At 65.7% G+C, this 56,278-nt stretch carries 50 protein-coding genes (2 of these 50 running past the window's edge); 24 read left to right on the top strand and 26 right to left on the bottom strand.

Translation table 11 applies throughout. The annotated features are described in order from the left end of the window. The 5 genes from MY55_RS03285 to dnaA all read right to left on the bottom strand — a co-directional run. Positions 1–714, bottom strand: the 5' portion of a protein-coding gene (locus MY55_RS03285) for a restriction endonuclease subunit S (protein ID WP_052717668.1). Its footprint begins 615 nt before the window's first position; the window shows 714 of its 1,329 coding nt (coding positions 1–714); its start codon is at positions 712–714; its stop codon lies beyond the left edge, outside the window. After that, on the bottom strand, positions 704–3,757 hold the full coding sequence (locus MY55_RS03280; protein WP_081284615.1) for a type I restriction endonuclease subunit R: 3,054 nt from the start codon (positions 3,755–3,757) through the stop codon (positions 704–706). Before MY55_RS03280 ends, MY55_RS03285 begins: the two co-directional genes overlap by 11 nt. A 284-nt stretch (positions 3,758–4,041) precedes the next feature. Continuing rightward, positions 4,042–6,432 carry a DNA topoisomerase (ATP-hydrolyzing) subunit B gene (gene gyrB, locus MY55_RS03275; protein ID WP_065201965.1) on the bottom strand — a complete coding sequence of 797 codons (2,391 nt, stop codon included), beginning with the start codon at positions 6,430–6,432 and terminating at the stop codon, positions 4,042–4,044. Positions 6,433–6,562: 130 nt separating this feature from the next. Further along, complete coding sequence (dnaN, locus tag MY55_RS03270) at positions 6,563–7,672, bottom strand: DNA polymerase III subunit beta (protein ID WP_065201964.1); 1,110 nt, start codon at positions 7,670–7,672, stop codon at positions 6,563–6,565. 48 nt (positions 7,673–7,720) lie between these two features. Further along, positions 7,721–9,121: a chromosomal replication initiator protein DnaA gene (dnaA, locus tag MY55_RS03265; protein WP_047237981.1), complete on the bottom strand. Its 1,401-nt coding sequence runs from the start codon at positions 9,119–9,121 to the stop codon at positions 7,721–7,723. 334 nt (positions 9,122–9,455) lie between these two features. On the opposite strand from dnaA, the gene rpmH reads away from it, so the two are divergent. The 7 genes from rpmH to MY55_RS03230 all read left to right on the top strand — a co-directional run bounded on the left by rpmH (position 9,456) and on the right by MY55_RS03230 (position 16,015). Beyond that, positions 9,456–9,590, top strand: coding sequence for a 50S ribosomal protein L34 (rpmH, locus tag MY55_RS03260; protein ID WP_043571661.1), 135 nt, complete (start codon positions 9,456–9,458; stop codon positions 9,588–9,590). A gap of 5 nt (positions 9,591–9,595) precedes the next feature. Beyond that, on the top strand, positions 9,596–9,961 hold the full coding sequence (gene rnpA, locus MY55_RS22430) for a ribonuclease P protein component (RefSeq protein ID WP_076098102.1): 366 nt from the start codon (positions 9,596–9,598) through the stop codon (positions 9,959–9,961). Beyond that, entirely contained in the window at positions 9,937–10,146 is a 210-nt protein-coding gene (yidD, locus tag MY55_RS03250; RefSeq protein ID WP_043571666.1) for a membrane protein insertion efficiency factor YidD, read from the top strand. Before rnpA ends, yidD begins: the two co-directional genes overlap by 25 nt. 18 nt (positions 10,147–10,164) lie before the next feature. Then, positions 10,165–11,796, top strand: a complete 1,632-nt coding sequence (gene yidC / locus MY55_RS03245; RefSeq protein WP_065201962.1) for a membrane protein insertase YidC — start codon at positions 10,165–10,167, stop codon at positions 11,794–11,796. 310 nt (positions 11,797–12,106) lie between these two features. After that, entirely contained in the window at positions 12,107–13,459 is a 1,353-nt protein-coding gene (gene mnmE / locus MY55_RS03240; protein WP_047237979.1) for a tRNA uridine-5-carboxymethylaminomethyl(34) synthesis GTPase MnmE, read from the top strand. Between the two features lie 290 nt (positions 13,460–13,749). Continuing rightward, the gene (locus tag MY55_RS03235) at positions 13,750–14,244 is read left to right on the top strand and encodes a putative pterin-binding protein (protein WP_043571673.1); all 495 of its coding nucleotides are present in this window, start codon (positions 13,750–13,752) and stop codon (positions 14,242–14,244) included. 22 nt (positions 14,245–14,266) lie between these two features. Next, complete coding sequence (locus MY55_RS03230) at positions 14,267–16,015, top strand: ATP-binding response regulator (protein ID WP_065201961.1); 1,749 nt, start codon at positions 14,267–14,269, stop codon at positions 16,013–16,015. A gap of 21 nt (positions 16,016–16,036) precedes the next feature. Here the strand turns inward: MY55_RS03230 and MY55_RS03225 are convergent, their stop codons facing one another. Further along, on the bottom strand, positions 16,037–17,176 hold the full coding sequence (locus tag MY55_RS03225; protein ID WP_065201960.1) for a bifunctional transcriptional activator/DNA repair enzyme AdaA: 1,140 nt from the start codon (positions 17,174–17,176) through the stop codon (positions 16,037–16,039). A 146-nt stretch (positions 17,177–17,322) separates the two neighbouring features. Between MY55_RS03225 and MY55_RS03220 the strand changes: the two genes are divergently transcribed. Continuing rightward, entirely contained in the window at positions 17,323–18,159 is an 837-nt protein-coding gene (locus MY55_RS03220) for an isocitrate lyase/PEP mutase family protein (protein ID WP_065201959.1), read from the top strand. Here MY55_RS03220 and MY55_RS03215 read toward each other — a convergent pair. The 9 genes from MY55_RS03215 to MY55_RS03175 form a co-directional block, all read right to left on the bottom strand. Beyond that, positions 18,117–18,890, bottom strand: a complete 774-nt coding sequence (locus MY55_RS03215) for an ABC transporter permease (RefSeq protein WP_047258589.1) — start codon at positions 18,888–18,890, stop codon at positions 18,117–18,119. The genes MY55_RS03220 and MY55_RS03215 overlap by 43 nt on opposite strands. Then, entirely contained in the window at positions 18,887–19,819 is a 933-nt protein-coding gene (locus MY55_RS03210; RefSeq protein ID WP_047258588.1) for an ABC transporter ATP-binding protein, read from the bottom strand. Before MY55_RS03210 ends, MY55_RS03215 begins: the two co-directional genes overlap by 4 nt. Further along, positions 19,812–20,957, bottom strand: a complete 1,146-nt coding sequence (locus tag MY55_RS03205; protein WP_047258587.1) for an ABC transporter permease — start codon at positions 20,955–20,957, stop codon at positions 19,812–19,814. Before MY55_RS03205 ends, MY55_RS03210 begins: the two co-directional genes overlap by 8 nt. 13 nt (positions 20,958–20,970) lie before the next feature. Beyond that, positions 20,971–21,900: a glycine betaine ABC transporter substrate-binding protein OsmF gene (gene osmF, locus MY55_RS03200; RefSeq protein WP_065201958.1), complete on the bottom strand. Its 930-nt coding sequence runs from the start codon at positions 21,898–21,900 to the stop codon at positions 20,971–20,973. 135 nt (positions 21,901–22,035) lie between these two features. Next, on the bottom strand, positions 22,036–22,329 hold the full coding sequence (locus MY55_RS03195) for a GIY-YIG nuclease family protein (protein WP_047237971.1): 294 nt from the start codon (positions 22,327–22,329) through the stop codon (positions 22,036–22,038). Continuing rightward, positions 22,316–23,896: a TerC family protein gene (locus MY55_RS03190; RefSeq protein ID WP_043571686.1), complete on the bottom strand. Its 1,581-nt coding sequence runs from the start codon at positions 23,894–23,896 to the stop codon at positions 22,316–22,318. The genes MY55_RS03195 and MY55_RS03190 overlap by 14 nt, the downstream gene beginning before the upstream one ends. Before the next feature lie 133 nt (positions 23,897–24,029). Then, positions 24,030–25,175: a c-type cytochrome biogenesis protein CcsB gene (gene ccsB, locus MY55_RS03185; protein ID WP_047258585.1), complete on the bottom strand. Its 1,146-nt coding sequence runs from the start codon at positions 25,173–25,175 to the stop codon at positions 24,030–24,032. After that, a complete protein-coding gene (locus tag MY55_RS03180) occupies positions 25,175–27,193 on the bottom strand; it encodes a cytochrome c biogenesis protein ResB (protein WP_065201957.1) in 2,019 nt (672 codons plus the stop codon). The genes ccsB and MY55_RS03180 overlap by 1 nt, the downstream gene beginning before the upstream one ends. 134 nt (positions 27,194–27,327) lie before the next feature. Then, a complete protein-coding gene (locus MY55_RS03175) occupies positions 27,328–27,942 on the bottom strand; it encodes a c-type cytochrome (protein WP_043571690.1) in 615 nt (204 codons plus the stop codon). Positions 27,943–28,034: 92 nt separating this feature from the next. Between MY55_RS03175 and yihA the strand changes: the two genes are divergently transcribed. Further along, complete coding sequence (yihA, locus tag MY55_RS03170; RefSeq protein WP_043571693.1) at positions 28,035–28,655, top strand: ribosome biogenesis GTP-binding protein YihA/YsxC; 621 nt, start codon at positions 28,035–28,037, stop codon at positions 28,653–28,655. A gap of 193 nt (positions 28,656–28,848) precedes the next feature. On the opposite strand, the gene MY55_RS03165 is transcribed toward yihA, so the two are convergent. The 3 genes from MY55_RS03165 to MY55_RS22425 form a co-directional block, all read right to left on the bottom strand. Further along, complete coding sequence (locus MY55_RS03165) at positions 28,849–29,682, bottom strand: septal ring lytic transglycosylase RlpA family protein (RefSeq protein WP_230623316.1); 834 nt, start codon at positions 29,680–29,682, stop codon at positions 28,849–28,851. A gap of 82 nt (positions 29,683–29,764) precedes the next feature. Beyond that, positions 29,765–30,229: a tRNA (uridine(34)/cytosine(34)/5-carboxymethylaminomethyluridine(34)-2'-O)-methyltransferase TrmL gene (trmL, locus tag MY55_RS03160; protein WP_043571697.1), complete on the bottom strand. Its 465-nt coding sequence runs from the start codon at positions 30,227–30,229 to the stop codon at positions 29,765–29,767. Positions 30,230–30,269: 40 nt separating this feature from the next. Next, complete coding sequence (locus MY55_RS22425) at positions 30,270–30,980, bottom strand: ComF family protein (protein WP_076098100.1); 711 nt, start codon at positions 30,978–30,980, stop codon at positions 30,270–30,272. Positions 30,981–31,080: 100 nt separating this feature from the next. On the opposite strand from MY55_RS22425, the gene bioB reads away from it, so the two are divergent. From bioB to MY55_RS03110, 10 genes are all read left to right on the top strand, one after another. Then, complete coding sequence (gene bioB / locus MY55_RS03155; protein WP_081284622.1) at positions 31,081–32,064, top strand: biotin synthase BioB; 984 nt, start codon at positions 31,081–31,083, stop codon at positions 32,062–32,064. A 117-nt stretch (positions 32,065–32,181) separates the two neighbouring features. Further along, entirely contained in the window at positions 32,182–33,336 is a 1,155-nt protein-coding gene (gene bioF / locus MY55_RS03150) for an 8-amino-7-oxononanoate synthase (protein WP_043571699.1), read from the top strand. A gap of 185 nt (positions 33,337–33,521) precedes the next feature. Further along, a complete protein-coding gene (locus MY55_RS03145) occupies positions 33,522–36,365 on the top strand; it encodes a putative bifunctional diguanylate cyclase/phosphodiesterase (protein ID WP_065201955.1) in 2,844 nt (947 codons plus the stop codon). Beyond that, on the top strand, positions 36,355–36,972 hold the full coding sequence (locus tag MY55_RS03140; RefSeq protein ID WP_043571704.1) for a class I SAM-dependent methyltransferase: 618 nt from the start codon (positions 36,355–36,357) through the stop codon (positions 36,970–36,972). The genes MY55_RS03145 and MY55_RS03140 overlap by 11 nt, the downstream gene beginning before the upstream one ends. A gap of 24 nt (positions 36,973–36,996) precedes the next feature. Further along, a complete protein-coding gene (bioH, locus tag MY55_RS03135; RefSeq protein ID WP_065201954.1) occupies positions 36,997–37,761 on the top strand; it encodes a pimeloyl-ACP methyl ester esterase BioH in 765 nt (254 codons plus the stop codon). After that, positions 37,758–38,666, top strand: coding sequence for a malonyl-ACP O-methyltransferase BioC (gene bioC, locus MY55_RS03130; RefSeq protein ID WP_043571708.1), 909 nt, complete (start codon positions 37,758–37,760; stop codon positions 38,664–38,666). Before bioH ends, bioC begins: the two co-directional genes overlap by 4 nt. A gap of 34 nt (positions 38,667–38,700) precedes the next feature. Further along, positions 38,701–39,249 (top strand): GNAT family N-acetyltransferase, encoded by a 549-nt coding sequence (locus MY55_RS03125; protein WP_047237946.1) that lies wholly within the window; start codon positions 38,701–38,703, stop codon positions 39,247–39,249. Between the two features lie 15 nt (positions 39,250–39,264). Further along, complete coding sequence (locus MY55_RS03120) at positions 39,265–40,164, top strand: patatin-like phospholipase family protein (RefSeq protein WP_099049597.1); 900 nt, start codon at positions 39,265–39,267, stop codon at positions 40,162–40,164. Positions 40,165–40,246: 82 nt separating this feature from the next. Beyond that, positions 40,247–40,897 carry a glutathione S-transferase gene (locus MY55_RS03115; protein WP_047237947.1) on the top strand — a complete coding sequence of 217 codons (651 nt, stop codon included), beginning with the start codon at positions 40,247–40,249 and terminating at the stop codon, positions 40,895–40,897. Positions 40,898–41,022: 125 nt separating this feature from the next. Then, positions 41,023–41,910, top strand: a complete 888-nt coding sequence (locus MY55_RS03110; RefSeq protein ID WP_065201953.1) for a sterol desaturase family protein — start codon at positions 41,023–41,025, stop codon at positions 41,908–41,910. A 61-nt stretch (positions 41,911–41,971) separates the two neighbouring features. On the opposite strand, the gene MY55_RS03105 is transcribed toward MY55_RS03110, so the two are convergent. After that, positions 41,972–42,682, bottom strand: a complete 711-nt coding sequence (locus tag MY55_RS03105; protein WP_052877897.1) for a glycine zipper 2TM domain-containing protein — start codon at positions 42,680–42,682, stop codon at positions 41,972–41,974. A 352-nt stretch (positions 42,683–43,034) separates the two neighbouring features. On the opposite strand from MY55_RS03105, the gene MY55_RS03100 reads away from it, so the two are divergent. Further along, positions 43,035–44,405, top strand: coding sequence for an amino acid permease (locus MY55_RS03100; protein ID WP_043571717.1), 1,371 nt, complete (start codon positions 43,035–43,037; stop codon positions 44,403–44,405). Between the two features lie 219 nt (positions 44,406–44,624). Further along, positions 44,625–45,938 carry a sodium-dependent transporter gene (locus MY55_RS03095; RefSeq protein ID WP_043571718.1) on the top strand — a complete coding sequence of 438 codons (1,314 nt, stop codon included), beginning with the start codon at positions 44,625–44,627 and terminating at the stop codon, positions 45,936–45,938. Here MY55_RS03095 and MY55_RS03090 read toward each other — a convergent pair. The 4 genes from MY55_RS03090 to MY55_RS03075 all read right to left on the bottom strand — a co-directional run bounded on the left by MY55_RS03090 (position 45,933) and on the right by MY55_RS03075 (position 48,614). Beyond that, positions 45,933–46,256, bottom strand: coding sequence for an AzlD domain-containing protein (locus MY55_RS03090; RefSeq protein ID WP_043571720.1), 324 nt, complete (start codon positions 46,254–46,256; stop codon positions 45,933–45,935). The two genes, MY55_RS03095 and MY55_RS03090, sit on opposite strands and share 6 nt — an antisense overlap. Further along, entirely contained in the window at positions 46,253–46,963 is a 711-nt protein-coding gene (locus MY55_RS03085) for an AzlC family ABC transporter permease (RefSeq protein ID WP_043571722.1), read from the bottom strand. The genes MY55_RS03090 and MY55_RS03085 overlap by 4 nt, the downstream gene beginning before the upstream one ends. Positions 46,964–47,059: 96 nt before the next feature. Continuing rightward, positions 47,060–47,893 carry a helix-turn-helix domain-containing protein gene (locus tag MY55_RS03080; RefSeq protein ID WP_043571727.1) on the bottom strand — a complete coding sequence of 278 codons (834 nt, stop codon included), beginning with the start codon at positions 47,891–47,893 and terminating at the stop codon, positions 47,060–47,062. Between the two features lie 73 nt (positions 47,894–47,966). Next, positions 47,967–48,614 (bottom strand): MarC family NAAT transporter, encoded by a 648-nt coding sequence (locus MY55_RS03075; RefSeq protein WP_043571730.1) that lies wholly within the window; start codon positions 48,612–48,614, stop codon positions 47,967–47,969. Between the two features lie 199 nt (positions 48,615–48,813). On the opposite strand from MY55_RS03075, the gene MY55_RS03070 reads away from it, so the two are divergent. The 3 genes from MY55_RS03070 (at position 48,814) to dinB (ending at position 51,108) form a co-directional block, all read left to right on the top strand. Continuing rightward, positions 48,814–49,275, top strand: coding sequence for a copper chaperone PCu(A)C (locus MY55_RS03070; protein WP_065201952.1), 462 nt, complete (start codon positions 48,814–48,816; stop codon positions 49,273–49,275). Positions 49,276–49,627: 352 nt separating this feature from the next. Further along, positions 49,628–49,939: an Rdx family protein gene (locus MY55_RS03065; protein ID WP_047236402.1), complete on the top strand. Its 312-nt coding sequence runs from the start codon at positions 49,628–49,630 to the stop codon at positions 49,937–49,939. Between the two features lie 11 nt (positions 49,940–49,950). Beyond that, complete coding sequence (gene dinB, locus MY55_RS03060; RefSeq protein ID WP_065201951.1) at positions 49,951–51,108, top strand: DNA polymerase IV; 1,158 nt, start codon at positions 49,951–49,953, stop codon at positions 51,106–51,108. Here dinB and MY55_RS03055 read toward each other — a convergent pair. The 3 genes from MY55_RS03055 to mrdA all read right to left on the bottom strand — a co-directional run. Continuing rightward, positions 51,095–53,833: a M16 family metallopeptidase gene (locus MY55_RS03055; protein ID WP_065201950.1), complete on the bottom strand. Its 2,739-nt coding sequence runs from the start codon at positions 53,831–53,833 to the stop codon at positions 51,095–51,097. The two genes, dinB and MY55_RS03055, sit on opposite strands and share 14 nt — an antisense overlap. Before the next feature lie 195 nt (positions 53,834–54,028). After that, entirely contained in the window at positions 54,029–55,126 is a 1,098-nt protein-coding gene (gene rodA, locus MY55_RS03050) for a rod shape-determining protein RodA (RefSeq protein ID WP_043571738.1), read from the bottom strand. After that, a protein-coding gene (mrdA, locus tag MY55_RS03045; protein ID WP_047236405.1) for a penicillin-binding protein 2 crosses the window boundary here: on the bottom strand, positions 55,107–56,278 show its 3' portion. It continues 769 nt past the right edge of the window; the window shows 1,172 of its 1,941 coding nt (coding positions 770–1,941); the start codon falls outside the window, past its right edge; the stop codon is at positions 55,107–55,109. The genes rodA and mrdA overlap by 20 nt, the downstream gene beginning before the upstream one ends.

The raw sequence follows: 56,278 nt of genomic DNA, 5'->3' as shown, positions 1-56,278 counted from the left end.
CGGAAACCGAAAGCTAGGCAGTGTCTCACCTTCGCGGGGAAAAAGCTGCTGCATCAGCCCTTTTTTATGGGTATTGAGCGCGTCCACTTTCCGCGCTTGCGCGGTGATCAGCTCATCCAGCGAACTCAGGCACTCGGCGATTTTTTGTTGTTCGGCGAGGGGTGTCGTGCCTGTCGGGATGGGAACAGGTAGAGCCATCAGATCGCTGTCGTTGATGCTCAACGAGCCATGGGCCCTAGCGCCTACCTGAATAAATTTGCGCAGCCAACGCCCGTGAATGTTGTCTGAGAATTGATAGTTTAAAAACAGCGCATCTGGTGACTCCCCGTTGATTCGGAAACAAGTGAATATGCTGTTCGGAACCGCTGCCAGCTCAGTGCCCGAGTACAAGGTGAGAAAACCTTCGGGATATTCTTTGGTGGCGCTCTTGTTGTACGCAAAATCGTATGGCTTCAAGAGCAGGTAATTTCTGTATGAGTCGCCCGCAATTACGCGCCCAAATTTTTCTTCTTGGCTCACAAGTCCTACGCCCGATGTGATGCTCATCGGCACGCAAATGTTCTTGCCAACTTTTTCCGTACAGATCGTCGCAATTGCTCCGAGCTTTACTGTCGTCCAATCGCCAGCGCTTTGAAATTCAGGAAACCGCAGCTTCGGCACCAGCGTGGGCTTTTTCTCTCCCGTCATCGCGGTGGTTTTGTTCTTACTGCTCATACGCACTGAGTCCTGAAATATCGCGGCCAGCGGCGCGTTGGGTGAGTAGGGGGTGCAAATCTTCCATTAAGGCAAGCTCTGCCTGGGTGCGGGCTTTCCAGCCGAGATCTAGCGGGGCCATCAGGTCGCTGAGCTGTTCGCCGTCGAAGATCATGCGGTCGAGGATGCTGTCGACAAAGTTTTGTAAGGCGGCAGTGTCCAGACCGTGTTTGGCGGCAATGGCGGCGAGTTGCGTGGCGTTCTTCTCGGCCTTGAAGCGGGTATAGCCCTCTTCGATGGCGGCCAAGGAGAGACCCTCGCCGGCCTGGAGTGTGGCGATGTATGCGGCGATGTCGTCGCGCTCGTTGATGAACTTGGCGTCGGCGCTGATAACGCCGATGAGTTCCTCGCGGCTCATCTTGGCCTTGCCCGGCTCCTTGGCTGAGTAGTTGGCGAGCAGGCCCATGATGTAGTCGTAGTCGATAACGGCAGAAGCGAAGAGGACGAACTCGAAGTCGAGTTGGTCCAGCGGGTCTTCGGTGGAGTCGTCCTTGCCGCTGGCTTTGTTCTGCTGATCTTTAAGCCGCTTGGCGGTTTCCAGGTACTGGCCCTTGAAGCCGCGCAGGTTGTCATTAGGCAGCACCTGCTCGATGGTGGCTTTGTTGTCTTCGCTGAGGTCGGTGTATTGATCGAGCTGGGTTTTGAGCCGCTGCACTTCTTTGAAGTGGGTAACGAAGGCGGCACGAGCGGCGTCGCCTTTCAGGTTGGCCACCTCGGAAGGGGTGCAGGCCAAGCCCTGGGATTTCATGAAATCGTCCAGTTTCTGTACTGCGGTCTCTAGCCGCTGGATAACCAGCGGGGCCTTGTCCACCAGCCAGATTTCCCGTGCCTTCTCCTCGGATTTCTCGCCGGAGAAGAGGGCAATGGCGGCATCCACAGCATCTTTCTGTTGACGGAAATCGAGAATGTTGCCGAATGGCTTGGTGCCATTCGGTTTCTTGTCATCTGTCTGAATGCTGGTCAGCACGCGGTTGGTGCGCGAGAAGGCCTGGATCAAGCCGTGGTGCTTGAGGTTCTTGTCCACGTAGAGTGTGTTCAGGAACTTGGAGTCGAAACCGGTGAGCAGCATGTCCACCACGATGGTGATGTCGATCTTCTGCGTGGCCGGGTAATCGCTGTTTGGCCACTGCTGGTCTTTGATGCGCTTTTGCACATCCTGGTAGTAGAGGTCGAACTCACTTAAGCGGTGGTTGGTGCCATAGCGGGTGTTGTAGTCGGCCAGGATGGTCTTGAGCGCGGCTTTCTTGCCCTCGGGGTCTTCTTCGTTGTCTGCCTGCTCCTGTGGCAGGTCTTCCTGGATCTGCTTCACATCGGAGTTGCCCTCGGCGGGCGGTGAGAAGACGCAGGCGATGTTTAGCGGCTTAAAATCGGGATCAGCGGCCTGTTTCTCCGCCTGCATGGTCTTGAACAGGGCGTGATACTCGATGGCGTCATTGATGGACGCGGTGGCGAGGATGGCATTGAAACGGCGCCCAGCCGTGGCGGCATCGTGTTTGGCGAGAATGGCCTCGATGACGGCTTTCTTGGCGATGGCTTCGCCGGGTTTGGGCGGTTTTTTACCTTCAGGCTTGAAGTAATCGACGTGGAAGCGCAGGACGTTGCCGTCCTCGATGGCGTGAGTGATGGTATAGGCGTGGAGCTGCTTGTGGAAGAGCTCTTCGGTGGTCTGATATGAGGCCACCTCTCCGTCGATTTTTATGCGAGTGGCGTTGCCATCTTCTCCACCAAATATCGGCGTGCCGGTGAAACCGAACATCTGCGCCTTCGGGAAAAATGCTTTGATGGCCTTGTGGTTGTCGCCAAACTGCGAACGGTGACATTCATCAAAGATGAAGACGATGCGCTTATCTTGCAGCGCTTCGAGCTGTTCCTTGTAGGTGGCTTGGCCGCTCTTGCTGCGCTGCTTGTTGCGCTTGCTGTTTTCGTCCAGTGCCAGGCCCAACTTTTGGATGGTGGTGACAATGACCTTGTCGGCGTAGTCCTCCGACAGCAAGCGGCGCACCAAGGCGGCGGTGTTGGTGTTTTCTTCGACGCAACCCTCCTGGAAGCGGTTGAATTCCTCCCGCGTCTGGCGGTCGAGGTCTTTGCGGTCCACAACGAACACACACTTGTGGATGTGCTCGTTTTCCTTCAGCAAGGTTGATGCCTTGAAGGAGGTGAGTGTTTTGCCACTGCCCGTGGTGTGCCAGATAAAGCCGTTACCGTTGTCTTCGTCGATGCACTTGATGATGTGCTGTACGGCATAGACCTGGTAGGGCCGCATGACCATGAGCTTCTGCTCGCCGGCGAGCAACACCATGTAGCGGCTGATGGTGCGGCCGAGGTCGCACTTTTTCAGAAAGTGCTCGGCAAACTCGTCGAGTTGAGTGATTTTGCGGTTGTCTTCATCTGCAAACTCATAGATGGGCAAAAAGCGCTCGTCGGCATTGAAGGCGAAGTGGCGGGAGTTGTTGTTGGCGAAGTAGTAGCTGCGGTCGCGGTTGCTGACGATGAACAGCTGCATGAAGCAGAGCAGCGTCTTGCTGTAGCCGTTGCCGGGATCGTTTTTGTATTCGACGATCTGCTCCATGGCACGGCGCGGATTGACGCCCAGGGTTTTCAGCTCGATCTGCACGCAGGGCACACCGTTGATGAGCAGGATGACATCGTAACGCTGGTGGCTGTTGTCGGTGTTGATGCGCAGCTGATGGATGACCTCGAAGTGGTTTTTGCACCAGTCCTTGATGTTCACCAGCATGTAGTTCAGTGGTGTGCCGTCGTCGCGGGTGAAGGCATTGATGCTGCGCAGGGTCTTGGCGGCGGTGAATACGTCCGAGGTGACTATCTCGTCATGCAGCCGCTTGAACTCGGCGTCCGTGAGGCGGACGCGATTCAACGCTTCGAATTTTTCGCGGAAATTGTTCTCAAGCGCAGCACGATCATTGATGTCTGAGCGTATGGTGTATTTGAGCTCATTGAGCTTGGCGATGAAATCATGCTCGATCTGACGTTCATGCGTGTTCATTTTGTCTATTTCTGTGCTCAATATTCGTGAATTCTATAGATTTCGCGCTGATCTGACACCCCTGCGCAGAGTGCAAGCCATGGTGGCAAGGTGGATGGCTGCACGCTGTGGTAGAACGATATTGTGTATTGGGTCACCGCCGTGTGGGCCCGTTAACGCTGACAGTGCGCCGTTTGTATTGTACGCATGGTGCTGCTGGTGACCGTCTGCAGGGTTGCTACGCAACATAGAAAAAGCGGCCACTCGGCCGCTTTAAATTTAATGTTTAAAATTAAAAATTTATTTTAAACATCTATGTTGCGTGCGATCAAGGCGTTTCCTTCAATGAACTGACGTCTCGGCTCCACCTCGTCGCCCATCAGGGTGGTGAACACGTCGTCCGCGCCCATCACATCTTCGATGCGCACCTTCAGCAGGCGGCGCACGGTCGGGTCCATGGTGGTTTCCCACAGCTGTTCCGGGTTCATCTCGCCCAGGCCTTTGTAGCGCTGGATGTTCATGCCCTTTTTCACTTCGGCCAGCAGCCAGTCCAGCGCTTCGCCAAATTCCGCCACCGGGCGCACGGTTTCGCCGCGCTTCACCTGGGCGCCATCGCGCAGCAGGTTGTTCAGCAGGTCGCCGGTTTTCTTCAGCTCGGCGTAGTCGCCGCTGTCCAGGAAGTTTTGGTCCAGCACCGTCACCAGCACGTTGCCGTGCAGCTTGCGGATGATCTTCACCAGGTGGCCGTCGTTCTTTTCGTCGCGCAGCAGCTGCAGGTCGATGGTTTCGGCCGGCAGCAGCGCTTGCAGCGCGGCGACGCAGGCGGCGGCTTCAGCCTGGCTTTGCAGCGACAGCGGGCCGCTCTTCAGCATGGCTTCCAGCACCAGCGGGTCGATCACGCGGCTTTCGCGCTCTATTACCGCGCGGGTCAGCAGGAACTGGCGGGCGATTTCGGCCAGGGTGTCGCCGGCCAGCGGGGCTTCGCCTTCGGCCGGGATCAGCTCGGCTTTTTCCAGCGCCAGTTGTAGCAGGTACTGGTTCAGCTCGTAGTCGTCCTTCAGGTAGCGTTCCTGCTTGCCGTGCTTAGCCTTGTACAGCGGCGGCTGGGCGATGTAGATGTGGCCGCGCTCCACCAGTTCCGCCATCTGGCGGTAGAAGAAGGTGAGCAGCAGGGTGCGGATGTGCGCGCCGTCCACGTCGGCGTCGGTCATGATGATGATGCGGTGGTAGCGCAGCTTGTCCGGGTTGTATTCGTCCTTGCCGATGCCGCAGCCCATGGCGGTGATCAGCGTGGCCACTTCCTGGCTTTGCAGCATCTTGTCGAAGCGGGCGCGTTCCACGTTCAGGATCTTGCCCTTCAGCGGCAGGATGGCCTGGAATTTGCGGTCGCGGCCTTGCTTGGCGGAGCCGCCGGCGGAGTCACCCTCCACCAGGTACAGTTCGCACAGCGACGGGTCTTTTTCCTGGCAGTCGGCCAGTTTGCCGGGCAGGCCCAGGCCGTCCATGATGCCTTTGCGGCGGGTGATTTCGCGGGCCTTGCGCGCGGCTTCGCGGGCGCGGGCGGCTTCCACGATCTTGCCGCAGATGATCTTGGCGTCGTTCGGGTTTTCCAGCAGATAGGTCTTCAGCGCTTCGCTGATCACTTCGTTGACCACCGGGCCGATTTCGCTGGAAACCAGCTTGTCCTTGGTCTGGCTGGAGAACTTGGGGTCGGGCAGCTTGACGGACAGCACGCAGGTCAGGCCTTCGCGCATGTCGTCGCCGGTGGTGTCCACCTTGGCCTTTTTGGCCACTTCGCTCTCTTCGATGAACTGGTTCAGCGTGCGGGTCATCACCTGGCGCAGCGCGGTCATGTGGGTGCCGCCGTCGCGCTGCGGGATGTTGTTGGTGAAGCACTGGACGTTCTCTTGGTAAGAGTCGTTCCATTGCATCGCCACTTCCACCGTCATGCCGTCTTTTTCGCCGATGCCGTAAAAGGTTTTCGGGTGCAGCACGTTCTTGTTGCGGTTCATGTATTCGACGAAGCCGGCCACGCCGCCGGAGAAGGCGAAGTTTTCTTCCTTGCCGCTGCGCTTGTCGATCAGCTGGATGCCGACGCCCTGGTTCAGGAACGACAGCTCGCGGATGCGCTTGGCCAGGATGTCGAAGTGGAATTCGATGTGGCCGAAGGTTTCCACGCTGGCGAAGAAGGTGACTTCGGTGCCGCGGTGGCTGGTATGGCCGGTGACGGTGAGCGGGGCCACCGCGTCGCCGCGGCGGAATTCCATTTCATGCACCTTGCCGTCGCGCCAGATCTTCAGCTTCAGCCAGTCGGACAGCGCGTTCACCACCGATACGCCCACGCCGTGCAGGCCGCCGGAAATCTTGTAGCTGTTGCTGTCGAATTTGCCGCCGGCGTGCAGGATGGTCATGATGACCTCGGCGGCGGAGCGGCCTTCTTCCGGGTGGATGTCGGTGGGAATGCCGCGGCCGTTGTCTTCTACGGAGACGGAGTTGTCCGGGTTGATGGTGACCTTGATGGTGTCGGCATGGCCGGCCAACGCCTCGTCAATGGCGTTGTCCAGCACTTCAAACACCATGTGGTGCAAGCCGGTGCCGTCCTGGGTGTCGCCAATGTACATGCCGGGGCGCTTGCGCACCGCATCCAGGCCTTTAAGCACCTTGATACTGTCCGCGCCGTATTCTTGTTCGCTCATACTCACACTTTCCAAATGGCGGCGCTCTGGCGCGGCGGGGATGGTTTCCCGCCGCTGCCGGCGCGCTGCCGGTCATTCTTAAACCCGGTTGGGAGGCCGCGGCCTCCCGCTCACATCACGGTTCGCGCTGTCAGATGCGCATCGGCATCACGATGTACTTGAAGTTGCTGACGTCCGGAATGGTGAACAGCGCGCTGCGGTTGGAGTCGCCAAACGCCAGCTGCAGGGTGTCTGTCGGCAGGTTGGTCAGCACATCCAGCAGATAATTGATGTTGAAGCCGATTTCCAGCGTGCCGCCCTGGAAGGCGATTTCCAGCTCTTCTTCCGCTTCTTCCTGTTCGCTGTTGGTGCACAGGATGGACATCTTGCCCGGCGCCAGCACCAGGCGCACGCCGCGGAATTTCTCGTTGGCCAGAATGGCGGCGCGCTGCAAGGCGTGCAGGAATTCCAGGCGTTCGATCAGGAAAATCTTTTCGTTGTCCAGCGGGATCACGCGGTTGTAGTCGGGGAACTTGCCGTCGACAACCTTGCTGATGATCACGGTGGCGCCGAAGCTGAAGCGCACCTGGTTGGCCAGCACTTCGATCTTGATTTCGTCGTCGCTGTCCTGCAGCAGCTTGTACAGCTCGATGATGGTCTTGCGCGGCAGGATCACCTCGGCCTTGGGCAGGGTGGCGGCGACGTCGGCGCTGGCGAAGGCCAGGCGGTGGCCGTCGGTGGCCACCAGGCGCACCTGGTTGCCGTCGGTCTGCATCAACAGGCCGTTCAGGTAGTAGCGGATGTCCTGCACCGCCATCGCGTATTGCACCTGGGAGATCAGGCGCTTCAGCTCGCGCTGGCTCAGCGTGAAGCTGGAGTCGCTGGCGTTGCCCACCGACAGCAGCGGGAAGTCTTCCGCCGGCAGCGTCTGCAGGTTGAAGCGGCTCTTGCCGGCCTTCAGGGTGAGGCGGCCGCCGTCCAGCTGTTCCAGCGTGACGGTGGCGTTGCCGGGGATGGCGCGCAGGATGTCCTGCAGTTTCTTGGCGGACGTGGTCAGGCGGAAGTCTTCGCCCGGCAGTTCGTCGGCGCTGGCGGTGGTGATCTGGATTTCCAGGTCGGTAGCCAGAAAGCCCACCTGGCCGCCCTTTTTCTCGATCAGGACGTTGGACAGGATGGGCAGGGTGTGGCGACGCTCGACAATGCCGGTCACTGCCAGCAGGGGCTTGAGCAGGGCATCGCGTTCGGCTTGCAGGATCAGCATGTGGCGGGCTCCCGTTGAATGGTGAAGAGTCGGTTCATGGTTGAATTATCAGTTGCGCAGCATGGCCAGCAGCGTGTCGTAGTCGTGGGCGATGTCGGCGTCGTTGGCGCGCATTTCATTGATGGTTTTGCAGGCGTGCAGCACCGTGGTGTGGTCGCGGCCGCCGAACGCGTCGCCGATATTGGGCAGCGACAGCTGGGTCAGCTCCTTGGCCAGCGCCATCGCCACCTGGCGCGGCCGGGCGATGTCGCGGCTGCGCTTCTTGCTGTGCATGTCGGACAGCTTGATCTTGTAGTACTCGGCCACCGTCTTCTGGATGGCGTCCACCGTCACCTGGCGGTTGCCGGCGGCCAGAATGTCCTTCAGCGCTTCCTTCACCAGCTCCAGCGTGATGTTTTGGTTGGTGAAGCGGGCGTAGGCCACCACGCGCTTCAGCGCGCCTTCCAGCTCGCGCACGTTGGAGCGCACGTTCTGGGCGATGAAGAAGGCGACGTTGTGCTCCAGCTTGATGCTGTCGGCCTCGGCCTTCTTCATCAGAATGGCCACGCGCATTTCCAGCTCCGGCGGCTGGATTTCCACCGTCAGGCCCCAGGAGAAGCGCGAAATCAGCCGCTCTTCCATCCCTTCAATCTGCTTGGGGTAGCTGTCGCAGGTCATGATCACCTGCTTGCCGCCCTCGATCAGCGCATTGAAGGCATAGAAGAATTCTTCCTGGGTGCGGTTTTTGCCGGCGAAGAACTGGATGTCGTCAATCAGCAACAGGTCCAGCGAGTGGTAGTAGCGCTTGAATTCGTCAAACGCCTTGTGCTGGTAGGCGCGCATGATGTCGGCCACATAGCGTTCGGCGTGGATGTAGCGGATCTTGGCCTGCGGGTTCTTCTGGAACACGTGGTTGCCGATCGCCTGGATCAAGTGGGTTTTACCCAGGCCGACGCCGCCGTAGACGAACAGCGGGTTGTAGGCCTGGTCGCCCGGGTTTTCCGCGATCTGCATCGCCGCCGCGCGCGCCAGCTGGTTGCCCTTGCCTGTCACCAGCGTGTCGAAGGTGAAGGAAGGGTTCAGGCGCGTGCTTTCATGGCTGCCGCCGATGGCCTTCACCGCCGCCTGCTTGGCGGGGGACGGCGCCGCCGGCGCGCTGGCCGCGGCCTTGGCGGGCTCCTTGGCCTTGGGCAGGCTGCTGGCCGCCGGCTGCAGCGGCTTGGCCGACGGCGCGCCCAGGCGCAGCTCCACCGGGCATTCGCCGATCAGTTCCACCGCCAGTTCCTCGATGCGGCCCAGGAAGCGGTCCTTGATGAACTGCATGATGAAGCGGTTGGGCGCGAGCAGCGCAACGCCCTCGTCGCCGGCTTCGGCGGTGAGGGGTTTGATCCAGGTGTTGAACTGTTGCGAAGACAGTTCGGCCTCCAGGCGAGCGAGGCAAGCAGGCCAGAATTGATCCAGTTCGGTCATTACATACACGCAAGTGAAAGCGAAAAACCCGCTGCCGGCGCAAGGCTTGCAACAGCGGGAGAGGCCGCCTGCGACCTTTATAGAGCAAGGCGGCGCAGGCGGCGGGTGTTCGGCATGGAAGCGGCCGGCAGGCTGCGGTGGTTTGGACGCGGCGGGTTGTGGGCCCTGGGTGCGTTCATTTGTTGTGCAGCCGGACGGCAACGATAAGCCCAGACATTCTAACGGTTTTTTGCAAAGTTATCCACAGGGTGGCAGAAAATTCCTCGTTGACAAAGCCGCCGATTTCGAGTCAAATCACGCGTTTATTTCCGTTTCGAAACAGGAAACCCATATCATGAAACGTACTTACCAGCCTTCCAATACCCGTCGCAAACGCACTCACGGCTTCCTGGTCCGCATGAAGACCCGCGGTGGCCGCGCCGTCATCGCCGCTCGCCGCTCCAAGGGCCGCAAGAAGCTGGCCGTATAAGCCCCTTGTCGGCTTACCGCTTTCGCCGTGCGCACCGGCTGTTAAAAACGGATGATTTTTCATCCGTTTTTAGTTTGCGGCAACAACGCAGCAATGCGTTCTTCCAGGTGTATGTCCGCCCCAACGGGCTTGACCATCCCCGCGTAGGGCTGGTGGTCGGCAAAAAGGTGGCCAAGCGGGCGGTGCGCCGCAATTACATCAAGCGCTGCGTGCGCGAGTGGTTCCGCCTGCATCGGCAAGAGCTGGGCGGCGTGGACTACGTGGTGCGGGCCAAGCTGGCATTCACCCGAGAGCAACGCGGCGAAGCTGTCACAGCTTTGTCGGCTCTGTTTGCTAAACTGGCACGATGTCACGCATCCTCATCCTCCTGATCCGCTTTTACCAGCTGGCTATCAGCCCGTGGCTGCCGCCGCGCTGCCGCTATCAGCCCACCTGTTCCAGCTATGCGATCGAGGCGGTGAGGAAACATGGCGCACTCAAGGGCGGCTGGCTCGCCGCCAGACGCATCGGACGTTGCCACCCCTGGGGCGGCAGCGGCTATGACCCGGTTCCCTGAACTTTCCGGTATCGAGAGATGGATTCCAAGCGACTCATAATCTTCGTTTTACTGTCCGTGGGCATTCTGTTTGGCTGGAATGAATATTTCATGCCCAAGCACAGCCAGCAGCAGGCGGCACAGACCCAGGCCGCCGCGGGCGCGAGCAATGCGCAGCAGCCGGCCGACGTCAACAAGCTGACCCGCGGCCAGCGCATCCACGTCAAGACCGATCTGGTCGAGGCTGAAATCGACACCGTCGGCGGCGATCTGCGCTCGCTGCAGCTGCTGAAGCACGCCGCCGCAGAAGAACACGGCAAGCCGTTCCAGCTGTTCGAGGACGACGCCAAGCGCACCTACGTGGCGCAAACCGGCCTGGTGGCAGCCAGCAACCCGGCGCTGCCCACCCACAAAACCGTTTTCACCGCCGCCCAGTCCAGCTACCAGCTGACCGGCGACAAGCTGGAAGTGAAGCTGACTGCGCCGGACGCCAACGGCGTCAAGGTGAGCAAGGTCTACACCTTCAGCAAGGGCAGCTACGAGATCGGCGTCCGCTACGACATCGTCAACGGCGGCTCCGCCCCGGTCGCGCCCACCGCCTACTACCGCCTGCTGCGCGACAGCCAGGCGCCGGAAGGCGAAGGCCGCATGGCCCACACCTACACCGGCCCGGCCGTGTACACCTCCGAGCACAAGTTCCAGAAGGTGAGCTTCGACGACCTGGCCAAGGGCAAGGGCGACTACGCCAAGACCACCACCGACGGCTGGGTGGCGATGGTGCAGCACTACTTCATGTCCGCCTGGATCCTGAAGCCGCTGGACGCCGCCTCGGTGTGCAAGGACGACAAGTCCTGCCGCTTCGAGCTGAAGCAGAGCAACGGCCTGAACTCCGCCGCCGCGCTGGTTGACTACGCCACCATCGCCCCGGGCAAGAGCCTGAGCGTGAGCGTGCCGCTGTACGCCGGTCCGGAAGAGTACAGCATCATCTCCAAGCTGGCCGACGGCATGGAATACGCCAAGGACTTCGGCATCTTCTACATCTTCTCCTCGCCGCTGTTCTGGCTGCTGGTGAAGCTGCACGCGCTGGTGAACAACTGGGGCTGGGCGATCATCCTGCTGACGCTGACCATCAAGGCGGTGTTCTACCCGCTGACCGCGGCGTCCTACCGTTCGATGGCCAAGATGAAGGCGCTGGCGCCGCGTCTGGAGCGGATGAAGGAACAATACGGCGACGACCGCATGAAGTTCCAGCAGGCGGTGATGGAGATGTACAAGACCGAGAAGGTCAACCCGCTGGGCGGCTGCCTGCCGATGCTGATCCAGATTCCGGTGTTCATCGGCCTCTATTGGGCGCTGCTGGCCTCGGTAGAGCTGCGCGGCGCGCCGTGGGTGCTGTGGTACACCGACCTGGCCCGCCCGGACCCGTACTTCGTGCTGCCGGTGCTGATGACCGCCACCATGTTCCTGCAGACCTTCCTGAACCCGCCGCCGGCCGACCCGATGCAGGCGAAGATGATGAAGATCATGCCGCTGGCCTTCTCGGCGCTGTTCTTCTTCTTCCCGGCCGGCCTGGTGCTGTACTACGTGGTCAACAACGTGCTGTCGATGAGCCAGCAGTGGTACATCAACCGCAACATCAACAAGCAGAACAAGGCCGCGCTGCAATCGTAAGCGCTGAGTCTGGACTGCTGACCGAACCCGGCCCCAGGCCGGGTTTTTTGCTGGCCGGGCCGCCGGCCCCCTCTCGCTCATAATCAAGAGGCCGGACTTCGGCTTGCCAGGATCCATTCGCAGCGAAAGCCGCTTCGAAGCGCTGGAATTGCGGGATAATGGAAGCAGTGAATGCGTCGCGATGTCTGCGCCAGAACGCATGAGCGGGCGCCCGCTCTCTCTGGGGGAGAGGGCCGGAGCGATGCAGGCAGCTTCCACCGCCAGCCAGCAGCAGGCAGATAAATCGCGGCCAAGCCATCAAGGAATGTCGATGAACCTCAGTTACACCCCCGCCACCATCTGCGCGGTCGCCACCGCTCCGGGCCGCGGCGGCGTCGGCGTGATCCGCGTCTCCGGCAAGGACCTGCTGCCGTTCGCGCAGGCCATTTCCGGCGGCAAGTCGCCCAAGCCGCGCTATGCCACCTACACCGACTTTTTCGATGCCCACGGCCAGGCCATCGACAACGGCCTGCTGCTGTACTTCCCGGGGCCGAACAGCTTCACCGGCGAAGACGTGCTGGAGCTGCAGGGCCACGGCGGGCCGGTGGTGATGAAGATGCTGCTGGCGCGCTGCGTGGAGCTGGGCGCGCGCCTGGCCGAACCGGGTGAATTCACCAAGCGGGCCTTCCTGAACGACAAGCTCGATCTGGCGCAGGCGGAAAGCGTGGCCGACCTGATCGACGCCAGCAGCGAAACCGCCGCCAGGAGCGCGCTCAAATCGCTGAAGGGCGCGTTTTCCAAAGAGATCCACGTGCTGGTGGACGAACTGATCACCCTGCGCATGCTGGTGGAAGCCACGCTGGACTTCCCGGAAGAGGAAATCGACTTTCTCAAGCAGGCCGACGCGCTGGGCAAGCTCATGCGGTTGCGCGACCGGCTGGTGCAGGTGCAGGCCACCGCCAAGCAGGGCGCCATCCTGCGCGAGGGCATGCACGTGGTGCTGGTGGGCCAGCCCAATGTCGGCAAGTCCAGCCTGATGAACGCGCTGGCCGGCGACGACATCGCCATCGTCACCGATATCGCCGGCACCACCCGCGACACCGTGCGCGAGGAAATCGTCATCGACGGCGTGCCGGTGCACATCATCGACACCGCCGGCCTGCGCGACACCGACGACGTGGTGGAGAAGATAGGCATCGAGCGCACCTGGCAGGCGGTGGAGCGCGCCGATCTGGCCCTGCTGCTGGTGGACAGCCGCGAAGGCCTGACCGCCGAGGTGCAGGCCATCCTGGAGCGGCTGCCGCCGGCGCTGCCCAGGGTGCAGGTCTTCAACAAGGTGGACCTGTCTGGCGAAGCGGCGGGCCTGTCGGTGGAAAACGGCCACCCGCTGGTGCGGCTGTCGGCCCGCACCCACCAGGGCGTGGACGTGCTGAAGGCCAAGCTGCTGGAGATGATAGGCTACAGCGGCGCCGACGAGGGCGTGTTCCTGGCGCGCCAGCGCCACCTGGATGCGATCGCCCGCGCCGCCGAGCACCTGGAGCTGGCTCACGCCGATTGGGAACAGGTGGAGATCTTCGCCGAGGAATTGCGGATGGCGCAGAACGCGCTGTCCGAGATCACCGGCGAATTCAGCGCCGACGACCTGCTGGGCGTGATCTTCTCCCGCTTCTGCATCGGCAAGTAAGCCGCCGCCGCGAATCGCGCATCAGCCCCGCCTGGCGGGGCTTTTTCTTTGCGTCGGCGCAATATCGCCGCACTCGCGCTGTCAAGTCATTTGGCATTCATGGCGCAGCATGGAAAATGAATAGCGAGCCGGTCAATTTTTATGAATTTTGGAATAAGATACGCGCTGACGCCGCAATATGGCCTTGTCCTGGCGATTGGGCGCCAGTCCCGGCATTACCGCGGCCGCCTTGCCGGCTGTACTGATTTTTGAATCGTGCTGGTCATTATGTTTCCCATTGAAAGGATTTCATGTTGCGCAGATGGCTGGGGGTGTTATTCGGCATTTTGATGGCAAGCGGCGCGGCGCTGGCGGCGGAAGACCCGGTGATACTGACCGTTTCCGGCCAGATCGGGAAATGGACGAATAATAAAAGCCGGACATACGAATTCCGCGAAAGCGACTTGCAGGCTTTGTCGCAGCACGCCATCACCACCCGCACCAGCTGGACGCCGGAGGCGGTTTTTTCCGGGCCGCTGATGCGGGATATCCTGCGCCGCGTCGAAGCCAGGGGCGGGCAGGTGAAATTCGTCGCCTTGAACGATTACGCCTATACGGTGAGCCGCGACGAACTGGAAAAATACAATGTGATTCTGGCCCGTTCGTTCAATCACAAGCCGATGGCGATCAAGGAGCGCGGGCCGCTGTGGCTGATGTATCCGCTGCCGGACATGCCGGCGGAGGAAAGGGGACCGCTGCTGGATGCGAAATTGATCTGGCAGGTGTATCGGATCACGGTTTATTGAGGCTCATTCTGGCGCGATGAATATGGCAGATGGCGAAAGCAGTGCGAGCAAGCAGCCGTCCTGGCTGCTCTGGGGTTTGTCCCCGATATTCTGGCTGGTTGTCCTGCTGGTCTCCATCAGCATGTATATCGCGGTGGACCGTTACGCCGCGATCAAGAAATTCGATGGCCGCAGCGAGGACCTGTATTGGTCGGTGGCGCAGCTGCAGATCGCGCTGGAGCGCTCGCGCGCCGAGCTGGTGCGGCTGAAGGCCGGCGAAATCAGCCCGGAGCAGGCAGACATCCGGCTGGAGATCGCCAAAAGCCGCTATCAGGACTATGTCACGCCGTCGACCCTGCACGGCATGCTGAACGCGGTGCCGGGCTTCCGCGAAACCGCCGACATGCTGGGCAATTTCTTCCGCGACGGCAATATCGGCCATCTGAGCCGGGATTCGGCGCAGCGGCATATCGACCAGATCGACGACATTCGGCCGCGGCTGGCCGAGTTCGCGGTGCAGTCGCGGATGTCGGAAGTGTCGTTCCGCGATGAGCGCAACAAGGATCTGGAACGCAAGCGGCTGGTGTTTTCGTTGTGGTTCGCGTTGTGGGGCGGCATCGTCATCGTCATCTGGGTGCTGCTGTCGAGCTACCGCCGGGCGCGCCGCGACGTGGCTTCGCGCCAGGCGCTGCTGGAGAAGGAAAGGGCGGCGCACAAGGCCACGGTGTCGGCCGAGCTGGACCGCACCACCTTTCTCGCCACCATCAGCCACGAAATCCGCTCGCCGCTGCAGACCATGCAAGTGTGCGTCGAGCTGATGGAGCTGGATGTGCAGCCCGGCAATCGCATCCACGCCAACCTGATGCGGCTGAAGGCCAGCATGAGCCATCTGCTGAGCCAGGTGCGCGACATCATGGACATTTCCGCCATCAACAATATGCAGCTCAGGCTGCATCCCGAGGACGTCAGCCTGGCAGGCATCCTGACCGAGGTGGTGGACGCCTACCGGGTGCAGCTGGAAGGCAAGGGGCTGCGGCTGCATTTCGCGATGGCCAATCTGCCGGAGACCGCCACCCTGGACGGCAACCGGCTGCGGCAGGTCGTCGGCAACCTGCTGGCCAACGCCATCCGCTATACCGATCACGGCGAGGTGTCGGTGACGGCCCGGGTGGACGGGGTGCGCGGATTCCATCATCTGGAAATCCGGGTGCGCGATACCGGGGTGGGCATCCCCGCCGACTACCAGTCGCGGATTTTCCAGCCCTTCTTCCAGGGCAAGCAGCGCCGGCCGGGCAGCAGCGGCCTGGGGCTGGCCATCGTCAAGGAGCTGGTCAGCCTGCTGGGGGGCGAGATCGAGCTGAACAGCGAGGAGGGCCGCGGCTCGGAGTTCATCGTCAGGCTGCCGGTGCGCATCCAGCCGGAAGAGGGTGGCCATGAGCGTTCGGTGCTGCTGGTGGACGACGACCAGAACATCCGCGAGCCTTTCGCCGACTGCCTGAGCCTGGACGGCTACGCGGTGGTGATGGCCAGTTCGGTGGCCGAGGCCTGCCAGCAGGTGCAGCAGCGGCCGTTCGACGCCATCCTGCTGGACATGCAGCTGGGCAACGAAAGCGGCTACAGCGTGCTGGAGTTCATCCGGAAAAGCCGCAACAACCAGCAGGCCAGCATCATCGCCATGACCGCCTACCCGGAAGAATACGCCGACCCCCGCTCCGCCTGTTTCGCCGAGCGGCTGGAAAAGCCTTTCGACTTCAACCGCTTGCGCGCGGTGCTGAAGCGGCAGATGTCCTAGCGTTCGCCCCCGGGCCGACGGCTAGGCGTGTCTTTCCGTCCACAAATGCTGAATCGCATAGGCGCGCCATGGCTGCCAGGCTTCGGCGCGCCTGTGCAGCCGTTCCCGCTCGGCGGCGCTCAGGCCTAAATCCTCCAGCAAGCGTTGGCGAACGGCCGGGTAGGCATCCGGCTCGGCTTGCGCCGAATCCGCGGCGGCGTCCGGCGCGTCCCAGCGGCCGGGCAGCCGCAGGCCGGGCCGCGCGGCGATCAGGCCCGCCAATCGCGGATCCTGGGATAGGTGCCGCTCAATCATGGCGGGGTCGGCCGCCAGATCGAACATCGCCCGCACCCGCGCCAGGATGGCCGGCAGCGCCGCCAGTTGCGGGAAGCGGATGGTGACGCTCAGCGCGTGGCCCGCGCCGGGACGCACCGCCAGTTCGCCGCGGGCGCCGTTCCACGCGATGGTCCGCGCATAGCCGTCGTCCTGCACGGTTTCCACGCCGGGAATGGCGTGGGCGGCCAGGTGCAGCAGCATGGCCGGCCAGTGGTAGGGCGGCCGGTAGCGCAGCAGCAGGGTGATCTCGCCGGGCGCGGCCGGCGCGGCGCCGGCGTCGCGGCGCAACGCGCCGGGGGGCCGCCGGTACAGCGCCTGGAATACCTCGTTGAAGCGGCGTACGCTGCCGAAGCCGGCGGCGAAGGCGATGTCGGTCAGCGGCATCCGCGTTTCGTGGATCAGCTGCTTGGCCAGCAGCACCCGCCGCGTTTGCGCCACCGCCAGCGGCGGCGCGCCGACGTGTTCGGCGAACAGCCGGCGCAGTTGCCGCTCGCCCACGCCCAGCTTGTCGCACAGTTCGGCCAGGCTGGCCTCGTCCAGCATGCCGCGCTCGATCCAGGCCAGCGCGCGCGCCACGGTATGGCTGTGGCCGCTGTTGGACACGCCGCGCCAGGCGCCGGAGTCGGGCGCGGCTTCCGGCCGGCAACGCAGGCAGGGCCGCAGGCCGGCTTCCTGCGCCGCCGCCGCCGTGGGATAAAAGTCCACGTTCTCGCGCTTGGCGGTGCGCGCCGGGCAGATCGGCCGGCAGTAGATGCCGGTGGTGCGCACGCCGATGAAGAAGCGGCCGTCGAAGCGGGCGTCGCGGCTGGCCAGCGCGCGGTAGCAGATGTCGGGATCGAGTCGCATGCGCGCATCATCCAGCGAAACGCCGATGCCGGCCAGCGGTTTTCGGCCGCCGACTGCTTGATGGCCAGGTCCGAAAACCGCCAGCCGGCGGCGGCGCGCGGCGGCAAGATGCGGGCCTTGTCCTTTTCCGACGCACGGAGCGCGCCATGGCCGCAGACATTCAGCAGTTTCATCATTTCCGCCAATTGAACCGCCAGGGCCGCCTGTTGCTGCCCAATGCCTGGGATTGCGCCAGCGCCCGGCTGTTCGCCGCCGCCGGCTTGCCGGCCATCGCCACCACCAGCGGCGGCATCGCTTACGCCCGCGGTTGCCACGATGCCCAGCACCTAGGCCGCGAGGCGATGCTGCGCGAGATCGCCGCCATCGCGCAGAGCGTCGATCTGCCGCTCAGCGCCGACATCGAGGCCGGCTACGGCCTGGCGCCGGAGGACGTCGCGCTGACAGTGCAGGGCGCGCTTGCCGCCGGCGCGGTGGGGGTGAATCTGGAGGACAACGGCCATGGCCTGCTGGCGCAGCCCTTGTTCGACATCGCCGCGCAATCGGCGCGCCTCGCCGCCGCGCGCCGGGCGGCGGAGCAGGCCGGCCTGCCCTTGTGGATCAATGCCCGCGTCGATGTCTGGCTGCTGGGCCTGGGCGGAGATGAGGAGGCGCGCCTGGCTCAGACCGTGGCGCGCGGCAATGCCTACCTGGCGGCCGGCGCGGACATGGTGTTTGTGCCGGGGCTGGCCGACGCGGCGTTGGCGGCGCGCTTGGCGGCGGCCTTGAACGGGCCGCTCAATCTGATGGCGCTGCCCGGGGTGGCGGGGGCCGAGGCCTGGTTTGCCGCCGGGGCGAGCCGGGTCAGCCTGGGCGTGGGGCCGATGCTGGCCAGCATGGGGCTGGTGCGCGAGATGGCGCGCGAGGCCGCCCAGGGCGTCTGGCCGAGCATGGCTGCGCACTTTTACGGCTTCGCCGAGGCGGAAGCCTTGTTCGCCGCCGGCTGACGCTGCGGCGCGACGGCATCGTCCAGCCATTGGAACAGCTGGTCGACGACTATCGCCAGCAGCGCCACCGGCAGCGCGCCCTGGATCACGTAGGCGGTGTTGAAGCCGGACAGGCCGACGATGATGGGCAGGCCCAGGGTTTTGGCGCCGACGGTGGAGGCCAGCGCCGCGGTGCCGACATTGATCACCACCGCGGTGCGTACGCCGGCCAGGATCACCGGCGCGGCCAGCGGCAGCTCGACCCGCAGCAGGATCTGCCGCCGGCTCATGCCGATGCCGGCGGCGACTTCGCGCATGTCCGGCGGCACCGAGGCCAGGCCGGCCAGGGTGGCGTGGGCGATCGGCAGCAGGCTGTACAGCGTCAGCGCCGCCAGCGCCGGCAGCGCGCCGAAGCCCAGCAAGGGCACCGTCGCCGCCAGCACCGCCACCGGCGGCAGCGATTGGGCGAGGGACAACAGCGATTCCAGCAGCGGGCGGAATTCACGCCCGGCGGGGCGGCTGGTCCACAGCCCGGCGCCGCCGCCCAGCAGCAGCGCGAGCGCGCTGGACAGCGCGACGATGCCAAGATGGGACAAGGTCAGCGCGGCGAAGTCGTCCTGCAGGTATAGCGGCCGCTCCAGTTCCGGGAAGGCGAGGCGGAACAGCGCGGCGCTGCGCGGCAGCGCCAGCAGCAGGCCGGCCAGCGCCAGGCTGGCCAGGATCAGCGCGGCGCGGCGGCGCAGCCAGCTCATGCGCGCGGGCCCAGCAGGTCGTCGAAACGCAGCGCGCCTATCCTGGCGCCCTGGCCATCCTCCACCGGCAGCGCCGCGGCGCCCTGGGCGACGAAGGCCGACAGCGCCTCGCGCAGAGTGCTGTCGGCGCGGATGGCCGCGCCGTCGGCGCGCTCGCCCGGCCGCATCCGCTCTCCCACCCGCACCAGGCCCAGCAGGCGCACGCCGACATCGGCCGGGTTGAAGAATTGGCGGACAAAGTCGGTGGCCGGGCGCAGCAGGATGTCGCGCGCGCCGCCCTGCTGGACGATGCGGCCCTGGTCCATCACCACGATGCGCTGGCCCAGCAGCAGCGCCTCGTCGATGTCGTGGGTGACCAGGATCACGGTTTTGCCGAACAGCCGCTGGATGCGCGCCAGCTCCTGCTGCAGATTGGCGCGCGTCACCGGGTCCAGCGCGCCGAACGGCTCGTCCATCAGCAGCACGTCGGGGTCGGCGGCCAGCGCGCGCGCCACGCCGACGCGCTGCTGCTGGCCGCCGGACAGCTGGTGCGGATAGCGCGGGCCGAACTCCCGCGCCGGCAGCCGCAGCGCGTCCAGCAGTTCTTCCACCCGGGCGCGGATGCGCGCCGGCGGCCATTTGAGCAGCTGCGGCACCGCGGCGACGTTCTGCGCCACCGTCCAGTGCGGGAACAAGCCTACCGACTGGATGGCGTAGCCGATGTGGCGGCGCAGGATTTCCGGCGGCTGGCTGCGGATGTCGCGGCCGGCGACGCGGATGCTGCCGCTGTCGGGTTCGATCAGCCGATTGAGCATTTTCAGCGTGGTGGACTTGCCGGAGCCGGAGGTGCCCACCAGCACCGCCAGTTCGCCCTCGGCCACTGTCAGGTCGAGGTCGGCCACCACGCGCGAGCCATTGAAGCTTTTGTTGACGCCAGCGATTTCAATCATGGGCAGCGTGGTCCATCCGGGAGATGACGATCTTGAACGCGGCGTCGCACGCGGCAGCCAGCAGCGCGATGGGCAGCACGCCCAGCAGCGTCTGGTCCGGCGCGCTGGCGGACAGGCCCTGGAACAGGATGGCGCCGAAGCCGCCGGCGCCGATCAGCGCCGCCACCGCCGCCAGCCCCACCGCCTGCACGGTGGTGACGCGCAGGCCGCTGAGAAACACCGGCAGCGCCAGCGGCAGCTCCACCCGCGCCAGCAGCTGCCATGGCGACATGCCGATGCCGCGCGCGCTGTCGCGGGCCGCCGTCGGCACCTGGCGCAGCGCGGCCAGGGTGCCGTGCGCCATCGGCAGCAGCGAGTACAGCGTCAGCGCGGTCAGCGCCGGGGCCAGGCCGACCCCGGCGATGCCGGACTGAGGCCACAGCCGGCCCAGCCAGGCCAGCGGCGCGATCAACAGCGCGAACAGGGCGATGGACGGCACCGTCTGCAGCGCGTTCAGCGCCGGGAACAGCCAGGCTTCCACCCGCGGGCGGCGAAACGCGGCCAGGCCCAGCGCGCCGCCCAGCAGCGCCGCCGGCAGCACCGAGAAGCACACCAGTTGCAGGTGGCGCAGCAGCGCCAGGTGGAAGCTGTCCTGGTAGTTGCGGTATTCGCGCAGCAGCGCCAGTTGGTCCAGCGCGCCGCCCAGCAGCATGGCCAGCGCCGGCAGGCAGGCGGCGCAGACCATCAGCGCGCGCCGCGCCGGTGATGGCGACAGGCCGCGCAGCGCTTCGGCCAGCTGCAGGCCGGCGGCCAGTTGCAGCAGCCAGAAGCCGGCGCCGAAGGCGACGCGGGCCAGCGCGTCTTCGCCGGCGGCGAGGCGCAGCGCCTCGCGGCCGGCCACCCACAGCAGGCCATTGCCCAGCAGGCAGGCGCACAGCGCCAGCAACAGCTGGCTGCCAGCCGAGCGGCGCAGCCAGGGCGCCAGCGCCAGCGGCAACGCGGCCGCCAGCAACAGGGCGGCCTCGGCGCCGGGCAGGCTGGCCAGGTACAGGCCCTGGCCGCTCAGCAGCCGGTTGGGGGCATAGCTGAGCAGCGGGCAGCAGAAACCCGCCGCCAGCAGCAGGGCCAGCAGCAGGCCAACCCGGTTGCGCAGCCGCATCAGCCGCGGCGCCTCATCGGATGAAGCCTTTGCGCTTCAGGTAGTCGGCCGCCACCTTGCGCGCGTCGCGGCCCTCAAGGGCGATGCTGGCGTTGAGCTTCTGCAGCGTGGCCTCATCCAGCGACTGGAACACCGGCTTGAGCCAGACGGCGATCTGCGGCTGGCGCGCCAGCGCGTCGGCGCGGATGATGGCCGCCGGCGCGTATACCGGCTGCACGCCCTTGGGGTCGCTCAGCGTCGTCAGGCCAAGCGCGGCCAGAGGGCCGTCGGTGCCGTAGGCCATCGCGGCGTTGACGCCGGAGGTTTGCTCGGCGGCGGCTTTGATGGTGGCGGAGGTGTCGCCGCCGGCCAGCGTCAGCAGCTGGTCCTGACGCAGCTTGAAGCCGTAGGCCTGTTGGAAGGCCGGCAGCGCGTCGGGCCGCTCGATGAATTCGGCCGAGGCCGCCAGCTTGAAGCGGCCGCCCTTGGCCAGCCAGCGCTGGAGGTCTGCCAGCGAGGCCAGATGGTTGGCGGCGGCCAGGTCGCGGCGCACCGCGATGGTCCAGGTGTTGTTGGCAGGCGCCGGCGCCAGCCAGACGATGCGGTTCTTGTCGTAGTCCAGCTGCTTGACGCGCTGGTAGCCGGCGGCGGCGGATTTCCAGGCCGGGTTTTTCTCGTCGGCGAAGAAAAAGGCGCCGTTACCGGTGTATTCGGGGTAGATGTCGATTTCGCCGGCGGCGATGGCGGCGCGCACTACCTTGGTATTGCCCAGCGACAGCCGATTGGCGGTTTTGACGCCGTGAGCCTCGAGCACCTGCTGGATGAGGTTGCCCAGCAGCGCGCCCTCGGTGTCTATCTTGGAGCCGACGCGGATGGCGTCGGCGGCGCCGGCGGCGGCGGCGGACAGCAGCAGGCCGGCGGCAAGCGCGGCCAGCGGGGCAAGGCGGAAAACGGGGCGCGGCATGTGGGCTCCTCGGTTTGCTCGGCGGCGGTCAGACTGGGCGCGGCCGCATGACATGCGGCTGGCTGCGCTCAATATACCGCTCCTTGCCGGCGTTCGGCCAGCGGCGGGGAAGGGGGAGGGAAAAGCGAGGCGGGTTTAGCCCGCGGCGTCGCCGTGGCGCGCCAGGAAGTCGCGCTTGGCGGCGGCGGAGAGCTGCTTGAACGCGTATTCGGCCTTCAGCGCGGTGGAACGGTCCGGGTATTCGATCACCAGCGCGATGGCGCTGGGCGGGTTGAGGCGGGTGTAGCGCGCGCCCTTGCCGGCCTGGTGCTGGCGGTAGCGGCGCGCCACGTCGGTGCTGACGCCGGTGTAGAGCGCGCCGCCCGCGCAGCGCAGCACATAGAGAAACCAGGGCCGCGGCGGCCCCGGCTCATGCTCAGATGGCGGCATCGAAGCCGTCGGCGATCGGGCTGATCAGCACCCGCTCGGTGCGGTTGCCTTTCTGCGCGGTGACGCGCAGCTTCCATTCGCCCACCGTCACCTCGTCGCCTTCGCGCGGGATGCGCTCCAGGCAGTCCATCAACAGGCCGGCCACGGTGTGGAAGTCTTCGTCCTCGAAGTCGCCTAGCGTCAGGTATTGCTCCAGCGTCATCAATTCCAGGCTGCCCTCCACGTCGTAGCTGCCGTCGGCATTGGCCACGATGGCCGGCAGCTCGTGGCGTTCGTGCTCTTCCGGGAATTCGCCGGCGATCGCCTCCATGAGGTCTTTCTGGGTGACTATGCCTTCCAGGCTGCCGAACTCGTTGACCACGAAGGCCATGTCGGCGGCGTGCTGGCGGAAGCTCTCCAGCGCCTTCAGCACGGTGACGGTTTCCGGCAGCACCAGCGGCTGGCGCAGCGCGGCGTCGATGTCGAGCTGGCCGCCATCCAGGAGCTGCGCCAGCAGGTCCTTGCGCGCGACGATGCCCAGTGGCTCGTCTATGCTGCCGTCGCGTATCACCACCAGCCGCGAGTAGGGGCTGTCGCGCAGCGCCTTGCGGCGGGCGGCTTCAGGCTGGCTGAGGTCCAGCCGGTGGATGTCGGCGCGCGGGGTGGCGATCACGCGGATCGGCCGCTCGGCCAGCGTCAGCACGCTGTGTATCATCGCGCGTTCGTTGTGGCCGAAGGCGGTTTCCTCCACCGGCTGCGGGCCGACTTCGGGCTTGGCCTCGGGCTTGGCTTCCGACAGGCGGGTGCCCATCAGGCTGAGCACCGCGTTGGCGGTGCGCTCGCGGAAGCTCTGGTTGCGGTTGAGGTAGCGGACGCGGTTGGCCTGCGCCACCTGGTTGAACGATTCGATCAATACCGAGAAGCCGATGGCGGCGTACAGATAGCCCTTGGGAATGTGGAAGCCGAAGCCGTCGGCCACCAGGCTGAAGCCTATCATCAAGAGGAAGCCCAGGCACAGCATCACCACGGTCGGGTGGGCGTTGACGAAGGCGGTCAGCGGCTTGCTGGCGGCGATCATCAGGATCATGGCGATGATCACGGCCAGCATCATCACCGGCAGGTGTTCGGACATGCCGATGGCGGTCACCACCGAGTCGATCGAGAACACCGCGTCCAGCACCAGGATCTGGGCGACGACGGTGGCGAAGGCGGCGTAGGCGCGCTGGCCGCTGGCCTTCACTTCGTCCACGCCTTCCAGCCGCTCATGCAGCTCGGTGGTTGCCTTGAACAGCAGGAACACGCCGCCGCCCAGCATGATCAGGTCGCGGCCGGCGAAGCCCTGGCCCCAGATCGAGAACAGCGGGGTGGTGAGGGTGACCAGCCAGGAAATGCTGGCCAGCAGGACGAGGCGCATCAGCAGCGCCAGCGACAGGCCGGTGATGCGGGCGCGGTCGCGTTGTTCCGGGGGCAGTTTTTCGGCCAGGATGGCCACGAAAATCAGGTTGTCGATGCCGAGCACGATCTCGAGAATGATCAGCGTCAAGAGGCCCAGCCAGGCGGCGGGGTCGGACAGCCACGATAAGTCCATGATGGTGTAGTACGTTCCTTAGAGGGATAAAAAAGCGCTAAAAGCGCTACAAGGATACCAAATGCCGCCGCCGCGGGCGGGGAAAATGCAAAACGCCCCGCGCAGACGGGGCGTCGATGATGCCTGGGAAAGATTACAGGCCGCCGTACGAGTGCAGGCCGGACAGGAACATATTGACGCCGAGGAAGGCGAAGGTGGTGACCAGCAGGCCGCCGACCGACCACCAGGCCAGCGGCGCGCCGCGCCAGCCCTTCACCAGGCGGATGTGCAGCCAGGCGGCGTAGTTGAGCCAGACGATCAGCGCCCAGGTTTCCTTCGGGTCCCAGCTCCAGTAGCCGCCCCAGGCGTCCGCCGCCCACATCGCGCCCAGGATGGTGGCGATGGTGAAGAACAGGAAGCCGACGGAAATGGCCTTGTACATCATCTCGTCCAGCACCTCGGCGCTGGGCAGCCTGTCCTTCAGCCAGCCCTTCAGCACCAGCAGCTCGCCCACGCCCAGCATCGCCGCCAGCGCGAAGGAGCCATAGCCGACGAAGTTGGCCGGCACGTGTATCTTCATCCACCACGACTGCAGCGCCGGTATCAGCGGCTGGATCTCGTGGGCCTGGCGGTCCAGGCTGTACCACAGGATGAAGCCGACGGTGGCGCAGATCACCGGCAGCACCAGCGCGCCGGCCTGGCGCGCGGCGAAGCGCGCCTCGTAGTAGAGGTGCATCAGCGCGGTGATCAGACAGAACAGCACCATCACTTCGTACAGGTTGGACACCGGGATGTGGCCGACGTCCGGCGCGATCAGATAGCTCTCGTACCAGCGCACGAACAGGCCGGCCAAGCCCATCGCCGCCGCCGCCCAAGTCAGGCCGCGCCCCATGCGCAGCAGCAGGTCGGAGCGCCGCGCCACCCCCAGCCAGTAGACGGCGGTGGCCAGGAAGAACAGCGTGCACATCCACATGATGGCCGACTGGCTGGCCAGCGCGAACTTCAGCCAGAACGCGGTCTGGCCGCGGGCCAGATCGTGCTGGTAGTCGGCGATGCCGAGCAAGGCGGCGCCGCCGGCCAGCGGGAAGAACCAGCGCCAGGATTGCCAGAACCAGCCCAGCGCGATCAGGCCCAGCGCCGATCCGGCCAGGATGCCCTGCTCGTAGACGTCCATGTCCTGGTGATACAGCCGGAAGCTGTAACCGGCGGCCAGCAGGATCAGCAGCGCGTAGGCGCCGTCCCACAGCGAGAGCCGCTTCCACAGCGGCGTGCGTGCAAAGGAAGAAGTTGCCAGTTCCATCATGATCCCCGTGTCAGCTGTTTGATGGCGTCTAGATGACGCTGGAAGTCGCGGTCGAGATCGCGGTTATGCCGGTTTGAGGTCATCGCCACCCTGAGCTGGCGGCCGTGGATGCGCACCCACAGGCGCAGTTCGCGCACATAGAACATTAGCACGATGCCCAGCACCAGCAAGATCGAACCGAGATAGACCAGGGTCTTGCCCGGCGAGCGCGTCAGCTGCAGGCCGGACGACTGCACCTGGTCGAAGCTGTCCAGCTGCAGGAAGACCGGCGCGCCGTAGTCGCGCAGGCCGCTGCTGGCCACCAGGCCGTCCAGCAGGAAGCGGTAATGCGCGGCGTCGGCGGCTAGCGGCTTGGCGCCGGCTTTTTCGTCGGCCACCGCCATCACGTCCACCACCGCGGTCTGCAGGATGCGGATATAGGTCTGCGCCACCGCCTGGCGCTTGTCGGCCGGCACCTGCTTTTCCAGGAATTGTTCCAGGCCGGCGAAGCCGCCGTCGGCGAAGCGCTGCAGCATCACCTTGATGCCGTCCTTGAAGTCGCGCGCCAGTTTCTCGTCCGGCTTGCCGCCCTGCATCGCCTGGCGGGTGGCGCGTTCGGCGATGGCGTCGTACAGCGTCGGGTCGCGCAGCGCCGCGTACAGGCGCATGAAGCGTTCGAGGCCCATGTCGTCGTCCAGCGGCAGGCGCAGGTACTGGAAGGGCTCGGCCGGGGTTCTGCGCACGCCGGCCATCAGGTAGCTGGCGCCGTCCTGCTGGATCGGCGACATGTAATGCATGTATTCCACTGCCTGGCCCTGCTTGTCGCGCAGCTTGAAGCTGATCGACGGGCCGAAGTTCTTCAGCTCCTTGCTCTGCTTCACTTCGCGCGCGTCGTGCATGCGCTGCAGCAAGGTGGGGTCGGCGGCGCCGGGCTTGCCGACGTTCTCGATGTTGAACACCCGCAGCTCGCCCAATTCCAGCGTGTAGTCCTTGCCGCCGGCCTGCAGCGGCTGGCTGGCCAGCGACACCGCCCGCAACGGCTCCGGCGCGGCCTGCGGCTGCTCCAGGTTCCACTTGCGGAACAGCAGCGGCGAGCCGCCGTCGCCGAACGAGGACTGGTAGATGGCGACGCCGTCGACGATCAGCGGGTGGTTGACCTTGACCGTGGCGGCGGTGCTCTTGCCGCTGGCCTTGTCGGTCACCACGATGTCGCTGGCGAACAGCTTGGGCATGCCGCTGCTGTAGTAGTCGACATGGAATTTCTTCAGCGTGACGACGAAGGGCAGATCCTGCACCAGGTAGCCGTTGCCGGAGTCGATGAAGCCGACGTCGGCGCTCTTGCCTTCGGCGATGTTGACGTTGCCGCGGAAGGACAGGTTGGTGACCGGCAGCCGGCTGTGCTCGGGAATCTGCGCCTGCGGGATGTTGCGGGTCTCGGGCACCAGCCGGCCGGCCAGGATGCCGAGCTTAAGCGGCACGTTGCCGTCCATCAGGCCGCCGACGCAGATCACGATCAGCGCGATGTGGGCGAAGAAGTAGCCAAGCTTGCCGGCGGCGCCTTTTTTGGCGGCGATCAGCAGGCTGCCGTCGGCCTGTTCGCGCTGGCGCAGCCGGTAGCCCTGCGCTTGCAGGTAGGCCGCCAGCGTCTGCGGGTCGGCGGCCTCGGCCTCCAGGGCCTGGCTGTGCGACATGGCCGCCAGCGAGCTTTCGCCGGCCTTGTCGCGGTAGGAGCGCATCTGCTTGATGAAGCCGGGGCCGTTGCGCAGCACGCACAGGGTCAGCGACAGCACCAGGAAGACCAGGATGGTCAGGAACCAGGCGGAATGGTAGACGTCGAACAATCCAAGCTGTTCGAAGGCCTGGAACCAGAACTGGCCGAACTCGAAGGCGTAGTTGGGGTAGGGCTCGTTTTGCTTGAGCACGGTGCCGATGATGGAGGCGATGGCCAGGATGGTCAGAAGACCGATGGCGAAGCGCATCGAGCTGAACAGTTCGTACAGCGCTCGGCGAGTGGTGTTGCGGCGATGGTTTGTCATGAATAGCTAACACAAAAAGGGAAGCCGGTCCGGAGCTTCCCTTTTGAACGCGCCTGGTCGGCAAAGTTGCGTCGGCGCGCCGGGCCGCATGGCGGGCATGCGGCGCGCGGCTGGCCGGCGGCTGGCGTCACGGCTCAGCGCAGGCCGGAGATGTATTCGGAAACCGCCTTCATCTCGGCATCGGTCATGCGGCTGGCGATGTCGGCCATGATGGTGTTTTTGCGGTCGGTGCCGGCCTTGAAGTCGGCCAGCTGCTTGGCGACGTAGCCGGCGTGCTGGCTGCCCAGGCGCGGGAACTGGTCGGGCAGGCCCTTGCCGGCCGGTCCGTGGCAGGACATACAGGCCGGCACGTGGGTGGAGGCGTTGCCGACGCGGTAGATCTTGGCGCCCAGCGGCATCTGCTGCTTGTCGGCCGCTTCGCGCTCTTTCGGTTTTTGCTGGCTGAAATAGGCGGCCAGGTTGCGCATGTCGTCGTCGGACAGGCCGGCGCTCATGCCGAACATGGTGGGATTCTTGCGTTCGCCGCTCTTGAACGCCTTCAACTGGCTATACAGATACTGCGGGTTCTGGCCGGCCAGGGAGGGATTGGCCGCCGCGACGCTGTTGCCGTCCGCGCCGTGGCAGGCCGCGCAGACGGTATCCACGATCTGCTTGCCTTTTGCCGGGTCCCCCTTGGCCGCCGGAGCCGCCGCCAGCGCGGAGCCGGCCAGGGTTAGGGTTGCCATCGCCAACAGCATTTTACGTCTCATGGTCGCTCCTTTAGGGCGTTGCCCTAAAATATCTGTAAAAGTAGCAATTCCAAACCTGTTATTCTATACCAACTGATTTCAACCTTACTACCATGTCGATTTTTCAGAACGCCCGATTTTATACCACCGTCAACCACATGAAAGACCTGCCGGCCACCCGCGCCGAGGTCGCATTCGTGGGACGCTCCAACGCGGGCAAGTCCAGCGCCATCAACACGCTGGCCAACCGCACCCGGCTGGCCTATGTGTCGAAAACGCCCGGACGCACCCAGCATATCAACTTCTTCGAGCTGGGAGACGAGTGTTTTCTGGTGGATCTGCCCGGCTATGGCTACGCCGAAGTACCGGAAGCGGTGCGCGCCCACTGGGTGGAGCTGCTGGGCCGCTACCTGCAGACGCGCCAGAGCCTGATCGGCCTTCTGTTGATTATGGACGCTCGCCACCCATTGAAGGAGCTGGATCGACGAATGCTGGAATTTTTCCGCGTCGCCGGCCGTCCGGTGCACATCTTGCTGTCCAAGGCCGACAAGATGTCGCGCCAGGAGCAGAGCAAGGTGCTGGCGCTGGTGAAGCGCGAACTGGCCGACTATCCGTCGGTCAGCGTGCAGATGTTCTCCAGCCTGAAGAAGACTGGAGTGGAGGAGGTGGAGCAGGTGGTGAAGGGCTGGTTCGACGCGCTGGAGCCGCAGCTCCCGCCGGCGGAGGAACTTTAAGCCCGGCTTGCCGCCTAAACAGCAGGTGTTCACACCTCCCGCTTGGCTCCCTGAGCGGGGCCTGGGTCGTTGATCGCCAGGCATTGCCCCGGACCGAAAGGCCGGGGCTTTTTATTGGCCGGCGGGCATGAAAAAAGGCGAAGGATGCATCCTTCGCCTTTCGCCCTGTGCCATACGGTTCAGCTGCCAGCCGCTACAGGCTGGTGATCACGGTCTCCACGTGCAGATTCTCGGCCGCGTTGCGCACGGCGTCATCCGACGGGAACGGTCCCAGGCGCACTTTGTACACCCCCTGCTGATTGACGATGCCGAGCTTGGAATCGTAATGATCGTCCAGCTCGCCCAACGTCTTCTGCAACAGCGCTTCGGCATTGGCCAGCGTGGAGAAAGTCCCCAGTTGCAGATACTTCGGATTGTCGCCTGCGCGCAACTCTCGGCTTGCCGGCTGGGTGGCCGGCTGCGCGGACGCGGAGTAGGTGTTGTCGGCTGCGGGCCAGACGCGGTCTACCGCGATCTTGGCGCTGCCCTGCTGGATAAAGCCCAGCTTGTACGCGGCGGCGTACGACAGATCCATCAAACGGCTCCTGTGGAACGGTCCGCGGTCATTGACGCGCACCACCACGGACTTGCCGTTGGTCAGATTGGTCACCCGGGCATAGCTCGGGATCGGCAGCGTCGGATGCGCCGCGGTCATGGCGAACATGTCGTATCGTTCGCCCGAGGACGTCTTGCGTCCGTGGAACTGCTTGCCGTACCAAGAGGCACGGCCTGTGGCGTGGTAAGGCTTTTCTCGCACATCGGGACGGAAGCTCATGCCCAGCGCCGAGTAAGGCAGGTTGGCCGATTTGATCAGCGGCTCATCCTGCGGCACGGCGTCGGGCACCAGATTCAGGTTGACCGGGATATGATCGGCCGGACCGTCGTTCTGGAAATAAGCTCCGTTCTTGGCGACGGTCTTCTTGTTGGTCGGCGAAGCCGACTGGTTTGTGGCGCTGGCCGTCTTCACGGTGGAACAGGCCACAAGCACGAGACTGACGAATACAAGCCACAGCCATCGGAGTACAGGTTGCATAAACCTCCCTATGCTGTTGGGCCAACCTTGCGAACTGCTATACCCCCCCTGCGAAATCGAGCTGCCGCCATGCCTCGTACACTGTCACCGCGACAGCGTTGGACAGGTTGAGGCTTCTCGACTCGGGACGCATCGGCAATCGAATCCTTTGCTGCGCCGGCAGGGCAGCCAGCACATCTTGCGGCAAGCCGCGGGATTCGGGACCGAACAGAAAAACGTCCCCGGGTTGGTAGGAAATCCGGTCATGGCGCGTAGCGCCCTTGGTCGTCGCGGCGAAAATCCGTCGTCCGTGAAGGGCCTGCAAACAGGCAGGCCAGTCTTCGTGGACCACAACGCGGGCATACTCGTGGTAATCGAGTCCTGCGCGCCGCAACTTGGCGTCCTCGAGCGGAAAGCCCAAGGGTTTGACCAGATGCAGTTCACAGCCGGTGTTGGCACATAAACGAATCACATTGCCCGTGTTGGGCGGGATTTCCGGCTGAAATAGAACAACAGTGAACATCGTTGGCAGGCTGGATTGTTCCAAGGAATCAAAATCTTGGTCAAGTTTTTGGGGAAAACGCCCGGGCCAGCACCCATGCATCGACCCGTTCCGCCCCCTGTTTTTTGAGCGCTTTGGCCAGGGAGGAGAGGGTGGCGCCGCTGGTGGCGACGTCGTCTATGATGGCAATGGAAAGCCCGTCGCAGCGGCGTTTTACGCCGAATGCATGACGCACGTTTCGCAGTCTTGCGGCGCGACCGAGCGAGGCTTGCGGCAATGTGTTGCATTTTCGCCAACACAGGTCGTCCGAAAAACGGCTGTTTATTGTAACAGCGAACGCTTTGGCAAGCTCGGAACTCTGATTGAAGCCTCTTTCCGCAAGTCTTTCATTTGCCAATGGAACGGGAATGACAAGGTCGTATTTGCAGGCTTGACAAGCGGCGAAATCGGTGAGCAGGCCGGTCAGCGTCCCGGCCAATTGTAAGCGTTTGCCGTACTTGAATGCATGGACCAGGCCATTCAGGGGGTAGCCAAACAGATAGGGAACGTGTAGCGCGTCGAAGGCCGGCGGATGACGCTGACAGTGGCCGCACAGCGCGCTGTCCGGGGTCGGTTCTGAGCAACGCGGGCAATGCGCGGCGGGCAGCCGCGGCAGCATCTGGCGGCAGGGCGGACAGAGCGCCTGCTGGCTGTCGGCCGCGCCGCACAGCGCGCATTTTTGATTAATAAATGAGCAATTGTCAATTAAGGCATTGAGCAGGTTTGACAGCATCGCTTCCGGGCTCCAAGATTTTGCGGTTCCTGCCCGAGTAGGCAGGGTGACGAACGATCCGGTTCGCCGCCAAAATGACAAACACATGTTGGAGCATAAGATGCATTCAGTGACGATGGAGTTCAAGCGCCCGGCCGCCCCGCATCCGGAAAAGGCCAATTGGAGCGTCGACGAGGTGGAGGTGCTGCTGGGTCTGCCCTTCATGGAGCTGGTGTTCCGCGCCGCCGAAATCCATCGGCAGTTTTTCGATCCGACCCGCGTCCAGCTGTCGACGCTGGTGTCGATCAAGACCGGCGGCTGTCCGGAAGACTGCGGCTATTGCCCGCAGTCGGTGCATCACGACACCCCGGTGGCCAACCAGCCGATGATGACGGTGGACGAGGTGGTCGCCGCGGCGCGCCAGGCCAAGGCCAACGGCGCCGGGCGCTTCTGCATGGGCGCCGCCTGGCGCGGCCCCAAGGACGCCGACCTGCAGAAGACGCTGGAAATGGTCAGCCAGGTGAAGGCGCTGGGGCTGGAAACCTGCGCCACCTTCGGCCTGCTGCGCGACGGCCAGGCGGAACAACTGAAGCAGGCCGGCCTCGATTACTACAACCATAATCTGGACACCGCGCCGGACAAGTACGCCGACATCATCCAGACCCGCGAGTACGAAGACCGGCTGGACACGCTGGGCAAGGTGCGCTCGGCCGGGCTGTCGGTGTGCTGCGGCGGCATCGTCGGCATGAACGAGACCCGGCGCGACCGCGCCGGCCTGATCGCCCAGCTGGCGAACCTGGATCCCCAGCCGGAGTCGGTGCCCGTCAACAACCTGGTCAAGGTGGTGGGCACGCCGCTGGAGGGCGCGGAAACGCTGGACTGGACCGAGTTCGTCCGCACCATCGCGGTGGCGCGCGTCACCATGCCGCGCAGCTATGTGCGCTTGTCCGCCGGCCGCCGCGAAATGGACGAAGCCACCCAGGCGCTGTGCTTCCTGGCCGGCGCCAACTCGATATTTTATGGCGACAAATTGCTGACGACGGGGAACCCGGATGTGCTGGCCGACCAGGCGCTGATGCAAAAACTGGATCTGCAGGCGCTGTAAAAATAAATCTTCGCAATTTCCCGCTGTCGGCTTAAATGCAAACATATATATAGTGTGTCGTGCCGGGGTGGCTTGGCCGCCGCGGTTTGGTCAACAACGTAAAAGAGTGCAATCGCCATGCGCCTACAAGACCTGTCCGCAGCCCTGCTGGATCTGGACGCCAGTCACCGCCGCCGCCAACGCGCGTGCCTCGAGTCGCCGCAAGGCGCCGAGATCGTCGTCGACGGCGAGGAATACCTGTCTTTCGCCAGCAACGACTACCTCGGACTGGCCGACCACCCGTCGCTGGTGCGCGCGCTGCAGCAGGGCGCGGACCGCTGGGGCGCCGGCAGCGGCGCCTCGCACCTGCTCACCGGCCACAGCCAGGCGCACCAGCAGGCCGAGGAGGCGCTGGCGCGCTTCGTCGGCCGCGAGGCCGCGCTGCTGTTCGGCTCGGGCTACGCCGCCAATCTGGCGGTGATCACCAGCCTGGTCGGCCGCGGCGACGCGGTGTTCGCCGACAAGCTGAACCACGCTTCGCTGAACGACGGCTGTCTGCTGTCGCGCGCCGATTTCCACCGTTTCCGCCATAACGATCTCAACCAGCTCGAACAATTGCTGGCCGCCAGCGGCGCGCGCACCAAGCTGATCGCGGTGGACGCGGTATACAGCATGGATGGCGACGAGGCGCCGCTGCCGGAGCTGCTGGCGCTGGCCGAACGCTACGACGCCTGGCTGTACGTCGACGACGCCCACGGTTTCGGCGTGCTCGGGCAAGGCCGCGGCGCGTTGGCCGAACATGACCTCTCAAGCGAGCGGCTGGTCTATATGGCGACGCTGGGCAAGGCGGCAGGACTGGCCGGTGCTTTTGTCGCCGGCGGCCGTCTGCTGATCGAGTGGCTGGTCAACCGCGCCCGCACCTATATCTTCAGCACCGCCCAGCCGCCGGCGCTGGCCGCCGCCGTCGGCGTCAGCCTGCGCTTGATAGAGGAGGCCGGCGACAGGCGCGAACGGCTGCGGCTGCTGGCGGCGCGCTGCCGCGCGCGCCTCGACGGCACGCGGTATTCGGGCGGGGCTTCCCGTACCCCGATTCAACCATTTATCATAGGCGGCGATGCGCATGCCATGAGACTGGCTCAAGGTTTGCGGGAACAAGGCTATTGGGTGCCCGCCATCCGCCCGCCGACGGTGCCGGAGAATGGCGCTAGGCTGCGGATTTCGCTGTCGGCCCAGCATGAGGTGTCGCAATTGGACGCCTTGCTGGACTGCATGCTGCAGCTGGCCGAAAGCTGATCGCCCGCCGCCGCGGAAATCGCCTCGGCATGCCATCGCCGCGCTGACGACGCAAGCCCGGAGTCCCGACTCCGGGCTTTCGCATATCCGGCCGCCCAGGCGGCGGCGGGGCCGCGCCGGCCTTGGGGAAGGGGCGCGGGGCGTCGCGTGCGGATTTTCCAGCTAACTCATACTACGATAACGACATGAAGAGCACGGCTGAATACCTGGAGACTCCGGAACAGGCTGCCGGACGGGCGCTGGCGCTGCTGTGGCAGGCCGGCAGCCTGGCGGCCATCGCCGCATGGGGGCAGGCGGACGGGAAATGGCGGAGGCTGGCCAGCTTGGGGGCGGCCGACGCGCTGCCGGCGGCCGAGGCTCTGGACGGCGATCGGCTGCCGGGGCCGGACGGCGGCGCGCTGGCGTTGCGCGCCGCCGGCAAGACGCTGGGATGGCTGGCGTGGCGCGGGCGGGAGCCGGCGGGAATGGCCGATGTCGCCGCCTTGTTGACCGGCCATTTGCAATGCGCCGCGTTGCGCGACGAGCAGGCGGCGGCCCGGCTCGCCAATGAAACCATGCTGGAGATCAATCTGCTGGCCGGCGAAAGCGGCGCGCCGGAGCGCATGCTGCCGCGGCTGCACCGGCTGATGATGCGCTTGATGGATGCCAGCAATTTCCACATCGCTTTGTACGACGCCGACAATGCCACGCTGCGCTATCCCTTTTACGCCGACCGGCGCGATCCGGCGCCGCCAGGACCCGACGCGGTGTTTGCCGCCGGCGCGGACAGCGGCTCGCTGGCGGCCTGGCTGATCCGCGGCGGCAAGCCGATGGTGATGAGCCAGCAGCGGCTGCTGGAAGTGTGCGGCCAGGAGGGGCTGACGCCGCCGGCGGCGTTGCCGGCTTGCTGGATGGGCGCGCCGCTGGCCGATGCCGGCGGCGAGTGGATCGGCGCGGTGGTGCTGCAGCAGTACGATGACCAGGCGCCGCTCTCCTCGGCCGAACAACTGCTGTTCATGTTCGCCGCGCGCCATGTCGGTTTCGCGCTGGACCGGGTGCTGCATCGCGGCCAGTTGGAGCGCCAGGTCTGGCTGCGCACCAGCGAGCTGGAGGGCGCCAACGCCAGGCTGCGGGCCGAAGTGTCCAACCGCCGCCGCGCCGAGCAATTCCAGGACGTGCTGTTCCGCATCGCCGAACTGTCCAATACCAGCTTGTCGCTGGAGGCCTTTCTCAGCGGCCTGCACCGGTTGCTGGCGGAAATGGTGCCGGCGCGCAACTGCATGGTCGCCTTGTACGACATGGTCAACGACCGCATCGGCTTTCCGTACTGCGCCGACGAGTACTCGCCGCCGCTGCAGCCGCGCAAACCCGGCAAGGGCTTCATCGAGCAGGTGCTGCATAGCGGCCGGCCATTGCTGGTGGACCCGCACAGCCCGCTGCAGGCGCAAATGGAAGACGTCGGCGGCATGCGGCCGCAAAGCTGGCTGGGCGTGCCGCTGTATTGCGGCCACGAGCTGCTGGGCGTGCTGGCGGTGCAAAGCTACCAGAGCGACGTGTCCTACAGTTACCGCGATCAGGAGGTGCTGGAATTCGTCGCCAACAATATCGGCGCCGCGCTGGCCAGGGTGCGCGCGCTGGAAAGTCTGCAGCAGGCCTACGCCGAACTGGAGCAGCGCGTGCGCGAGCGCACCAGCGAGCTGGACGCGGTCAACGCCCAGCTGGAATTCGACAGCCTGCACGACCCGCTGACCAAGCTGCCCAACCGCACCTATTTCGCCAAGGCGCTGCGCCGCGCCTGGGACGCCTATGCCGACGGCGGCGACCGTTTCGCGGTGGTGTTCATCGATCTGGACCGCTTCAAGCTGGTCAACGACACCCTGGGCCACCTGGCGGGCGACCACCTGCTGTTCGAGGCAGGCGCGCGCATCCGCTCCTGCCTGCGCCATTATGATTTTCTGGCCCGCCTCGGCGGCGACGAGTTCGCGGTGCTGATGTTCGGCATGGACGCGGCGGACGAGTGCGAGGTGATCGCCCGCCGCATCGTCAGCGAATTCGAGCGCGCGGTGATCCTGGCCGGCCGCGAGGTGTTTTCCACCGCCAGCGTCGGCGTGGTGCTGGCCGACCGCGAGCATTACCACAAGGCCGACGACCTGCTGCGCGACGCCGACCACGCGATGTACTGCACCAAGCAGCAGGGCCGCCAGGGCTACACCCTGTTCAGCCACCAGCTGCGGATAGACCAGGCCGACCAGCTGGCGCTGGAAGCCGAATTGCGGCGCGCGCTGGAGGAGGAAGGCCAGCTGATCCCTTACTACCAGCCTTTCATCGAGGCCAGGACCGGCAAGCTGGCGGGCTTCGAAACCTTGGTGCGCTGGCGGCACCCGCAGCGCGGCCTGATCTCGCCGGCGGTGTTTCTGCCGATGGCCGAGGAGAGCGGGCTGATCAATCGGCTGGACCGCTACATGATCAACGCCGCTTGCGCCCAGTTGCAGGCCTGGCGCGGCGAGGGCCGGGTCGGCGAGGACATCGGCCTGCACATCAACCTGTCGTCGGCCAATTTCCACGATCCCGACCTGGTCGGCTGGATAGGCGAGCGCATCGTCCATTACCAGCTGCCGCCGGCGATGCTGCACCTGGAAATCACCGAAAGCGCGTTGATCGACCAGCCGGAAACCGCGTCCAGCGTGATGCAGGCGCTGCACGGCCTGGGGGTGAAGCTGGCGCTGGACGATTTCGGCACCGGCTATTCGGCGCTGTCCTACCTGCATCGCTACCGCTTCGACGTGCTGAAGATAGACCAGTCCTTCGTGTTCGATCTGGACCGCAAGGAGGAATCGGCCGCCATCGTCCGCGCCATCCTGGCGCTGGCGCGGGCGCTGGACCTGGACGTGGTGGCCGAAGGGGTGGAGACGGCCGCCCAGCTGGCGATGCTGCAGGAGATGCATTGCAGCAAGCTGCAGGGCTTCTATTTCGCCGCGCCGGCGCCGGCCTGGCATATCGACTGGGAGCGGCTGGCGCGCTTCGAGCAGGAAATCCGCTGTGCGGCGTGAATGGTCGACCCGCTTCAACCGCTGGCGCTACGATCTGTACGCGCCGCTCTACGACAAGCTGGCGCAGGGCTTCGCCGCCGGCCGCCGCCGCTCGCTGGGCCTGCTCAATCCGCAGCCGGGCGAGCAGGTGCTGCTGGTGGCGGCCGGCACCGGCCTGGATCTGGACTTCCTGGTGCGCTGCCGTCATCTCACCGCCATCGACATCGCCCCGGCGATGCTGGAACAGCTGCGCGAGCGCGCGCGCAAGCTGGGGATGGAGGTGCGCGCCGAGCTGATGGATGCGCAGCGGCTGGATTTTCCCGACGCGAGCTTCGACGCGGCGGTGCTGCATCTGGCTTTGGCGGTGGTGCCCGACCCGCAGGCCTGCCTGCGCGAGGTGGAGCGGGTGCTGAAGCCCGGCGGCCGGGCGGTGGTGTTCGACAAGTTCCTGGCCGACGGCGCGCGCGCGCCGTTATGGCGCAGGGCCGGCAATCTGCTGGCTCGGCTGCTGGCCAGCGACGTCAACCGGCGGCTCGGCGACATCGTCGCCGTCACCAAATTGCAACCGATTCACGACGAAGAAGCGGGCCTGGGTGGTTTCTTTCGCATCGTACTCTTGCGAAAATAGCGTCTTTGCCTCATTTGTCTGTCCATGAATCTGTTTGTTGAAACGCTGGGCCAGGGGCCGGACGTGGTCATGTTGCACGGCTGGGGGCTGCACGGCGGCGTATTCGCCCGGGTGGCCGAACATCTGGCGGGGCGTTTCTGCGTCCATCTGGTGGATCTGCCCGGCCATGGCGCGTCGCCGGCGCTGGCCGGTTTCGACGCCGACGCGGTGGCCGACTTGGTCGCGTCCCATTTCCCGCTGCCCGTGCAGGTGGTGGGCTGGTCGCTGGGCGGCCTGATCGCCCAGCACTGGGCGGCGCGCCATCCCGAACGGGTGAAGAGCCTGGCGCTGGTGTCGACCAGCCCGCGCTTCGTCCGCGACGAAACCTGGCCGCACGCGCAGGAGCGCAAATCGATAGAAGCCGTCGCCCAGAGCCTGGACGGCGCTTTCGAGCAGACGCTGGAGCGCTTCCTCGCGCTGCAGATGATGGGCGCGCCGGCGGCGCGCGACACCCTGAAGTCCTTGCGCGGCGAGCTGTTTTCCCATGGCCGGCCGCAAGGCCTGCTGCCGGCGCTGCAGCTGTTGCTGGAGGCCGACGCCCGTTCGCTGGCCGGCCGCATCCGCTGCCCGGCGGCGCTGTTCTGCGGCGCGCGCGACGCCATCACCCCGATAGGCGCCGGCCGCTGGTTGGCTGAGGCATTGCCCGACGCCGTCCTTTACGAATTCCCGCAAGCCTCGCACGCGCCCTTCCTGTCGCATGAACAGGATTTCGTGCGCGCGCTTGCCCAGCATCTGGAAGCCCAGGCATGAGTGAAGCGTTTTATACCGACAAGGCGCGGGTGCGCGCCTCGTTCGAAAAGGCCGCGGCCAGCTACGATTCGGCGGCGGTGCTGCAGCGCGAGGTGTCCGACCGGATGGCCGAGCGGCTGGAGTACATCAAGCATCAGCCGGCGGTGATTCTCGACGCCGGCGCCGGCACCGGCTACGGCGCCGCGCAATTGCGCGGCCGCTACCCGCAGGCGCGGGTGCTGGAGCTGGACCTGGCGCATGCGATGCTGCTGGCCTCGCGCGAGCGCGGCCGCGCCGGCGACGGCCTGTTGAAAAAGCTGTTCAAGCCCAGCCTGCCGTGGCAGGTAGTGGCCGACATCGAGCGGCTGCCGCTGGCCGACGACAGCGTCGACATGATCTGGTCCAACCTGACCATCCAGTGGATCAACGTGCCGGACAAGATGTTCGCCGAGCTGCGCCGGGTGCTGAAGCCCGATGGCCTGCTGATGTTCTCCACGCTGGGTCCGGACACGCTGCACGAGCTGCGCGGCGCCTTCGCCGGCGTCGACGCCGCCACCCACGTCAACCAGTTCATCGACATGCACGACATCGGCGACGCGCTGATGCGCGCCGGCTTCGCCGAGCCGGTGATGGACATGGAAAAGATCGTATTGACCTACGACGACGCCAAAGGCGCGATGCGCGACCTGAAGGCGATAGGCGCGCACAACGCCACCGCTGGCCGCGGCCGCGGCCTGATGGGCAAGGCGGCCTGGCGCAAGGTGGAAGAAGCCTATGAAAAGCACCGCCGCGACGGCAAGCTGCCGGCCAGCTACGAAGTGGTGTACGGCCACGCCTGGAAAGGCAGCGGCAAGAAGGTGGCCAAGATGACCGACGACGGCCGCCAGGTGATCGAATTCGTCAAGAAAGCGCCGCGCGCCGATTGAGCGGCAACCAGCGGCGCGCACGGGAGAAGGCTGCATGCGTGTGGACATCCGCAATGCCTGCCGCGAAGACGCGGCGAGTTTGGCCGCCCTGTCGATCCAGGTGTGGCTGAGCACCTATGCGTTCGACGGCATCCGCCAGGCGTTGGCCGACTACGTGCTGACGGAATTCACGCCGGAAAAGATGGCGGCCCTGATCGCCGATCCGGCGCGTCAGCTGCTGGTGATGGAGAAAGACGGCCATCTGCTGGGTTACGCGCAGCTGAAACTGGACGCAGCCTGCGAGGGCTGCGATGCCCCGTCGCTGGAAGCGGAGCGGGTCTATCTGGTGGAGAGCCATACCGGGCATGGCCTGGGCCGGCGGCTGATGGACGCGGCGCGGCAATGGGCGCTGGCGCAGCCCGGCCAGCCGCGGCTGTGGCTGCGCGTGTGGCATGGCAACGCGCGCGCGATCGCGTTTTACCGCCGCGTCGGCATGGCGCTGCACGGCGAGACCCATTTTGAATTGGAGGGCGCGCGGCATCTGAATTACGTGATGCTGGATCCCGCGCCCATTGGGGCGGCCATGGCGGCCGTCGATGTCTGAAAGACTGATGGAATCATGATTAGCAAGAGCATTCTACGTCCCGCGCTGCTGGCCGGGATCGCCTCCCTGTTGTCCGCCTGCATGACCGCCACGCCGCCGGAGAGCGCCGCCGTGGCCAAACCCTTGCCCAAGCCCAGGATCGCGCTGGCGCTGGGCGGCGGCGCGGTGAAGGGCTTCGCCCACATCGGCGTGATCAAGGTGCTGGAAGGGGCCGGCATCACGCCGGACATCATCGTTGGCACCAGCGCCGGCAGCGTGGTGGGAAGCCTGTACGCCTCCGGCCTCACCGGCATGCAGCTGCAGCAGCGCGCCATCGCGCTGGACCAGGCCGATCTGACCGACTGGACGCTGTCGACCAAGGGCGTGCTCAAGGGCGAGAAGCTGCAGAACTGGATCAACGCCCAGGTGGGCAACCGGCCGCTGGAAAAACTGGGCAAACCTTTCGCCGCGGTGGCCACCGAGCTGGATTCCGGCCGCCGGGTAGTGTTCCGCACCGGCAACACCGGCCAGGCGGTGCGCGCCTCGGCCAGCATCCCCAATGTGTTCCTGCCGGTGAAGATCGGCGGCAAGAGCTATGTCGACGGCGGCCTGGTCAGCCCGGTGCCGGTCAGCGCCGCCCGCGAAATGGGCGCGCAGTTCGTCATCGCCGTCGACATCACCGGCCGTCCCAAGCCCGGCCGCGCCACCGGCTTCCTGTCGATGCTGGACCAGAGCCTGAGCATCATGAACGGCCCGGCGCTGACGCAGGAGCTGAAGCAGGCCGACGTGGTGATCCACCCGAACGTGCTGAACATCGGCTCGGCCGAATTCGAAGCGCGCAACCAGGCCATTCTGGAAGGCGAGAAGGCGGCGCAGCAGATGCTGCCGCAGATTCGCCAATTGCTGCAGCAAAAGAGCCTGGCGCTGGCTAAATAAGGGAATAGGCTGGATGATGTAGGCCGCGCGCCGATGCCTCGCCCGCATCGGCGCTTACGAACACATCGCTATTGGAGTCGGCATGATCAAACTTCACGGTATTCCGCTATCGCCTTATTACAACAAGGTGAAGATCGCCTTGCTGGAGAAGGGCGTCAATTTCCAGGAAGTGGTGACGACGCCCTCGCAAGAGGACGAGCTGCTGGAAAAGAGCCCGATGGGCAAGATTCCCTTCGTTGAGATCAATGGCCACCCGCTGGCCGAATCCACGGTGATCCTGGAGTGGCTGGAGGATGCCTATCCCACCGCCTCGCTGCTGCCGCCGACGCCCAACAGCCGCGCGCTGGCGCGCGAGCTGACCGCGATGCTTGAGTTGTACGTGATGCTGCCGGCCAGCCCGCTGATCCGCCACATGCTGAAAGGCACCCGGCCGGAGCCGGAGAAATGCGAGGAGATCCGCCAGGCGCTGGCGCGCGGCATCGGCGCGGTGGCCAAGCTGGCGCAGTGCCGTCCTTGGCTCGCCGGGGAGGATTTCAGCTTCGCCGACCTCAGCGCCGCCGGCATCCTGCCGGTGGTGGCGCGCTTGAGCCAGACTTTTCTCGGCGAGGACATGACGCTGCGGCTGTCTGGTTGCGGCGAATACCTGCAGCGCTTGGGCTGTCGCCACAGCGTGGCCCGCGTCTGGGCCGACCGCGACGCTTCGCTGGCGGCGCTGATGGCGCGCCGCGACTAGCCCGCCTATGGTTTTATTGCCACATGGCGGCGGCGGAGCCGCCATGGCCGGCGTCCGCAGTTGACAGCCGGGCAGGCTTAGAGCCTAAACTCCAATCGAGTGTTTGCTCGTTTGAGGGGGCGTCGATGAAGTTTCCGGTTGAGTTGATCCTGCTGGCGCTGGTGCCGGTATTCCTGTTGTTCGTCGCCGGCGAGCTGTGGCTGCTGCGGCGCGGCGGCCGCATCGGCTTGTATGATCTGCGCGACTCGCTCTGCTGCGCCGCGCTGGGCCTGTTGCACCAGGGCGCCGACAAGCTGGCCTGGCTGTTGGTGCTGCCCCTGTACGGCTGGATCTACCAACATCACCGCCTGTTCCAGTTTTCCGATAGCTGGCTGAGCTTCTTCCTGTTGTTCCTGGGGCAGGATTTCCTCTATTACTGGTTCCACCGCGTCAGCCACCGCGTGCGCTGGCTGTGGGCGGCGCACAGCGTCCACCACAGTTCCACCCGGATGAATTTCACCACCGCTTTCCGTCAGAGCCTGATGTACCCGTTGGCGGGCATGTGGGCGTTCTGGCTACCCTTGGCCTGGGTGGGCTTTCCGCCCGAGCAAGTGGTGGCGGTGGTGCTGCTCAACCTGGCTTTCCAGTTTTTCGTCCATACCCAGGGGGTGCCCAAGCTGGGCTGGCTGGAGTACGTGTTCAACACCCCGTCGATCCACCGCAGCCACCATGCCAAGAATCCGCGCTACATCGATCACAACTACGCCGGCGTGCTGGTGGTGTGGGACCGCCTGTTCGGCACTTATGCCGAGGAGCTGGACAGCGAACCGTGCGACTACGGCACCGTGAAGCCGGTGAACAGCTTCAACCCGCTATGGGTCAGCGTGGCGGAATGGCGCGACATGCTGGCCGAGGCATGGCGCGCCGATAACTGGCGCGACCGCTGGCTGGCGCTGTTCGGTCCGCCGGAGGCGGCGGAAGAGGCGGCTTCGCGCCAGCGCGCGCGGCTGCAGGCGCAGCGTCAGGCCGCTTGAGCGGCGCGCGGCAAAAAGGCCCGGTTTTCCGGGCCTTTCGCATGGGGCTGGCGCCCGGCGCTCACATCAGCAGCTTGCCGTCTTTCGCCGGCAGGGTCTTGCCCTCCGGCTTCTCATCCATCCGCACCGTGGCGGTTTTGCCGTCCAGCGAGTAGCGGACGTCGTAGCCGACCACTTTTTCCTTGTCTACGTTTTCGGTGTTGCAGATGGTCTGGGTGCTGGTCACCTGATCGCGCTGCTGCATGCCTTCCTGCACCTTGTTGCCGGCCAGGCCGCCGGCCAGCGCGCCGATCACGGTGGCGGCCTTCTTGCCGTTGCCTCCGCCCACCTGGTTGCCGAGCAGGCCGCCGACCACGCCGCCGATCACCGAGCCGGCGATGCGGTTGTTGTCCTGCACCGGCGCCTGATGCGCCACTTGCTCCTGATGGCAGACCTGCTTGGGCTCGCTGACGGTCTGCTTGATCGGCGTGACGCCCAGCACCTTGGCATAGCTGGCGTGAACCGGCTTCGGCCTGGGCGCCGGGGCCGGAGCAGCGGCGGCGGCGGGCGCGGCCGCTTTCGGCGCGGCTTGCGCCACCACGGCGGAGGCGGCGCTGGGCGCCAGCGCCTGCACGGCCGGCGCGGATGCCGCGGCCAGCGGCGCGCTGGCCGGGATGACAGTGGCCGGAGTGGCCGGCGCCGCCGGTTTCAAGGCCTGGATGCCGGCTACCCCGATGGCGCCGAGCGCGATGCCGCCGCCCAGAATGCTGGCGATCAATATCGGTTGTTTCATTGTTATCTCCCTGATATGGCGAACGAAGCGCCACTTGCTGCTCAGACACTGCATGTTGACAGACAGTTTCCGGCGCTGTGTTCGCCATTTGTCACCGCAGGTAACCGAACGTTCGTGCCGCGCCGGATCGGGCTAGGGTGGAAATTTGCAGCTTGATGGGGTGGTTTTGGCAATTTATGGTTTGATATTGCCAATATAAGAGAATTTTATTTTTAAAATGCAATCGAATGGCATGTTTTGGGCATATATATTGTATCCAAGGGTTTGACGGCCAGCCGCGCCGGATGGTTAGATGGCGGAGCACCTGTCAGGGTGGCCTAGCTTGCCGCCCACCCCACAAGGAGAATTCACCGTGAGCGAAACCCAAACCGGTTTGAAGCGAGAGCTGAAAAACCGCCACATCCAGCTGATCGCGCTAGGCGGCGCGGTCGGCACCGGCCTGTTCCTCGGTTCGGCCAGCGTGCTGAAGTCGGCTGGCCCGTCGATGATCCTCGGCTACGCCATCGCCGGCTTCATCGCCTTTCTGATCATGCGCCAGTTGGGCGAGATGGTGGCCGAAGAGCCGGTAGCCGGCTCGTTCAGCCATTTCGCCTACCGTTACTGGGGCAAGTTCGCCGGCTTCCTGTCCGGCTGGAACTACTGGGTGCTGTACGTGCTGGTCGGCATGGCCGAACTGACCGCGGTGGGCGAGTACGTGCGCTACTGGTGGCCGAATGTGCCGACCTGGACCACCGCACTGGTCTGCTTCGTCGCGATCAACGGCATCAACCTCGCGAACGTCAAATCCTACGGCGAGTCCGAGTTCTGGTTCGCGCTGATCAAGGTGGCGGCGGTGATCGCGATGATCGTCTTCGGCGGTTACCTGCTGCTGTCGGGCACCGGCGGTCCGCAGGCTTCGGTCAGCAATCTGTGGAACGATGGCGGTTTCTTCCCGCACGGCGTCAATGGCCTGTTCATGATGATGGCGGTGATCATGTTCTCTTTCGGCGGCCTGGAGCTGATCGGCATGACCGCGGCCGAGGCGTCCGATCCGCAGAAGACCATCCCCAAAGCCGTCAACCAGGTGATCTACCGCATCCTGATCTTCTACATCGGCTCGCTGGTGGTGTTGCTGTCGCTGTACCCGTGGAGCAAGGTGGCCGCCGGCGGCAGCCCCTTCGTGATGATCTTCGAGCAGATCGGCGCCGGCTTCACCGCCCACGCGCTGAACTTCGTGGTGTTGACCGCGGCGCTGTCGGTGTACAACAGCGGCGTCTACGCCACCAGCCGCATGCTGTTCAGCCTGGCGGAGCAGGGCAACGCGCCGGCCGGCCTGAAAAAGCTGGACAAGCGCGGCGTGCCGGTCAACGCGACGCTGGTGTCGGCGATCGCCACCTTCGCCTGCGTGATCCTCAACTACCTGTTGCCGGGCCAGGCTTTCGGCATCCTGATGTCGCTGGTGGTGGCGGCGCTGGTGACCAACTGGGCGATGATCAGCCTGACGCACTTGAAGTTCCGCCGCGCCAAGGCCGGCCTGGCGCTGGTGTTCCCGTCGATCTGGTTCCCGGCGGCCAACTGGCTCTGCCTGGCCTTCATGATCATGATCCTGGGCATCTTGCTGTTCACGCCGGGGATGGCGGTGTCGGTCTACGTGCTGCCGCTGTGGCTGGGCCTGTTGTGGCTGGGTTTCCGCCTGAAGAAAGCCGGGCCGGCCGATGGCAGGCTGGTTGGCGAAAACGTCTGAGCGCGCATGCCGGACTTGACGCCTGGGGGCGCAAACCGGCATGCTTGAACCATCATGAAGCAGATTATTTCACTCCAAAGCCGAAATTGGTGGTGGCGCGGCTAAGCCGGCGCGCCAGGAGTGTTCGTATCCGCTTTCCGGGCCGCCGTCATGGGCGGCCTTGTTGTATCCAGCTTTTCACCCCGTGCGGCGGCAAACTGTTCTGACTCAGGAGTTGTCATGCCGCGCACGCAATGGGGTTCCCGCCTCGGTTTCATTCTGGCTTCGGCCGGCGCCACGGTGGGCCTCGGTTCCATCTGGAAGTTTCCCTACGTCACCGCCATGAACGGCGGCGGCGCGTTTCTGCTGGTGTATCTGGCTTTTACCTTCACCATGGGGCTGGCCCTGCTGCAGGCCGAGCTGGCGCTGGGCCGCGCCGCCGGCTGCGGCGCGGTGGGCGCGTTCGCCCGGCTGGGATCGCCGCGCTGGAAGCTGCTGGGCTACGGCGGCGTGCTGTGCTGCTTCCTGATATTTTCCTTCTACAGCGTAGTCGGCGGCTGGACGCTGGGCTATCTGCTGCGCGCGCTGGACGGCCGGGTGATGAGCGATGACGTCGGCGCGCTGGGCGCCTTGTTCGGCCAGTACGTCGGCAATCCGGCCGAGGCGCTGCTGACCCACGCGCTGTTCGCCGGCCTGACGCTGTTGGTGGTGGCGGGCGGCGTGCAAAAAGGCATCGAACGCATGGGCAAGCTGCTGATGCCCTTGCTGTTCCTGCTGATGCTGGGCCTGATCGCCCGCGCCTTGACCCTGCCCGGCGCGATGGCAGGGGTGGAAGCGTTGTTCCGGCCGGATTTCGCCCGGCTGACGCCGGGCATGCTGGTGGAGGCGCTGGGCCTGGCTTGCTTCTCGCTGTCGGTGGGCGCCGGCTGCATGCTGGCCTACGGCTCCTACCTCGGGCCGGGCACCAGGCTCGGCAATTCCGCGCTGTGGGTGACCGGCCTGACGGCGCTGACCTCGGTGCTGGCCGGTTTGATGATCTTCCCCGCCATCTACGCCTTCGGCCTGAATCCGCAGGCCGGTCCGGGCCTGACTTATATGGTGATGCCGGTGGTGTTCAACCACCTGCCCTACGGCCAGCTGTTCGCCACCGCTTTCTTCGCGCTGCTGCTGATGGCGGCGCTGACTTCGGCGGTGTCGCTGCTGGAGGTGGTGGCCATCCTGCCGATAGACGAGTTCGGCGTCGGCCGGCGCCAGGCGACGCTGGCGGTGACCGCGCTGGCCTTCTTAGCCGGCGTGCCGGCGGCGCTGTCGTTCGGCCCGCTGGCGGATTGCAGGCTGTTCGGCCGCAACGCCTTCGAGCTGATGGACTACGCCGCGTCCAATGTGCTGTTGCCGCTGGGCTGCATCGGCACCGCCTTGTTCGCCGGGCGCGTGGCGTGGCCGGCGGTGCGGGACGAGCTGCGGCTGTCCGCGCCGGCTGCGCTGCTGATGCGCGTCGCCTGCCGCTGGCTGGCGCCGCTGCTGATAGGCCTGGTGTTGGCCTACAACCTATAGCAGCCAGCGCAGCGCGCCGTAGACGGCGAAGCTGACCACGATGGCCAGCAGCGTTTTGCCGTTTTTCCAGGCCACGGCGATGGCGACGATGGTGCCGGCCAGATAGGCGTTATGCCAGGACAGGTCTATGGTTCCGGCGGGCGCCAGCGCCATCGGCGCCACCAGCGCCGACAGCACCGCCGCCGGCACGTAGTGCAGCGCGCGGTTCAGCCAGCCGGGAAAGGCCAGCCGCTGGCCGAAGACCAGGAAGCTGGCGCGTATCGCCAGCGTGGCGGCCAGCATGCCGATGATGGCCGCCCAGTGTTGCCATGAGTTCATGCCGCCTCCCGTTTCTGTCCGCGTTCCAGCAGCATGCCGGCGGCGACGCCGGCCAGCGCCGCCAGCATCAGGTCCAGCTTGTAGGGCAGGCCGCGCGCCAGCAGCGCCACCGCGCCGGCCGCCAGCGCCGCGGCCAGCGTCGGCCGCTTCTTCAGCTGCGGCGCGACGATGGCGGCGAAGGTGGCCACCATCGCGAAATCCAGCCCCAATTGGTCCAGCCCCGGCACCGAGCGCCCCAGCGCCACGCCGGCCAGCGTCCATAGCTGCCAGTTCAGATACATCGACAGCGACGATCCCAGCCAATACCACTGGCCGCCGTCCGCGCCCAGGCTGCGGAAGCGGTGCTCCACCACGGCGAAGGTCTCGTCGGTGAGCCAGAACGCCAGCGGCCAGCGCCAGGCCAGCGGCCATGGCCGCGCGTAGGGCAGCAGCGTGGCGCTGTACAGCGCGTGGCGCAGGTTGACGACGAAGGTGGTCAGCCAGATCACCGGCAGGGCGGCGCCGGCGGAAACCAGGCTGACGGCGATGAACTGCGAGGAACCGGCGAAGACCAGTAGCGACATCGCCGCCGTGGCGGCGGGCGACAGTCCGGCGGCGATGGCCAGGGTGCCGAAGATCACGCCGAACGGCGCCGCGCCCACCATCATCGGGATGGTGTCGCGCGCGCCGTCCAGCAGCCAGCGGCGGCGGTCGGATAAGGAAGGCATGGATGAATCCTGCGTGCGGCGGGGCCGGACATCGGCCCTTTGTTCCTGATGATGGAGCAGGCCGCCCTGCCTGTCTTGAACGATTTTGCGGGCGGCTCAGCGGGGGCGCGCGCCCACGGCCTTTTGATAGGCGGCCGGCGTGACGCCCAGCGTCTGCTGAAACGCGCGGGTCAGGTGCGGCTGGTCGGCGAAGCCCAGTTCCAGCGCCGCCGCGCCGGGCCGCATGCCGGCCGCCAGCAGCTTGCGGGCGCGCGCCACCCGCAGCTGGTTGCGCCAGGCCACCGGCGGCAGGCCGGTCTCGCGCTTGAACAGGCGGCACAATTGCCACGGCGACAAGCCGACCGCCGCCGCCAGCTGCTGCAGCGAGTGGTTGGCGGCGGGATCGTCGGCCAGCATCTGCCTGACGGTTTCCACGGGGCCGGGGGCGGATGCCGGCTCGTCCGGGCGCAGCCGCATGTATTTGACCAACACCTCGCTGAACACCGCGGCCAGCGCCGATTCGCGCCGCAAGGCGTCGCGGCTGTCGCGCAGCAGCAGGTGCAGGCTGTCCAGCCGGCGCGCGAGGCCGGGGTCGACGACGACGGTGTCGCGGAAATAGGGCAGGCCGGCCTTGCCGTTCAGGTCGGCGGCCAGCCGGCCCATCATGTCGACGCCGGGATAGAAGCCGCGGTAGGCCCAGCCGTTTTCGTGCGCGGTCTCGCCGGTGTGCACTTCGCCGGGGTTGATCAGCACCAGCGCGCCGACGCCGGCGCGGTGCAGGCCGCCGCGGTGGCGGTAGGACTGCGCGCCCAGGGTCAGCGTGTTGACGACGAATTGTTCATGGAAGTGGGGCGGGAAGGTCCGCTCGGCGTATTGCGCGTCCAGGCATTCCAGCGCGCCGAGGTCGTCGGCGCGGAACAGCTCGGAGCGTTCGGCGGAAGAGGCGGGCATGGCGCGGACCTGCGGTGGAGATCCGCCCATTGTGGCAGAGGCGGCGCGGCTTGTGCGCGCCGGCTTGTCTGGCTTAGGAGCCGGCCATGAAGGTGCGGATGCCGGAACCGACGAACTGCACGCCGATGCAGATCAGCAAAAAGCCCATCAGCCGCGTCATCACCTCGCGGCCGCCGCGGCCCAGCCGGGCCGAGATCAGCTGCGACGACTTCAGCGTCAGCCACATGCCGGCGCAGGTCAGGCCGATGGCGGCGAAGGTCATCGCGAAGGCCAGCGCCTTGGCCGGCAGCGTGGTCAGTTCGGCGATCTCGGTGGAGATGCCGATCACCACCGCGATGGTGCCGGGGCCGCTGATGCCGGGCATCGCCAGCGGGAAGAACGCGTAGTCCTCGCGTTCGCCCGATTGCTTGGGCGTCTGGCCAGGGTCTTGCGACAGGAACAGCATCCGGTAGCCCAGCACCGCCACCACGAAGCCGCCGGCGATGCGCAGCGCGCCGTAGGAAATGCCGAAGGCAGCCATGATCAGGTTGCCGGCCAGCAGGCTCACCACCATGATGGCGGCGGCGAACACGCAGGCGCGGCGGGCCTGGCTGGCGCGGCCGGCATCGCTCATCTCGCGGGTCAGCGTGATGAACAGGGGAATCTTGGACAGCGGGTTGGTGATGGTGATCAGGCTGAGCAGACCGCCAAACAGGAATTGCAGCGACAACGTTTTGAACATGATGCGGGGCCGATTGAATAGCCTGTCGATTGTAGAGCGTTCCGCCAGCGCCGGATAGCGCGCGCCCGCGCTTTAAACCAGCGGCATGGCGGGGTGTGGCAGCCGCGCCGACGCCTGCGACATTTTGCCGCGCCGCCCGCGCGCCCGGCCATGGTAAAGTGGCGCGGTTTTCCCTTCCCCATCGATCATGGAGCCCGCGATGAAACGTTTCGCCGCCGCCTTGTTCGGCCTGTGCCTGTCCGGCCTGGCCGCCGCCCATTCCTTCCAGCTGGGCGACATCCACATCGGCCATCCGTGGAGCCGCGCGATGCCGGCGACCAGTCCCACCGGCGGCGTCTACCTGTCGCTGAAGAACCAGGGCAAGACCGAAGACAAGCTGGTGTCGGCCAGCACCCCGCGCGCGGAAGCCGCCGAACTGCACACCCACGTCAACGACAACGGCGTGATGCGGATGCGCAAGGTGGAAGGCGGCGTGGCGATCGCGCCGGGCCAGACCGTGAAATTCGCCCCGGGCAGCTACCACGTGATGCTGATGGGCCTGAAGCAGCCGCTGAACAAGGGCGACCACTTCCCGCTGACGCTGAAGTTCGAGAAGGCCGGCAGCGTCACCGTGGACGTGGTGGTGCAGGACGGCGGCGAAGGCGACAGCCACAGCCACTGAGCGTTGGCGCATTGATGGACAGCGGCTGCCCCGGCGGGCAAGCCGCTGTTTTTATTCGTCTTGCCGCGGCGTTGCGCCGAAGTTACATGGTGCTTTGCAGCAACTGTCCGTCCCGGGAGCATTCGCTTTACACCCGCGGCGGCGCTCGGCACACTGGCACCGGGTAATGAGTTTTGAACAAGACGTCATCACCGGCCGCCGGCTCCCGAAACTGGTTTTGCGCCAAGTCTGCCTATAAAAGAGAAACGATGGAGGAGCGGGTGTTCCACACCCGACAACAAGCTACAAGACAGGGGGCCGGCGTCGTTTTTCTGCGGTATGCTGTGCTTTTGTCCCGCCATCGACTTTCGTCATGACCACCTCCGTTTCCTCCCCGCTTCCCGCCGCCTTGCCCCGGGTCGTCATCCACTATTGCACCGGTTGCCGCTGGCTGCTGCGCGCCGGCTGGCTGGCGCAGGAGCTGCTGACCACCTTTGAGAAAGAGTTGACCGAAGTGGCGCTGCGTCCCGGCAGCGGCGGCGTGTTCCGCGTCGAGGTGGACGGCGAATTGCTGTGGGACCGCAAGGCGGAAGACGGCTTTCCCGAGCTGAAAATCCTCAAGCAGCGGCTGCGCGACCGCATCGCGCCGGACAAGGCGCTGGGCCACAGCGACCGCCAATCCTGACTTCCGCCGCGATGAACGCCCCGCTGCGCAAGATCATCCACGTCGATTGCGACTGCTTCTACGCCGCCATCGAAATGCGCGACGACCCCAGCCTGCGCGAAGTGCCGCTGGCGGTGGGCGGGCGGCCGGAGACGCGCGGCGTGATCGCCACCTGCAATTACATCGCGCGCCGTTACGGCGTGCATTCGGCGATGTCGTCGGCGCGCGCGCTCAGGCTGTGCCCGGAGTTGGTGATCCTGCCGCCGGACATGGCGCGCTACCGGCTGGCCAGCCAGCAGATCATGGCCATTTACCAGCGCTACACCGAGGTGATCGAGCCCTTGTCGCTGGACGAGGCCTATCTGGACGTCACCGGCCAGCCGCACGAGCAGGGCAGCGCCACGCTGATGGCCGAGGCGATCCGCCGCCAGATCCGCGAAGAGGTGGGCATCACCGCCTCGGCCGGCATCGCGCCCAACAAATTCCTGGCCAAGGTGGCCAGCGACTGGAACAAGCCCGACGGCCAGTTCCTGGTGCGGCCGCGCGACATCGACGCCTTCGTCGCGCTGCTGCCGGTGGAGAAGGTGCACGGCGTCGGCCGGGTCACCGCCGAGCGCCTGCACCGGCTGGGCATCCGCAGCTGCGGCGACCTCAGGCGCTGGACCGCGGCCGACCTGTTCCGCCATTTCGGCCGTTTCGGCGAACAGCTGCTGGCGATGGCGCAGGGGGTGGACAACCGCCCGGTGTCGACCGACCGCAGCCGCAAATCCATCAGCGTCGAGGAAACCTACGCGCAGGACCTGCCGGATCTCGCCAGCTGCCTGGGGCGGCTGGCGGAGCTGGTGGACCGGCTGCAGGCGCGGCTGGCGCGCAACGGCAATCCCGAATTCAAGGGCCTGTCGGTGAAACTGAAGTTCGACGATTTCACCCAGACCACGGTGGAGCAGCCCGGCTACGCGCTGGGGATGGCGGCCTTCGGCCAGCTGCTGCGCACCGGCTTCGCCCGCGGCGCGCGGCCGGTGCGGCTGGTGGGAGTGGGGGTGAAGCTGGCGGACGAGCACGACCTGCCGCGCCAGCTGCGGCTGTTCGGCCGCGACGGCCGGCCGCTGCCGGACACCCAGCCGGACGGCCAGGCCGAGCTCTCCGCCGATGCCCAGCCGGACGGCGGCGGCCCGGCTAGTCGCGCTTGAGCGCCGCCGGCGCCTTGGCGGCGAAATCGCCGGCGTAGACCTCCACCAGGCTTGCCGGTTTCAGGTAACGGCGCAGCGCGGCGTTGACGTCGGCCGGCGTGGCCTGCTGCAGCTTCCGCTCCAGCGCCGCCTGGAACGCCATGTCGCGCCCTTGGTCCAGCTGTTGGCTGAGCATGCGGCTGAGGGTGTCGTCCTGCGCCCGGGCCAGTTGCGCCGATTGCAGCAGCGAGCGCTTGGCGTCGGCCACTTCCTGCGCGCTGACGCCGTCGCGCAGCAGCCGCGCCAGCTCCTCGCCGACGCCGTGCTGCAGCTTGGCCAGGTTTTGCGGCGCGTAGATCGCGTACAGCTGCCAGCTGGCCACCGGCTGGCGGCTGTCGACGCTCAGCGCGCTGCCGGCGCCGTAGCTCAGGCCGTCCTGCTGGCGCAGGCGCTGGAACAGCCGCGACTGGCTTTCGCCGCCCAGGATGTGGTTGGCCAGCAGCAGCGCCGGGTAGTCGTCGTCGGTATCCTGCACCGCCAGCGGCAGCGCGGCCAGGTAAGCGGCATTGGCCTTGTCGGCGATCTGCAGCAGCTGCCGGCCGGCTTGCGGTTGCGGCAGCTTGTCGTCCAGCCGGCGATAAGGCGCCGCGCTGCGCCAGTCGCCGAAGCGCTGGTTAAGCTGGCGGCCGATGGCGTCGGCGTCGAAATCGCCGACCAGCGCCAGCCGCGCCTGGCCCGCGCCGTAGAAGCCGCGGTGGAAGCGCCGCAGTTGCTCCAGGCCGACCGCGTTCAGCTCGGCCAGCTCTTCGTCCAGCGCCGGGACATGGCGGATGTCGCCGGCGGGGTAGCGGTTGAGCCGCTGGCCTAGCGCGCGCGCCGCCTGCGCCTGCGGGTTGTCGCGCAGCGCCGCCAGCCGGGTGCGGTTGGCCTCGCGCAGCTTGTCGAATTCGGCGGGCGGGAAGCTGGGCTCGCGCAGCAGCCGGGCGATCAGGTCTATCAGCTGCGGCAGGGTGTCGCGCTGGCTGGTGAAGCCGACGCGCACTTCCTGGCCGCTGCCGCTGATCTGCAGCGAGGACTTGAGCTGTTCGATGCGGTTGGCGATGTCGGCCTGGCTGAGGCCGGCCGCGCCCTTGTCCAGCATGGCGGCGGTCAGCCGGCTGGCCAGGCGTTGGCCGGCCAGGCCTTCGGCATCGCCGAAGGCGAAGCTGAAATAGCCGCTGACGGCGTGGCCGCGGGTTTGTTTCGGCAGCAGCGCGGCCTCTGCGCCATTGTCCAGCGTCAGTTTGCGGCTGCGCTGCTCGATATTGGCCGGGCTGGGGTCGAAGTTTTCGCCTTGGGCCAGCGCCGGCTTGCCCTGGTAATCCTTGACCATCGCGGCGACGTCCGGCGCGGGCGGAATCACGCTGCGGTCGGGATGCGGGGTCGGCAGGTATTCGCCCAGCGTGCGGTTGCTGGGCTTCAGGTAGTTCTCCGCCACCCTTTGCACGTCGGCCACGGTCAGCCGCTCGATGCGGTCGCGCTCGAGGAAGAACAGCCGCCAGTCGCCCAGCGCGATGGCTTCGGTCAGCGCCAGGCTCAGCGCCTGCGGGTCGCTGACCGTTTGCTCGAACTGGTTGAGCCAGGCGGCGCGGGCGCGGTCCAGCTCGGCCTGGACGATGGGATGGCGGCGGATGTCTTCCAGCGTGGCCAGCATGACGCGGCGCGCCTCGGCCGGCTTTTGCCCCTTGGACAGCGTGGCCCAGTACGACACGTAGCCGGGCTCGGCCAGCGCCGGGCTCAGCGCCGACACCTTGACCGCGTGGCGGCCGTCGACCAGCGCCTGGTACAGCCGGCCGCTGGGGGCGTTGGTCAGGATGTGGTCCAGCGCCTGCAGCGCCGCCCAGTCCGGATGGCTGCCGGCCGAAGCGTGGTAGAGCGCGGCCAGCAGCGTGGTGTCGCCGGCGCGGCGGACCGTCACCTTGCGCGCGCCGTCGCGCTGGGGCTCTTCGGTCCAGGTGGGCGTCAGCGCGCGCGCCGGGCGCGGCACGGCGCCCAGGCTGTCACGCGTCAGCGCCAGCGCGCGCGCCGGGTCGAAGCGGCCGCTGATCACCAGCACCGCGTTGTCCGGCTGGTAATACTTGCGGTAGAAGGCGCGCAGATTGTCGATGCGCACCTTTTCCACGTCGGAGCGGGCGCCTATGGTGTTGTGGCCGTAGTTGTGCCAGTCGAAGCTGACCGCCGTCAGCTGCTTCCACAGCGCGCGGAACGGGTCGCTTTCGCCCATCTCCATTTCATTGCGCACAACCGAGAACTCGCGGTCCAGGTCTGCGCGGGCGATGCGGCTGTCCGTCATGCGGTCGGCCTCCATCCGCAGCGCCCAGGCCAGGTTGTCGTCGTCGGCGGGGAAGGTTTCGAAGTAGTTGGTGCGGTCGAGGAAGGTGGTGGCGTTGGCCTGCATGCCGCGGCGCGACAGCTCGTCCATCACGTTGGCGATGCGCGTGGTGCCCTTGAACATCATGTGTTCGAGCAGGTGGGCCATGCCGGTTTCGCCATAGCTTTCGTGGCGGCTGCCGACCAGGTAGGTCAGGTTGACGGTGATGGCGGCCTGGGAGGCGTCCGGCGCCAGCAATAGGCGCAGGCCGTTGTCCAGCCGGTATTCGCTGACGCCTTCCACGCTGGCGTAAGGGGCGGGCAATGCGGCGGCGCGGGCGGGAGCGGCCTGGCTCACGGCCAGGGCCAGCAGCAGGCCCAGGGTTTGGATTCGCATGGTCTGACTCCGCGGCGCTCCCGGCGGGAGGCCGCTTGGGCAAGTGAATGGCGGGATGGCGAAGTGTATATGATGTGAAGTTTGATTTGAATAAATTGACAGCTAATTGTCATTATTATGGTGGTTGCAACACACCATATGGACGCGAAGCGAAGGGATTTGGTTCCGGCGCGGCGGCCGGAACCGGAGGCAAGCTTACAGCCGGCGCAGATTGCTGATGCCCATCAGCATGCCCATGCCGATGAACAGCGTGACGGTGGCGGTGCCGCCGTAGGACATGAAGGGCAGCGGCACGCCGACCACCGGCAGGATGCCGGACACCATGCCCATGTTGACGAAGGCGTAGACGAAGAAGGACATGGTGATCGACGCCGCCATCAGCCGGCCGTACAGGGTCTGGGCGCTGGCGGTGATCATCATCGCGCGGCTGAGGATCAGCAGGTACAGCGCCAGCAGCACCACGTTGCCGGCCAGGCCGAACTCCTCGGAATACACGGCGAAGATGAAGTCGGTGGTGCGTTCCGGGATGTAGTCGAGGTGGGTTTGGGTGCCGTTGAGCCAGCCCTTGCCCCACGGTCCGCCGGAGCCGATGGCGATCATCGACTGGATGATGTGGTAGCCGGTGCCCAGCGGGTCGGTGGTGGGGTCGATCAGGGTCAGCACCCGCTTGCGCTGGTAGTCGTGCAGATGGTTCCACACCAGGGGCAGGCTGGCGGCGAACATCACCGCGCCGGCCAGGATCACCTTCCACGGCAGGCCGGCGAAGAACAGCACGAACAGGCCGGCGGCGGCGATCAGCAGCGTGGTGCCGAGGTCGGGCTGCTTGAGCACCAGCGCGCTGGGAATGGCGATCAGCAGCGCCGCGATCAGGTAATGCCACCAGCGCAATGACAGTTCGTATTTCTGGAAGAACCAGGCCAGCATCATCGGCAGCGCGATCTTGAGGATTTCCGACGGCTGGATGCGGGTGACGCCCAGGTTCAGCCAGCGGGTGGAGCCGTTGACGGTGATGCCCTTGAAATGCACCGCCACCAATAGCAGCACGCCCAGCACGTAGATCGGCGGCGCGAAGTTCATCACGCTTTGCGGCCGCATGCGGGCGATCAGCCACATCACCAGCAGCGACAGCACGGTATAGGCCAGCTTGTTGTCTATCTTGTCGAAGGACTGGTTGTTGGCGGAGTACAGCAGCACCATGCTGACCGCGAAGATCAGCCCCAGGAACAGCATCATCCAGCCGTCCAGCGGCTCCTTGATCTGCAGCCAGATGCGCTTAATCAGGGGTGTCTTCATGCGTGTCCCCGTTTTCCATCGGTACGGTCTTGAGCAGGCCGGCCAGGTCGGTCGGCACCTTGCCCAGCAGGTAGTAATCGAACAGGCCGCGCGCCACCGGCGCGGCGGCGGCGGCGCCGAAACCGGCGTTTTCGACGATGATGGCCACCGCGATCTTGGGTTTTTCCACCGGGGCGAAGGCGATGAACCAGCTGTGGTCGCGGTATTGCTCGGCCAGCGCGGCGGCGTTGTACTTGGCGCCCTGCTTGATCGCCACCACCTGCGCGGTGCCGGTCTTGCCGGCCATCGAATACTTCAGGCCGACGCCGACGCGGGCGCCGGTGCCCGAGATCATCACGTTGTGCATGCCTTCCTTGATGTAGTCGAAGTACTCCTGCGGATAGGGCAGCTGCCGGACCGGCGCCGGTTCGATCTGGCGCACCTGGCCGGTTTTGGAGTCCACCACCTGCTGCACCAGGTGCGGTTTGAACACCTGGCCGTTGTTGGCCATGATGGCGGTGGCGTTGGCCATCTGCAGCGGGGTGTAGGCGTTGAAGCCCTGGCCGATGCCGATGCTGACCACGTCGGCCGGATACCAGCGCCGCACCTCGGGCTTGTAGCGGGCGAAACGCTTGGCCTTCCATTCCTTGCTCGGCAGCACGCCGCTGGCCTCGCCATCCAGGTCGATGCCGGTCTTGCTGCCCAGGCCGAAGGAGCCGACCACCGGGTGGATCTTGTCTATGCCCATGTCCCAGGCCAGCTTGTAGAAGAAGGTGTCGCTGGAGACGGTGATGGCGCGCTGCAGGTTGACCATGCCATTGCCGCCCTTCTTGCTGTCGCGGAACTGGTGGCTGGAGCCGGGCAGCGTGAAATAGCCGGGCGCCGGACGGATGTCGTGCAGGCCTATGCTGTGGGTGGTGAGGGCCGCCATCGCCATGAAGGGCTTGAAGGTGGAGCCGGGCGGATAGGTGCCGCGCAGCGCGCGGTTGACCAGCGGCTTCTGCCAGTCGCTGTTGAGCGCGGCCCAGGTCTGGCTGTCGATGCCGTCGATGAACAGGCTGGGGTCGAAGCCGGGTTTGGACAGGAAGGCCAGCACGCCGCCGGTGGACGGGTCTATCGCCACCAGCGCGCCGCGGCGCTCGCCGAACAGCTTGTCGGCCATTTCCTGCAGCC

Source organism: Chromobacterium subtsugae (assembly GCF_001676875.1).
Classification (GTDB): Bacteria; Pseudomonadota; Gammaproteobacteria; order Burkholderiales; family Chromobacteriaceae; genus Chromobacterium; species Chromobacterium subtsugae.
The sequence above is the reverse complement of the archived record's forward strand: the minus strand, read 5'-3'. Positions and strand labels throughout refer to the sequence as shown.

Excerpts from the sequence above, each read along its gene's own strand:
- bioB (WP_081284622.1), top strand. The coding sequence starts at position 31,081 with ATGCATTCAGTGACGATGGAGTTCAAGCGCCCGGCCGCCCCGCATCCG.
- MY55_RS03230 (WP_065201961.1), top strand. The coding sequence starts at position 14,267 with ATGGCAGATGGCGAAAGCAGTGCGAGCAAGCAGCCGTCCTGGCTGCTC.
- MY55_RS03125 (WP_047237946.1), top strand. The coding sequence starts at position 38,701 with ATGCGTGTGGACATCCGCAATGCCTGCCGCGAAGACGCGGCGAGTTTG.
- MY55_RS03215 (WP_047258589.1), bottom strand. The coding sequence starts at position 18,890 with ATGAGCTGGCTGCGCCGCCGCGCCGCGCTGATCCTGGCCAGCCTGGCG.
- MY55_RS03210 (WP_047258588.1), bottom strand. The coding sequence starts at position 19,819 with ATGATTGAAATCGCTGGCGTCAACAAAAGCTTCAATGGCTCGCGCGTG.
- gyrB (WP_065201965.1), bottom strand. The coding sequence starts at position 6,432 with ATGAGCGAACAAGAATACGGCGCGGACAGTATCAAGGTGCTTAAAGGC.
- rpmH (WP_043571661.1), top strand. The coding sequence starts at position 9,456 with ATGAAACGTACTTACCAGCCTTCCAATACCCGTCGCAAACGCACTCAC.
- MY55_RS03085 (WP_043571722.1), bottom strand. The coding sequence starts at position 46,963 with ATGCCTTCCTTATCCGACCGCCGCCGCTGGCTGCTGGACGGCGCGCGC.
- dinB (WP_065201951.1), top strand. The coding sequence starts at position 49,951 with ATGAACGCCCCGCTGCGCAAGATCATCCACGTCGATTGCGACTGCTTC.
- bioH (WP_065201954.1), top strand. The coding sequence starts at position 36,997 with ATGAATCTGTTTGTTGAAACGCTGGGCCAGGGGCCGGACGTGGTCATG.
- yihA (WP_043571693.1), top strand. The coding sequence starts at position 28,035 with ATGTCGATTTTTCAGAACGCCCGATTTTATACCACCGTCAACCACATG.
- MY55_RS03235 (WP_043571673.1), top strand. The coding sequence starts at position 13,750 with ATGTTGCGCAGATGGCTGGGGGTGTTATTCGGCATTTTGATGGCAAGC.
- MY55_RS03080 (WP_043571727.1), bottom strand. The coding sequence starts at position 47,893 with ATGCCCGCCTCTTCCGCCGAACGCTCCGAGCTGTTCCGCGCCGACGAC.
- mnmE (WP_047237979.1), top strand. The coding sequence starts at position 12,107 with ATGAACCTCAGTTACACCCCCGCCACCATCTGCGCGGTCGCCACCGCT.
- MY55_RS03120 (WP_099049597.1), top strand. The coding sequence starts at position 39,265 with ATGATTAGCAAGAGCATTCTACGTCCCGCGCTGCTGGCCGGGATCGCC.
- MY55_RS03145 (WP_065201955.1), top strand. The coding sequence starts at position 33,522 with ATGAAGAGCACGGCTGAATACCTGGAGACTCCGGAACAGGCTGCCGGA.
- trmL (WP_043571697.1), bottom strand. The coding sequence starts at position 30,229 with ATGTTCACTGTTGTTCTATTTCAGCCGGAAATCCCGCCCAACACGGGC.
- dnaA (WP_047237981.1), bottom strand. The coding sequence starts at position 9,121 with ATGACCGAACTGGATCAATTCTGGCCTGCTTGCCTCGCTCGCCTGGAG.
- MY55_RS03220 (WP_065201959.1), top strand. The coding sequence starts at position 17,323 with ATGGCCGCAGACATTCAGCAGTTTCATCATTTCCGCCAATTGAACCGC.
- dnaN (WP_065201964.1), bottom strand. The coding sequence starts at position 7,672 with ATGCTGATCCTGCAAGCCGAACGCGATGCCCTGCTCAAGCCCCTGCTG.
- bioF (WP_043571699.1), top strand. The coding sequence starts at position 32,182 with ATGCGCCTACAAGACCTGTCCGCAGCCCTGCTGGATCTGGACGCCAGT.
- ccsB (WP_047258585.1), bottom strand. The coding sequence starts at position 25,175 with ATGGAACTGGCAACTTCTTCCTTTGCACGCACGCCGCTGTGGAAGCGG.
- MY55_RS03075 (WP_043571730.1), bottom strand. The coding sequence starts at position 48,614 with ATGTTCAAAACGTTGTCGCTGCAATTCCTGTTTGGCGGTCTGCTCAGC.
- MY55_RS03065 (WP_047236402.1), top strand. The coding sequence starts at position 49,628 with ATGACCACCTCCGTTTCCTCCCCGCTTCCCGCCGCCTTGCCCCGGGTC.
- MY55_RS03090 (WP_043571720.1), bottom strand. The coding sequence starts at position 46,256 with ATGAACTCATGGCAACACTGGGCGGCCATCATCGGCATGCTGGCCGCC.
- MY55_RS03195 (WP_047237971.1), bottom strand. The coding sequence starts at position 22,329 with ATGCCGCCATCTGAGCATGAGCCGGGGCCGCCGCGGCCCTGGTTTCTC.
- yidC (WP_065201962.1), top strand. The coding sequence starts at position 10,165 with ATGGATTCCAAGCGACTCATAATCTTCGTTTTACTGTCCGTGGGCATT.
- MY55_RS03280 (WP_081284615.1), bottom strand. The coding sequence starts at position 3,757 with ATGAACACGCATGAACGTCAGATCGAGCATGATTTCATCGCCAAGCTC.
- MY55_RS03180 (WP_065201957.1), bottom strand. The coding sequence starts at position 27,193 with ATGACAAACCATCGCCGCAACACCACTCGCCGAGCGCTGTACGAACTG.
- MY55_RS03070 (WP_065201952.1), top strand. The coding sequence starts at position 48,814 with ATGAAACGTTTCGCCGCCGCCTTGTTCGGCCTGTGCCTGTCCGGCCTG.
- MY55_RS03190 (WP_043571686.1), bottom strand. The coding sequence starts at position 23,896 with ATGGACTTATCGTGGCTGTCCGACCCCGCCGCCTGGCTGGGCCTCTTG.
- MY55_RS03055 (WP_065201950.1), bottom strand. The coding sequence starts at position 53,833 with ATGCGAATCCAAACCCTGGGCCTGCTGCTGGCCCTGGCCGTGAGCCAG.
- MY55_RS03115 (WP_047237947.1), top strand. The coding sequence starts at position 40,247 with ATGATCAAACTTCACGGTATTCCGCTATCGCCTTATTACAACAAGGTG.
- yidD (WP_043571666.1), top strand. The coding sequence starts at position 9,937 with ATGTCACGCATCCTCATCCTCCTGATCCGCTTTTACCAGCTGGCTATC.
- MY55_RS03225 (WP_065201960.1), bottom strand. The coding sequence starts at position 17,176 with ATGCGACTCGATCCCGACATCTGCTACCGCGCGCTGGCCAGCCGCGAC.
- MY55_RS03205 (WP_047258587.1), bottom strand. The coding sequence starts at position 20,957 with ATGCGGCTGCGCAACCGGGTTGGCCTGCTGCTGGCCCTGCTGCTGGCG.
- bioC (WP_043571708.1), top strand. The coding sequence starts at position 37,758 with ATGAGTGAAGCGTTTTATACCGACAAGGCGCGGGTGCGCGCCTCGTTC.
- MY55_RS03110 (WP_065201953.1), top strand. The coding sequence starts at position 41,023 with ATGAAGTTTCCGGTTGAGTTGATCCTGCTGGCGCTGGTGCCGGTATTC.
- MY55_RS22425 (WP_076098100.1), bottom strand. The coding sequence starts at position 30,980 with ATGCTGTCAAACCTGCTCAATGCCTTAATTGACAATTGCTCATTTATT.
- rodA (WP_043571738.1), bottom strand. The coding sequence starts at position 55,126 with ATGAAGACACCCCTGATTAAGCGCATCTGGCTGCAGATCAAGGAGCCG.
- MY55_RS03175 (WP_043571690.1), bottom strand. The coding sequence starts at position 27,942 with ATGAGACGTAAAATGCTGTTGGCGATGGCAACCCTAACCCTGGCCGGC.
- osmF (WP_065201958.1), bottom strand. The coding sequence starts at position 21,900 with ATGCCGCGCCCCGTTTTCCGCCTTGCCCCGCTGGCCGCGCTTGCCGCC.
- MY55_RS03095 (WP_043571718.1), top strand. The coding sequence starts at position 44,625 with ATGCCGCGCACGCAATGGGGTTCCCGCCTCGGTTTCATTCTGGCTTCG.
- MY55_RS03105 (WP_052877897.1), bottom strand. The coding sequence starts at position 42,682 with ATGAAACAACCGATATTGATCGCCAGCATTCTGGGCGGCGGCATCGCG.